The organism is Sphingobium ummariense RL-3, assembly GCF_000447205.1.
Lineage (GTDB): Bacteria > Pseudomonadota > Alphaproteobacteria > Sphingomonadales > Sphingomonadaceae > Sphingobium > Sphingobium ummariense.
Genome location: NZ_AUWY01000042.1, coordinates 1 through 49,950 on the forward strand (window position 1 = coordinate 1; position 49,950 = coordinate 49,950).

At 63.2% G+C, this 49,950-nt stretch carries 48 protein-coding genes and 2 pseudogenes; 27 read left to right on the plus strand and 23 right to left on the minus strand.

Features of this window, described 5'->3' with window-relative positions; translation table 11 throughout:
* Positions 1–443, plus strand: a pseudogene (locus tag M529_RS0124240) (pyrroloquinoline quinone-dependent dehydrogenase); the annotation flags it as partial.
* 1 nt (position 444) lies between these two features.
* Complete coding sequence (locus M529_RS29575; protein WP_021316862.1) at positions 445–897, plus strand: c-type cytochrome; 453 nt, start codon at positions 445–447, stop codon at positions 895–897.
* Between the two features lie 66 nt (positions 898–963).
* On the opposite strand, the gene M529_RS29580 is transcribed toward M529_RS29575, so the two are convergent.
* Entirely contained in the window at positions 964–1,515 is a 552-nt protein-coding gene (locus tag M529_RS29580) for a peroxiredoxin (RefSeq protein WP_021316863.1), read from the minus strand.
* Between the two features lie 10 nt (positions 1,516–1,525).
* Positions 1,526–1,915 carry a VOC family protein gene (locus tag M529_RS29585; protein WP_021316864.1) on the minus strand — a complete coding sequence of 130 codons (390 nt, stop codon included), beginning with the start codon at positions 1,913–1,915 and terminating at the stop codon, positions 1,526–1,528.
* 96 nt (positions 1,916–2,011) lie between these two features.
* On the opposite strand from M529_RS29585, the gene M529_RS29590 reads away from it, so the two are divergent.
* The 4 genes from M529_RS29590 to M529_RS29605 all read left to right on the plus strand — a co-directional run bounded on the left by M529_RS29590 (position 2,012) and on the right by M529_RS29605 (position 5,148).
* Positions 2,012–2,512 carry a hypothetical protein gene (locus M529_RS29590; protein WP_031294476.1) on the plus strand — a complete coding sequence of 167 codons (501 nt, stop codon included), beginning with the start codon at positions 2,012–2,014 and terminating at the stop codon, positions 2,510–2,512.
* Positions 2,513–2,629: 117 nt separating this feature from the next.
* Positions 2,630–3,700 (plus strand): DNA replication/repair protein RecF, encoded by a 1,071-nt coding sequence (recF, locus tag M529_RS29595; RefSeq protein ID WP_021316866.1) that lies wholly within the window; start codon positions 2,630–2,632, stop codon positions 3,698–3,700.
* A 106-nt stretch (positions 3,701–3,806) separates the two neighbouring features.
* Positions 3,807–4,346: a CHAP domain-containing protein gene (locus M529_RS29600; RefSeq protein ID WP_021316867.1), complete on the plus strand. Its 540-nt coding sequence runs from the start codon at positions 3,807–3,809 to the stop codon at positions 4,344–4,346.
* Between the two features lie 79 nt (positions 4,347–4,425).
* Positions 4,426–5,148 (plus strand): CHAP domain-containing protein, encoded by a 723-nt coding sequence (locus M529_RS29605; protein WP_031294478.1) that lies wholly within the window; start codon positions 4,426–4,428, stop codon positions 5,146–5,148.
* A gap of 88 nt (positions 5,149–5,236) precedes the next feature.
* On the opposite strand, the gene M529_RS29610 is transcribed toward M529_RS29605, so the two are convergent.
* The 6 genes from M529_RS29610 to M529_RS29635 form a co-directional block, all read right to left on the minus strand.
* Positions 5,237–5,572, minus strand: coding sequence for a hypothetical protein (locus tag M529_RS29610; RefSeq protein WP_021316869.1), 336 nt, complete (start codon positions 5,570–5,572; stop codon positions 5,237–5,239).
* A gap of 85 nt (positions 5,573–5,657) precedes the next feature.
* On the minus strand, positions 5,658–5,933 hold the full coding sequence (locus M529_RS29615; protein ID WP_021316870.1) for a DUF3297 family protein: 276 nt from the start codon (positions 5,931–5,933) through the stop codon (positions 5,658–5,660).
* A gap of 112 nt (positions 5,934–6,045) precedes the next feature.
* Positions 6,046–6,348, minus strand: coding sequence for a hypothetical protein (locus M529_RS29620; protein ID WP_021316871.1), 303 nt, complete (start codon positions 6,346–6,348; stop codon positions 6,046–6,048).
* 113 nt (positions 6,349–6,461) lie between these two features.
* Positions 6,462–7,718 (minus strand): SAM-dependent methyltransferase, encoded by a 1,257-nt coding sequence (locus M529_RS29625; protein WP_021316872.1) that lies wholly within the window; start codon positions 7,716–7,718, stop codon positions 6,462–6,464.
* Positions 7,719–7,741: 23 nt separating this feature from the next.
* Positions 7,742–8,494, minus strand: a complete 753-nt coding sequence (locus tag M529_RS29630) for a molybdopterin-binding protein (protein WP_021316873.1) — start codon at positions 8,492–8,494, stop codon at positions 7,742–7,744.
* Positions 8,491–9,192 (minus strand): cytochrome b/b6 domain-containing protein, encoded by a 702-nt coding sequence (locus M529_RS29635; RefSeq protein WP_031294480.1) that lies wholly within the window; start codon positions 9,190–9,192, stop codon positions 8,491–8,493. Before M529_RS29635 ends, M529_RS29630 begins: the two co-directional genes overlap by 4 nt.
* Positions 9,193–9,460: 268 nt before the next feature.
* On the opposite strand from M529_RS29635, the gene M529_RS50510 reads away from it, so the two are divergent.
* Positions 9,461–9,595, plus strand: a complete 135-nt coding sequence (locus M529_RS50510) for a hypothetical protein (RefSeq protein ID WP_269078861.1) — start codon at positions 9,461–9,463, stop codon at positions 9,593–9,595.
* A gap of 285 nt (positions 9,596–9,880) precedes the next feature.
* On the plus strand, positions 9,881–10,423 hold the full coding sequence (locus M529_RS29640) for an outer membrane protein (protein ID WP_021316876.1): 543 nt from the start codon (positions 9,881–9,883) through the stop codon (positions 10,421–10,423).
* A gap of 74 nt (positions 10,424–10,497) precedes the next feature.
* On the opposite strand, the gene M529_RS29645 is transcribed toward M529_RS29640, so the two are convergent.
* The 3 genes from M529_RS29645 to M529_RS29655 all read right to left on the minus strand — a co-directional run bounded on the left by M529_RS29645 (position 10,498) and on the right by M529_RS29655 (position 12,929).
* Positions 10,498–10,923, minus strand: a complete 426-nt coding sequence (locus M529_RS29645) for a hypothetical protein (RefSeq protein ID WP_021316877.1) — start codon at positions 10,921–10,923, stop codon at positions 10,498–10,500.
* 208 nt (positions 10,924–11,131) lie between these two features.
* A complete protein-coding gene (gene rlmN, locus M529_RS29650; RefSeq protein WP_021316878.1) occupies positions 11,132–12,391 on the minus strand; it encodes a 23S rRNA (adenine(2503)-C(2))-methyltransferase RlmN in 1,260 nt (419 codons plus the stop codon).
* Positions 12,392–12,440: 49 nt separating this feature from the next.
* Positions 12,441–12,929 (minus strand): hypothetical protein, encoded by a 489-nt coding sequence (locus M529_RS29655; RefSeq protein WP_021316879.1) that lies wholly within the window; start codon positions 12,927–12,929, stop codon positions 12,441–12,443.
* A gap of 170 nt (positions 12,930–13,099) precedes the next feature.
* Here M529_RS29655 and dnaN point away from each other — a divergent pair, with 170 nt between their 5' ends.
* Together dnaN and M529_RS29665 are read left to right on the plus strand one after the other, a co-directional pair.
* Entirely contained in the window at positions 13,100–14,212 is a 1,113-nt protein-coding gene (gene dnaN / locus M529_RS29660; protein WP_021316881.1) for a DNA polymerase III subunit beta, read from the plus strand.
* Between the two features lie 108 nt (positions 14,213–14,320).
* Positions 14,321–16,939, plus strand: coding sequence for an EAL domain-containing protein (locus tag M529_RS29665; protein ID WP_021316882.1), 2,619 nt, complete (start codon positions 14,321–14,323; stop codon positions 16,937–16,939).
* 105 nt (positions 16,940–17,044) lie between these two features.
* Here M529_RS29665 and M529_RS29670 read toward each other — a convergent pair whose 3' ends face one another.
* Together M529_RS29670 and M529_RS29675 are read right to left on the minus strand one after the other, a co-directional pair.
* Positions 17,045–17,461: a response regulator gene (locus M529_RS29670; RefSeq protein WP_021316883.1), complete on the minus strand. Its 417-nt coding sequence runs from the start codon at positions 17,459–17,461 to the stop codon at positions 17,045–17,047.
* Between the two features lie 76 nt (positions 17,462–17,537).
* Positions 17,538–20,300 carry a TonB-dependent receptor gene (locus M529_RS29675; protein WP_236617649.1) on the minus strand — a complete coding sequence of 921 codons (2,763 nt, stop codon included), beginning with the start codon at positions 20,298–20,300 and terminating at the stop codon, positions 17,538–17,540.
* A gap of 221 nt (positions 20,301–20,521) precedes the next feature.
* Here M529_RS29675 and M529_RS29680 point away from each other — a divergent pair, with 221 nt between their 5' ends.
* Positions 20,522–22,126 (plus strand): M20/M25/M40 family metallo-hydrolase, encoded by a 1,605-nt coding sequence (locus M529_RS29680; RefSeq protein ID WP_021316885.1) that lies wholly within the window; start codon positions 20,522–20,524, stop codon positions 22,124–22,126.
* A 9-nt stretch (positions 22,127–22,135) separates the two neighbouring features.
* Here the strand turns inward: M529_RS29680 and M529_RS29685 are convergent, their stop codons facing one another.
* The 3 genes from M529_RS29685 to M529_RS29695 are packed head-to-tail and all read right to left on the minus strand — an operon-like array spanning position 22,136 to position 24,295.
* A complete protein-coding gene (locus M529_RS29685; RefSeq protein ID WP_021316886.1) occupies positions 22,136–22,840 on the minus strand; it encodes a 2OG-Fe(II) oxygenase in 705 nt (234 codons plus the stop codon).
* A gap of 31 nt (positions 22,841–22,871) precedes the next feature.
* Positions 22,872–23,318: an NfeD family protein gene (locus M529_RS29690; RefSeq protein WP_021316887.1), complete on the minus strand. Its 447-nt coding sequence runs from the start codon at positions 23,316–23,318 to the stop codon at positions 22,872–22,874.
* Positions 23,315–24,295: an SPFH domain-containing protein gene (locus M529_RS29695; RefSeq protein WP_021316888.1), complete on the minus strand. Its 981-nt coding sequence runs from the start codon at positions 24,293–24,295 to the stop codon at positions 23,315–23,317. Before M529_RS29695 ends, M529_RS29690 begins: the two co-directional genes overlap by 4 nt.
* An 86-nt stretch (positions 24,296–24,381) precedes the next feature.
* Here M529_RS29695 and M529_RS29700 point away from each other — a divergent pair, with 86 nt between their 5' ends.
* Positions 24,382–25,200, plus strand: coding sequence for an HpcH/HpaI aldolase/citrate lyase family protein (locus tag M529_RS29700; RefSeq protein ID WP_021316889.1), 819 nt, complete (start codon positions 24,382–24,384; stop codon positions 25,198–25,200).
* Positions 25,201–25,228: 28 nt separating this feature from the next.
* Here the strand turns inward: M529_RS29700 and M529_RS29705 are convergent, their stop codons facing one another.
* The 3 genes from M529_RS29705 to M529_RS29715 form a co-directional block, all read right to left on the minus strand.
* Positions 25,229–25,984, minus strand: a complete 756-nt coding sequence (locus tag M529_RS29705; RefSeq protein ID WP_021316890.1) for a FadR/GntR family transcriptional regulator — start codon at positions 25,982–25,984, stop codon at positions 25,229–25,231.
* Positions 25,985–26,082: 98 nt separating this feature from the next.
* Entirely contained in the window at positions 26,083–27,660 is a 1,578-nt protein-coding gene (locus M529_RS29710) for an aldehyde dehydrogenase (NADP(+)) (protein ID WP_021316891.1), read from the minus strand.
* 140 nt (positions 27,661–27,800) lie between these two features.
* Complete coding sequence (locus M529_RS29715; protein ID WP_021316892.1) at positions 27,801–29,600, minus strand: IlvD/Edd family dehydratase; 1,800 nt, start codon at positions 29,598–29,600, stop codon at positions 27,801–27,803.
* Positions 29,601–29,757: 157 nt separating this feature from the next.
* On the opposite strand from M529_RS29715, the gene M529_RS29720 reads away from it, so the two are divergent.
* From M529_RS29720 to M529_RS48180, 6 genes are all read left to right on the plus strand, one after another.
* Complete coding sequence (locus M529_RS29720) at positions 29,758–30,942, plus strand: acetyl-CoA C-acyltransferase (protein ID WP_021316893.1); 1,185 nt, start codon at positions 29,758–29,760, stop codon at positions 30,940–30,942.
* A gap of 69 nt (positions 30,943–31,011) precedes the next feature.
* On the plus strand, positions 31,012–32,049 hold the full coding sequence (locus M529_RS29725) for a COX15/CtaA family protein (protein ID WP_021316894.1): 1,038 nt from the start codon (positions 31,012–31,014) through the stop codon (positions 32,047–32,049).
* Positions 32,046–32,846, plus strand: coding sequence for a hypothetical protein (locus M529_RS29730; protein ID WP_021316895.1), 801 nt, complete (start codon positions 32,046–32,048; stop codon positions 32,844–32,846). The genes M529_RS29725 and M529_RS29730 overlap by 4 nt, the downstream gene beginning before the upstream one ends.
* Positions 32,847–32,975: 129 nt before the next feature.
* Complete coding sequence (gene rplM / locus M529_RS29735; protein ID WP_021316896.1) at positions 32,976–33,455, plus strand: 50S ribosomal protein L13; 480 nt, start codon at positions 32,976–32,978, stop codon at positions 33,453–33,455.
* Positions 33,455–34,000, plus strand: a complete 546-nt coding sequence (gene rpsI, locus M529_RS29740; RefSeq protein ID WP_021316897.1) for a 30S ribosomal protein S9 — start codon at positions 33,455–33,457, stop codon at positions 33,998–34,000. Before rplM ends, rpsI begins: the two co-directional genes overlap by 1 nt.
* A 221-nt stretch (positions 34,001–34,221) precedes the next feature.
* A complete protein-coding gene (locus M529_RS48180; protein ID WP_084490864.1) occupies positions 34,222–35,526 on the plus strand; it encodes a tyrosine-type recombinase/integrase in 1,305 nt (434 codons plus the stop codon).
* Between the two features lie 142 nt (positions 35,527–35,668).
* On the opposite strand, the gene M529_RS29745 is transcribed toward M529_RS48180, so the two are convergent.
* Positions 35,669–36,073 carry a hypothetical protein gene (locus tag M529_RS29745; RefSeq protein ID WP_040600357.1) on the minus strand — a complete coding sequence of 135 codons (405 nt, stop codon included), beginning with the start codon at positions 36,071–36,073 and terminating at the stop codon, positions 35,669–35,671.
* Between the two features lie 160 nt (positions 36,074–36,233).
* On the opposite strand from M529_RS29745, the pseudogene M529_RS48185 reads away from it, so the two are divergent.
* The 5 genes and pseudogenes from M529_RS48185 to M529_RS29765 all read left to right on the plus strand — a co-directional run.
* Positions 36,234–39,482, plus strand: a pseudogene (locus M529_RS48185) (restriction endonuclease); the annotation flags it as partial.
* 131 nt (positions 39,483–39,613) lie between these two features.
* Positions 39,614–40,984 (plus strand): IS1380 family transposase, encoded by a 1,371-nt coding sequence (locus M529_RS29755; RefSeq protein WP_020817822.1) that lies wholly within the window; start codon positions 39,614–39,616, stop codon positions 40,982–40,984.
* 183 nt (positions 40,985–41,167) lie between these two features.
* Positions 41,168–42,733 carry a type ISP restriction/modification enzyme gene (locus M529_RS49030; RefSeq protein ID WP_152522533.1) on the plus strand — a complete coding sequence of 522 codons (1,566 nt, stop codon included), beginning with the start codon at positions 41,168–41,170 and terminating at the stop codon, positions 42,731–42,733.
* 35 nt (positions 42,734–42,768) lie between these two features.
* Positions 42,769–42,960, plus strand: coding sequence for an H-NS family nucleoid-associated regulatory protein (locus M529_RS29760; RefSeq protein ID WP_021316902.1), 192 nt, complete (start codon positions 42,769–42,771; stop codon positions 42,958–42,960).
* A gap of 185 nt (positions 42,961–43,145) precedes the next feature.
* Positions 43,146–43,691 carry a recombinase family protein gene (locus M529_RS29765; RefSeq protein WP_021316903.1) on the plus strand — a complete coding sequence of 182 codons (546 nt, stop codon included), beginning with the start codon at positions 43,146–43,148 and terminating at the stop codon, positions 43,689–43,691.
* Here the strand turns inward: M529_RS29765 and M529_RS49035 are convergent.
* The gene (locus M529_RS49035; RefSeq protein ID WP_152522534.1) at positions 43,618–44,595 is read right to left on the minus strand and encodes a hypothetical protein; all 978 of its coding nucleotides are present in this window, start codon (positions 44,593–44,595) and stop codon (positions 43,618–43,620) included. The genes M529_RS29765 and M529_RS49035 overlap by 74 nt on opposite strands.
* Positions 44,596–45,150: 555 nt before the next feature.
* On the opposite strand from M529_RS49035, the gene M529_RS29775 reads away from it, so the two are divergent.
* Positions 45,151–46,301 (plus strand): IS3 family transposase gene (locus M529_RS29775; RefSeq protein WP_152522519.1). Its coding sequence is split into 2 segments (ribosomal slippage): positions 45,151–45,403 and positions 45,403–46,301, totalling 1,152 coding nucleotides; the frame shifts between segments, so codons are not numbered across the junction.
* Positions 46,302–46,600: 299 nt separating this feature from the next.
* Here M529_RS29775 and M529_RS48190 read toward each other — a convergent pair.
* Positions 46,601–46,822 (minus strand): hypothetical protein, encoded by a 222-nt coding sequence (locus M529_RS48190; protein WP_084490870.1) that lies wholly within the window; start codon positions 46,820–46,822, stop codon positions 46,601–46,603.
* A 71-nt stretch (positions 46,823–46,893) separates the two neighbouring features.
* Here M529_RS48190 and M529_RS49040 point away from each other — a divergent pair, with 71 nt between their 5' ends.
* The 3 genes from M529_RS49040 (at position 46,894) to M529_RS29785 (ending at position 49,203) form a co-directional block, all read left to right on the plus strand.
* Entirely contained in the window at positions 46,894–47,772 is an 879-nt protein-coding gene (locus tag M529_RS49040; protein ID WP_152522535.1) for an AbiTii domain-containing protein, read from the plus strand.
* Between the two features lie 253 nt (positions 47,773–48,025).
* Positions 48,026–48,814, plus strand: a complete 789-nt coding sequence (locus M529_RS49045) for a hypothetical protein (RefSeq protein ID WP_152522536.1) — start codon at positions 48,026–48,028, stop codon at positions 48,812–48,814.
* 206 nt (positions 48,815–49,020) lie between these two features.
* Complete coding sequence (locus tag M529_RS29785; RefSeq protein ID WP_021316908.1) at positions 49,021–49,203, plus strand: CsbD family protein; 183 nt, start codon at positions 49,021–49,023, stop codon at positions 49,201–49,203.
* Between the two features lie 164 nt (positions 49,204–49,367).
* On the opposite strand, the gene M529_RS29790 is transcribed toward M529_RS29785, so the two are convergent.
* Positions 49,368–49,950 (minus strand): alanine:cation symporter family protein (locus tag M529_RS29790; RefSeq protein ID WP_021316909.1); only part of this gene is annotated, 583 nt, incomplete at its 5' end.

Sequence of the window (49,950 nt, forward strand, 5' to 3'; positions counted from 1 at the left end):
ATCCGGGCTTCCTGCAGGTGCAGGGCCTGCCGCTGCTCAAGCCGCCCTATGGGCGCATCACCGCGATCGATTTGACCAAAGGCGACCTCGCATGGCAGATCGCCCATGGCGAGACACCCGACAATGTTCGCAATCACCCCAAGCTGAAGGGCTTGAAGATCCCGCGCACGGGGCGTGCCGGCAATCTCGGCCCGCTCTGTACCAAGACGCTGGTGATTTGCGGCGAAGCGGGTTTCTACACCAATGAATATGGGGTGCGCGGCGCCATGCTGCGCGCCTATGACAAGGCCACGGGGGAAGAGAAGGGTGCGGTCTATATGCCCGCGCCGCAGAGCGGCTCTCCCATGACCTATATGCTCAAGGGAAAGCAGTATATCGTCGTCGCCATCGGGGGGGGCAATTATAGTGCGGAGCTGGTGGCATTCCGGCTTCCGGGAGCATGAGATGAAGAAGTTTATGACGGGTCGTGGTTATGCTTTGGTGGGTGCGGCGGTGCTGGCGCTTGGCGGCGGGGTTGTCGCCAGCGCGCAGGCACCCGAGCGCAATGTGTGGAGCGGTGTCTATACCGCCGAGCAGGCGGAGCGCGGCAAGACCGCCTATGCCGAAAACTGCGCCGCCTGCCATGGCGATACATTGGCGGGAATCGACGTGGCGCCGGCGCTGACCGGCGGAACCTTCCTCAACAACTGGAACAACACCTCGGCGGGCGACCTGTTTGGCCGCATTCAGTCGACCATGCCGCTGAACGCGCCGGGCAGCCTGGGCGGCAAGACCGTGTCGGACATCGAGGCGTTCATCTTCCAGTCCAACGGCTTCCCGGCGGGGGAGCTGGCGCTGCCGCCGAATCAGGCGATGATGACCAATGTGAAGATATCGGCGCAGAAGCCTGCAGGCTGACCGGCGCGAAGCGGCCCCCTTTCCGGAAGGGGCCGCCCGCGGACCGGACGGCCACTGTCCTACTGGTTATTTCTGCTTCATCGCCTCGACCGCGGCCAGCGTGCTCTTCACATGGCCGGCATAGTTCATCTCGCTGTGGACGAAGGCGATACGGCCCGACGGCGCGATGACATAGGAGGTGCGATCGGTCATGCCCGGCCGCATCTTGAGCGCGACGTCATAACCGGACACGATGTTGGGACCGGCGGACGCGACCGCGAACTTGCCGGCGCATTCCTTGGTGGAGAAGGCGACCAGATCGTCGACAGTGTCGGCCGACATGCCGATGACGGTCGCGCCCGCCGCCTTGAACTTGTCGATATTCTCGGCGAACTCGCGCGCCTCGGCCGAGCAGCCCGGCGTGAATGCCTTGGGGAAGAAATACAGCACGACCGGTCCGCGCTTCAGCTGGTGGGAGAGGGTCACGGTGAAGGTCTTCCCTGCCAGCGCGCCGCGCGTGGTAAAGTCTGGCGCCTTGGCGCCCACCGACAGCGCAGCACCCGCCGCGCCGGCGCCAAGCAGGGCAGCGGACGCCGCCGCCAGAATCGCAGTGGTCTTGATGCTGTTGCGCAGGGTCATGTGCAGTCCTTCAGGCAGCGGGCGCCGGCGGCTCCCAGAGTTCGATGGCATTGCCTTCGGGATCATGAATGCGGGCGAAACGCCCGGCATCGGGATGATCCCATTCGGCTTTGGTGATGACCTCGACGTCCGCCGCACGCAAATCCGCCAGCAGCGCGTCCAGATCAGCGACGCGAAAATTCAGCATGAACGCCTTGTCGGCCGCGAAATAGTCGCTGTCCTGCCGAAAGGGGGCGAAGACCATCGGCCCACCCTGCGGCTTCCAGGCCCATTCGTCGGGCGTTGCGCCCGGATCGGACACGCAGCCGGCGCCGACGTTCAGATGCCTGGCATACCAAGCGGCAAGGGCGTCGGGGTCGCGCGCACGAAAGAACAGGCCTCCCATTCCCAGCACCGGCATGGCATTCCTCCCCGCTGACTCGCGCCCGTGACCATAGCATGGCGGAATGGCGCCGTCATGCCGGGAACCGGGCCATTGAAAGGCGGTTTTTGCAGCATGCGTTTTCTTCTACCCTTGGCCCTGCTCGCACCCGCTTTTGCTCTCGCCGGCTGCGACGGCGGCAAGGACGATAGCCAGCCCGGCATCGTGACCAACATCCTCGACGACGCCCTGCCCAATGCGCAGCAGCCTCCACCGCCGGACAATGCGATCGTGCCGGCAGAGCCGCTGCCCGATATCCCGCAGCCTGAGGATTCGGCCGAAAGCAGCATTCCGGCTCCGCTGCTGGGCCGCTGGACCGGCGCCGCGGAAACTTGCGGTGACCGGGCGGCCGCCCTGGAACTGACGGTTACCCCCGACCGGCTGATCTTTCACGAAAGCGAGGGGCGGGTGACCGCGGTGAAGGGACAGGAAGACGGCCGCGTGCGCGTGACCGCGGATTTCACGGGGGAGGGCGAAAGCTGGACCCGCACTCTGGAAATGAAGCCGTCCGCCGACGGACGTCGCCTCACCATCGTCAACGACGGTGCGAGCGTCACGCGAAAGCGCTGCAACTAGAAGATTTCGAAGCAGGTGGAATTGCCTGCCGGCTCAGGAAAGCAAATAGCTCCCCGGACAGCGTCCGGGAGAGGGCATTCGCTTCCCCATTCCATCCGGCGCCGCTAGAGCGGAGCGATGATCGGCCGCCTCACCCTAAGCGATTTCCGCAACCACGCGGATGCGCTGATCGTGCCCGATCACCCCTTCCTGGTGCTGACAGGCGACAACGGCGCAGGCAAGACCAACATCCTTGAAGCGGTGTCGATGCTCGCGCCCGGACGGGGCCTGCGCGGCGCCGCGCTACGCGACATGGCGCGGCAGGGCGGGCCGGGTGGCTTCGGCATCGCGGCGGAGGTCGACGGCGTGATGCTGGGCACCGGCGTCGCCCCGGGCGCGCCCGATCGGCGCCTGGTGCGGATCGGCGGCACCGCCAGCGCGGCCAATGCGCTGGCCGACCATCTCGCCATCGTCTGGCTGACCCCGGCGATGGACCGGCTGTTCCTCGACAGCCCCGGCGGACGGCGCCGCTTCCTCGACCGGCTGACCTTGGCGCTGCATCCCGCCCATGCCGCGCACAGCGCGCGCTATGAGGCCGCGATGCGGGCGCGCAATCGCCTGCTCTCCGACCTGCGTGTCGCCGATCCTGCCTGGCTCGGGGCACTGGAGACGCAGATGGAGGAGCATGGCACCGCGGTTGCGGCCGCGCGCAGCGACCTCGTCCTCCGGCTCAACGCGAAACTGGAAGGCCAGCCCGACGCCCCTTTCGCCCGGCCCATTCTGGCAATAGCGGAGGAGGAACCGACCGAGGGGTCGCTCGCGCATCGGCTCGCCCGCGGGCGACGGCGCGATGCGGCGGCAGGCCGCACCCTGTCAGGGCCGCATCGGCAGGATCTGGCCGTCCTCCACGCCGCCAAGAGGCAGGCGGCGGCGCTCTGCTCGACCGGCGAGCAGAAGGCGCTGCTGCTGTCGATCCTGCTGGCCCATGCCGCTCTGGTGGCGGTGGAGCGGGGCCAGCCGCCGGTGCTGCTGCTCGACGAAATCGCCGCGCATCTCGATCCATCGCGCCGGGTCGCGCTGTTCGAGCGACTCGCGGCCACCGGCGGCCAGGTCTGGATGACCGGCACGGAAGACCAGCTTTTCAAGGAATTGGGGGCTGCAACGCGGTGGAAGGTAACGGGCGGTTCGATCTTTCGTTCCGCAGCGTGACGTGTCGCAGCAACGCTTCGCCGCTCGACGGTTTTCAAGCGCGCCTGGCTCTGCCCTAACAGGGCCTCGGGGATAACAGCTACACCTAAGTCGGGGGTCGCAATACATGATCGGTGGTTTTCGCGCGCTGTTCGCAGCCGCCCTGTTTGCGCTCGCTTCTCTTGCCACCGTCACCCCTGCCGCCGCCGGCGTCCTGCAATGCGCACCCTTCGCCCGTCAGGTTTCCGGCATCCAGCTTTTCGGCAATGCCAACACCTGGTGGAACCAGGCCGAGGGCCGCTATGATCGCGGTCACGAGCCGCGCGTCGGTGCCGTGCTGGCGTTTTCCTCCAGCCGCCGCATGCCTGTCGGCCACGTCGCCATGGTGAGCAAGGTGGTCAGCGACCGCGAGGTGCTGCTGACCCACGCCAACTGGTCCTACCGGGGCGGCGTGGAGCGTAACGTCCGCGCCATCGACGTGTCGCCCAACAACGACTGGACGGACGTGCGCGTCTGGTACGGCCCGATCGGTGACCTGGGCCTGCGTTCCAATCCGGCGCGCGGTTTCATCTATCCCGACCAGGCGCAGCCCCTGGTCCAGCCGGTGCAGATTGCCGCGGCCGACCGCGCGACCATGGGCATCGACAGCGCGCGCGGTGCTTTCTGAGCTGTTAACTATTTGCTAAAGGGCGATAATCTAGTTTCGCTCGCGGTGGGGCGATTCTCAGGTTCGGGGTCGCGTTTTGATGTTTCGATCGGTTCGCTGGACGGCCGCCTTGCTGCTGTCCGGCCTGGCGACGGGGCCGGCGTTCGGCGCCACGGTGCTGCAATGCGTGCCCTATGCCCGCATCGTTTCGGGCGTGGATATCCAGGGCGATGCGCTGACCTGGTGGGACCGGGCGGAGGATCACTACAAGCGAGGGCATAAGCCGAAAAAGGGTGCCGTGCTGGCCTTTCGTCCCTTCGGGCCGATGATGCTCGGTCATGTCGCGGTGGTCAGCAAGGTGCTGGACGGCCGCCATGTCCTGGTCCGCCATGCCAACTGGTCGAGCCCCGGCGCGATCGAGGAGGACGTTCCGGTTGTGGATGTGTCGGAAGAGGGCGACTGGAGCGCGGTCCGCGTCTGGCACGGCCCGACCGGGCAGATGGGCGTGCGCACCAATCCGACCTTCGGCTTCATCTATCCCGCCAGGGGGAAGCTGCGCCCCTTCGTCCCCGATGCAACGCTGGGGAGCAGCGTGCGGCTCGCCGCCGTCGATCCCGACCAGTGGAGGAAGGAAAAGGCACCGGCCGTAAAGGCGCCGGCGGCTGCCACCCCGGGCCGCGCCATGCAGGCCATTGCTGCGTCGCGGCGCGTACCCCGGCTGGAGGCCGATCTGTCCGTCACCCGCTATGCAGACAATGCCCCTTCGCAGCGCACGCTGGGCGCCATCATCGCCGACATACGGCGCGAGGCGGCGCTGGACTAGGCGCGGTGGACCAATTCAAAGGGCCAGATGGCCATTATGGGTGGAAAGCGGACAATCGCTTCGCTCGTAGTTTCAGTTGGAAGCAGCCTTACCGCTTTGCGCGAAACAGTTCTCTTTGCGCCTGATTGATAGAAAGCTCATCCCAATCAACCTCACGCATTGATCGCGGGAAGATTTCTCGCAGGTCATCATAGCCGTAGAATAGCGTTCCATGTATCCCTTGCGCTTCGCTCTTCAGAATGGGGCGATCCCATAGGGGCGAAATAACGCGGCCCGCTTCGGCATTCCCAAGACGCGCAAACACGTCCTCAATGATTGCCATGTCACTATTCCCGACGAAAATCGCACCAAATTCATCGTCAGTGGCTTGAAACAAGCTGAAGGTCGCATTGAGCGCACCGTCAATGATCTGGATGTTTTTCATGAGCCCATTATGCGGAGGGCTGTGACGAACAGCAATGCTTTCGAGCGTCCGCTTTTGAGCCGTTTCACATCATCCTGCCGCCCCCCTATTCGACGTCGGCCGCCTTCTCTTCCGCATCCGGCGCAGGCGTCTCGAACCAGGCTTCCACCGGGCCGTTGAGCTTGATCGTCAGCGGATTGCCGTGGCGGTCGCGGGTCTTGCCGGCGGCGACGCGGATCCAGCCTTCGGAAATGCAATATTCCTCGACATCGTTGCGTACCCGGTCCTTGAAGCGGATGCCGATGCCCCGCTGCAGTACGTCCATGTCGAAGAAGGGGCTGCGCGGGTTGGTGGAAAGGCGGTCGGGGGGCGTGTCGCTCATGTCGGTGCTTCCAAGAAATCGTTGGCCGCCGCCTAGCCCCTGACGGCGCATGCCGTCAACCGCCCGCCATGCGGAGGCCGCCGCCACGGTGCGGGCGCCGGCCTCCGTCCGGTCAGCGGCAGATGCGCACCCGAACCGACCGGCCGCGATAATGGTCGTAGCGGCGCTCGGTCCAGCAGCGCTGGCGATAGCCGTAATAGCCCCGATGGCCACGCCAGTAGCGGCGGTCGTTCCGCCAGTGGCGGCGGTTGTCCCAGCGCCGTTCACGGTCCCACCGCCGGTCCCAGCGATGGTCGCGGTCGCCGCGATGATAGCCCGAACCATAATATTGCGCTTGGGCCGGCGTGGCTGCGACGGCGCCGAACGCCGCCACTGACAGGCCGAGCGCCACCGCGCCCTTCCACAGCAAGGTCATGTCGTCTTCTCCTCATCCTCGCCGCGCGCCCCGGGACTCGCGGCCTGATGGTGAAGATGCGACGGCATGACTGAACCGGCCGGGAACGGGCCGGTCATCCATGGTTCATTCGCTCAGCGCCCCCGCAGCGCCGCCTCGGCCTCATGCATATAGTCGCGGGTGATCGGCAGGGCGCGTCGGTTGCGGGTGTACTGGATCTGGAAATTCACCATGCCCCCGCTTTCGAACGCGGCGGTCGCCCCGGCCAGGTAGAAGGTCCACAGGCGGAAGAAGCGCTCGTCGTACAGGGCGACGATCTCCGCCTTGTGCGCGACCGTCCGCTTGTACCATTCGCGCAGCGTCAGCGCATAATGGAGCCGCAGTGTCTCGACGTCGGTCACCATCAGCTTGTTCTGCTCGCTGGCCGCCACCACCTCGCTCAGCGCGGGGATGTAGCCGCCGGGGAAGATATATTTGTCGGTAAAGGCGTCGGTACGGCCCGGCCCGCCGACGCGGCCGATGGTGTGCAGCAGCATCACGCCGTCGGGTGTCAGCAGATTGTGGCACAGGCGGAAGAATTCCGAATAATGCGGCGTCCCGACATGCTCGAACATGCCGACCGATACGATCCGGTCGAACGGACCCTCGACGTCGCGATAGTCGATCAGCTCGAACTTCACATGGTCCTGCACGCCGGCGTCGATCGCCCGCTGCCGCGCGACCTTCAGCTGTTCCTCGGACAGGGTGATGCCCAGCACGTCGACGCCGCAGGTCCGATGCAGGTACAGCGCCATGCCGCCCCAGCCGCAACCGATGTCCAGCACCCGCTGCCCGGGCGAAAGCATCAGCTTGGCCGCGATATGGGCCTTCTTGTCCTCCTGCGCCTGCTCCAGGCCGATGCCGGCCTCATTCTTCGCGTCGGGCCAGTAGGCGCAGCTATATTGCCGGTCCTTGTCGAGGAAGAGCGCGTAGAGGGCGCCCGACAGGTCGTAATGATGCGCGACATTGGCGCGTGACCGGCGGCGGTCGTTGGCCTTTATCAGCGCCTTGCCGATCACGCCGGCGCGCTTGACCAGCGGATTCTTTTCGCTCGCCTTGCGCTCGCGCTTTCCCGTCCATTCCCAGGGATGGTCGTGCCGCATGAAGGCGACGAAATCCATGATGTCGCCGCCCTCGATGACCAGGCGATCATCCATGAAGGCCTCGGCGAGGCCCAGGCGGGGGTCGCGGACGATCGCCATCGGCACGCCGCGGTCGCGGAACTTCAGCGTGAAATGCGGCCGGTCGGGATTGCCAGGGCCGAACTGGCGGGTCGTGCCGTCATGATAGACTACGGTCAATCGGCCGGTGCGGACCATCCGGCTGAGGACCTTGTCGAGTATCCACTTCATGTACGGCCGCTTCCCTTGTTGTTTCAGATGCCTGCGTACCAGTCATAGCCGCTAAAATCCTCCCAGAAACCCCCTTTGCCCTTGCCGATGCCGGACAGGCTCTCCACCGCCTCGATGGCGGTCAGATATTTCGCGTGCTTGTAGCCGAGCTGCCGCTCGACCCGCAGCCGCAGCGGAGCGCCGTTGGCGACGCGAAGCGGGCGGTCGTTGAGCGCGAAGGCCAGGATGGTCTGGGGATGGAAGGCGTCGACCAGATCGATGCTTTCATAATAGCCGTTCCCGTCCCCCATGTCGTCGGCGCAGCGGAACACGATGTAGCGCGCGCGGCTGCTCATCCTCGCCGCGTCCAGGATCAGCGACAGCGGCACGCCACGCCATTTGCCGATTGCGCTCCAGCCCTCGACGCAGTCGTGGCGGGTGATCTGCTCGCGATGGGGCATGGCATGCAGCTGCGCGAGGGAAAGCGACAAGGGGTGGCCGACAAGGCCGCCGACCCGCAGCCGCCAGTCTGCGAACCCGCTCCGCCACACGGCCTTGTACGCTTCCGTGTTCGGATTGCTCGTGCCGTTGGCGCGGAATGTGGGGGAGATCTGGTCCGGCCGGAACTCCCGGGCCAGCGCGTTGCGGTCCATCAACCCGCGCTGCGCCCATTTGTGGAAATTGTCGGCGGAAAACAGCAGTTCCCGCACCGGCTCCTGCCGCGCCAGCCGGTCGCATCCGGCAAGCGTGGCCCCGGCGCCCAGGATCAGCGCGCGGCGGGACAGGATCAGGCTCATCGCCGCGGCTCCGGCAGGCGATAGCGTCCGGTGATCATCGACCGGATCTCGTTCACCGGCCCGGCCAGCAGCACCATGGTCATGTGGACCAGGAAGAAGGCAACGAGCATGAAGGCGGCGATGAAGTGGATCGACCGCGCCGACTGCCGCCCGCCGAACAGGTCGACCAGCCAGGGCCAGGCGGCGTTCATGCCGGGCGACATGGTCAGGCCGGTCAGGATGACCAGCGGCAGCAGGACGAAGATCACGCCGACATAGCTCGCCTTCTGAAGCACATTGTAGCGCAGCGCCGCCTCGCCGGTCGGGAAGCGCAGCCGGGCATGGTCCTTGATATCCTGCCATACATGCCCGGGGACCAGTTCGCCGCGACGGAAAGCGAGGTCACGCTGGACATGCCGGTTGACGAGGCTCCAGAGCATGTAGCCGAGCAGCGCGAAGGCGAAGATTGGCGCCGCCGTCAGGTGCCAGTGGCGTGAGAGCGCAAGATTATAGTGCGCGGGCAAGGTCACCCAGCTCCCGAACCGTTCCAGCGCCAGCCAGGGCCGGTCGAAATTCGCGCCATATTGCCCCCAGTAAAGCCGCGGATGCGCGTTGAAGATGCCGAGGCCGCTGGTGAACAGCACGTAGAGCAGCACGGCGTTCAGCCAGTGCCACAGCCGCGTCGAAAGCCGATGGCGCCTGACCGTCGCGCTGCTCATGCTGCTGTCCCCGCCATCCATGGGTTGCCTTTAGCAAAAAGGAGCGGGGGCTGCATACGGGTCTCTGTCGTTGGTGTCGTCTGGCATGTCGTTGATCGAATCGTCATGGAATTGTCATGATCGCTTCGGGCAACGGCCACGCCCGCAAGGGACTATCAATAGTCGAATCTGAAATATCGGTACAGAATATTAAAAATAATTCATCGTCCCGTGCGTCAAGCGGGAGAATGCAAACGGTCGCCTGTCAATAATTTCAGTGCCTCGACGCATGAACATTATGGAAGGCAAAAAAATGAAGAACGTTTCGATATTTTTCCTCGCCAGCGCCGTGCTCTGCTTCATTTCCGCGCCGGCGTTCGCCCAGGATCTTTCGGTTCGCGGCCGAAATCATCCCCAAGGATGATGCCGTTGCCGGGCTGCCTGGGGTTGCCTGGCGATATGACGGAAATGTGACTCATGTGCAACACAAGGGGGAAATCCATGAAAAATCATTCCCCCGCCCCTTTTCAATCCGGAAGGTGGATCCTAGATGCCCGCTGCGTGATCGTGATGCGGGTCACCTAATCCCTCACTAAATGAAGTGAGTGGGTTCGGGAGTATTGTGTGAACTGAGGCATGATTTCTTTGCATCTATCCTGACGTCCGGATCAATCCTTCTTCCGGATACAGAAATAAAATTGAGGACTATATGAAGACTGTGATTCTCGCAGCCGTTGCTGCTGCCGCTTTTGCCGTGTCCGCTCCCGCTTTCGCGCAGGACGCCGCGCCCTTCACCGGCCCCCATGCCGAAGTGCTCGCCGGCTATGACAAGCTGGACACCAACAGCAACGGCCTGGGCAGCCCGGACGGCTTCCTCTACGGCATCGGTCTCGGCTATGATTACCAGAGCGGCAACGCCGTGTTCGGTATCGAGGGCGAAATCTCGGATTCGACCGCCAGCCGCACCATCTCCGGCACCGACATCGATGCCGCGCGCGACCTGTATATCGGCGCCCGCGCCGGCTTCGTGGTCAGCCCGCAGGCGCTTGCCTATGTGAAGGCCGGCTACACCAACGCCCGCATCGAGACCGAAGGTTTCGGTGGCGAGAATGGCGACGGCGTGCGCGTCGGCGCCGGTCTGGAATACAAGCTGGGCGGCCAGGTGTTCGTCAAGGGCGAATATCGCTATTCCAACTATGAAGGCGACGTGGAGCGCCACCAGGTGGTTGGCGGCCTCGGCATCCGCTTCTGATCCCTCTCGATCGGAAAATGGGAAGGGCGGCTCCTCGCGGGGCCGCCCTTTTCGCATGAGGGCCGCGATTGCTCTTAGAAATCCAGGGGCCTGAGATCCGGCTCCACCCAGCCGCGGCGCGCCTCGACCGACATCAGCCTTTCGCGCGACCAATAGGCGAACGGCCAGTCCTTGCCCGCGAGCGGCGTCGCCATCAGTGCGGCAAAGGCCTGCGCGACGCCCACATCGGCCGGCAGTCCGGCCAGCACGCCCCGCGCCGCGCGCAGCGATGCCTGGGTGATCGTCTCGTGATAGCCGCTCGTATCGTTGTTCACGCCGCCCACGCTTTCATTGTAGCGGGCGATCATGCCGGGCATGTCGCGCTCGGCGACCAGATCGGGACGCCGCAGCATCAGCCACAGCGCGGTCGCGAAATGCGCCCCATGGGTCCATTCTTCCTTCGGCAGCGTGCGCTCGCAAAAGCCGTGCGCCACGCGTTCTATCTCGTCTTCGGTCGTCATGGGTCCTGTCCTTGTCGAAGCCGGTGGCAGGGCAAAGAAAAACCCCGCCAGAGGCGGGGTCTTCCGAATGGTCTGCGTGGATCGTCGAGGGAGCGTCAGTCCGCTTCCCTTTGTCCATACGCCAACGGCCCCGCCACGTGCGGAATCTGTTGGGTAAGGGTGATCGTGCAGGCCATGGCTGTTGCGCTACCGGAACGGCCGGCGCGCGTCAACCGATCGCGGCCTGCTTCTCCGCCGCCAGCCGGTCCAGCTCGGCACGGCTCTTCTTTTCGGAGGCGGACTTCAGCTGCCCGCACGCGGCCATGATGTCGCGCCCGCGCGGTGTGCGCACGGGGGCGGAAATGCCGCCTTCGAACACGATGTCGGAAAAGCGCCTGATCCGCTCGGGCGTTGAGCATTCATAGTCGGTGCCCGGCCACGGATTGAACGGGATCAGGTTGACCTTCGCCGGCAGCTTGAACCGGCGCAGCAGGCGGACCAGTTCGCGCGCATCCTCGTCGCTGTCGTTCTTGTCCCTGATCATCACATATTCGAAGGTGATGCGGCGGGCGTTGTTCGCGCCGGGATAGTCGGCGCAGGCCTGCAGCAGCTCCTCGATGCCGTATTTCCGGTTGAGCGGCACCAGCTCGTCGCGCACCTCCTTGGTCACGCCATGGAGCGACACGGCGAGGTTGACGCCGATCTCCTCGCCGGCGCGCGCCATCATCGGGATGACGCCGGAGGTGGACAGGGTGATGCGCCGCTTCGACAAAGCCAGGCCATCGCCGTCCATCACGACCTTCAGCGCGTCACGCACATGATCGAAATTATACAGCGGCTCGCCCATGCCCATCATCACGATATTGGTCAGCATCCGCCCGTCGGTGGTGTATTGCGGGGCGTCGTCGGACTCATCGTCGTTCGCCGACGCCATGGTGCCGCGCGGCCATTCGCCCAGCGCGTCGCGCGCGAGCATCACCTGTCCGACGATCTCGCCCGGGGTCAGGTTGCGCACCAGCCGCATCGTGCCGGTATGGCAGAAGCGGCAGTTGAGCGTGCAGCCGACCTGGCTCGACACGCACAGCGTTCCCCGGTCGGCGTCGGGAATGAACACCATCTCATAATCCTGCCCGTCGTCGGAGCGCAGCAGCCACTTGCGCGTGCCGTCGCTGGAGACCTGCGCTTCCACCACCTGCGGCCGGCCGACGATGAAGCGCTCCGCCATCCAGCCGCGCATCGGCTTGGCGAGGTCTGTCATCTTCTCGAAATCGGTCTCGCCGCGATGGTAGAGCCAGTGGAAGATCTGCTTGGCGCGCAGCTTCGCCTGCTTTGCGTCCAGCCCCGCGCTCTCGAACACATCCCTGATCTGCGGCCGTGCCAGGCCCATCAGATCGACGCGCCCATCCTCGCGCGGCGTCACCGCGCGCGGCACGGGCACAGGGTCGATGGCGCCGGGGATCGGCATAAGGGGGCTGGCGGATGTCTGCATCCCACGGACATAGTCGATTTACGCGCGCTTTTAAAGCGGGCGCTAAAGATCAGCGCAGCCGCGCGCACCCCAGCGCTGCCGCGTCGATCGCGGTCGCCGCGCCGCGCAGCGCGTAGCTGTCGGTAAAGCTGCGCCCGTCGGCGGCGGTGGCCTGCACGCTCATGCCCGTCGAGGAACGGATCGCCGCCACGATCGCGGCATCCGCGCGCGCGTCTGGCGCCCAGGCGTCGGCCTGCCCGGCCACCAGAATAAAGCGCCGTTCCCCGACCGACAGGATCACTGGCGCGCGGTCGGCGCGGATGCGGCTGAGGCGGAAATGCACCTGGCCCCTGATGCGCTTTCGCGGCCAGGTGCCGACCGCCGCGAAGCCACGGGACCGGGCGCCCTGCCGCGCGGCCGGCTGCGCGATCGCGTAGCAGCGCGGCTCGGCCGGATCGCGGAACGCGCCCCAGCTTTCGAAGATGCCGAGCGAATCCTTCGCCTGCGCCGGGCAGGCGAGCAGGAGGGCGGACAGGATCAGGACAAGCGCGGACCGCATGTGCCGGGCAAAGCGCACCCCGTGCCCTTTTGCAACCCCGCACGGAAATCGCTGCTCAGCAGATGCTTGCCGCGGCCGTCACAGCGGCTATGAAGGAACATCCATCATTGTCGCCCGGATTCGACAGTTTCCGGGCCATCGGCAGAAAAAGAAACGGATAGAACAGGGACATGAAGGCCACCATCGAACGCGCAACGCTCCTCAAGAGCCTGAGCCACGTCCAGTCGGTGGTCGAGCGGCGCAACACCATCCCGATCCTGTCCAACGTCCTGATCGAGGCGTCCGCGGACGGTTCCATCAAGTTGATGGCGACCGACCTCGACCTGCAGATCGTGGATAGCATCTCCGCCCAGGTCGATCAGCCCGGCGCCACCACCATTTCGGCCCACACCCTGTTCGACATCGCCCGCAAGCTGCCCGAGGGAAGCCAGGTGTTGCTGCAAGCGGCGGAGGGGAAGATGCTGATCCAGGCGGGCCGTGCCCGCTTCAACCTGTCGACGCTGCCGCGCGACGACTTCCCCGTCATTGCCGAGGGAGACCTGCCGACGCGGTTCGAACTGCCGGCCGAAACGCTGAAGCAGATCATCGACAAGACGCGCTTCGCCATTTCGACGGAAGAGACGCGCTATTATCTGAACGGCATCTATTTCCACGTGACGGACGACGGCGCCCCGGTGCTCAAGGCCGCGGCCACCGACGGCCACCGCCTCGCCCGCGTCACCGTGCCCCGGCCCGACGGCGCGGAGGGCATGCCCGGCATCATCGTGCCACGGAAATGCATCGGCGAACTGCGCAAGCTGCTGGACGAAGTCGAAGGATCGGTGGAAATTGCCCTGTCGGCCAGCAAGATCCGCTTCGGCCTGGGCAATGCCATCCTGACCAGCAAGCTCATCGACGGCACCTTCCCGGACTATAGCCGCGTGATCCCGACGGCCAACGACAAGCTGCTGAAGATCGACCCGCGCAGTTTCGAGGAGGGCGTGGACCGCGTTGCCACCATTGCCACGGAAAAGACCCGCGCGGTCAAGATGAGTCTCGACAAGGACCGCATCACCCTGTCCGTCACGAGCCCGGAAAACGGCACGGCGGCCGAAGAGGTGCCCGGCGCCTTCCAGGGCGAGGGGTTCGACATCGGCTTCAACGCCCGCTACCTGCTCGACATATTGGGCCAGATCGACAGCGACCTGGTGGAACTGCACCTGGCCGATGCGGCCGCGCCGACGCTGATCCGCGAGGACGATCGCAGTCCTGCACTTTATGTTCTGATGCCGATGCGCGTGTAAAGGCGAAGAAGAAAACGGCGGCCGCCCGCCGCTTCATTGTCGCGACGGCGCCGTTGATGTCTCGGCCGGAGTAATCTTCTTTCAAGAAGTTGCCGCTAGACGAACCGCATGCTTGTTTCGCGTGCTGCTTTCCTGGATCATACGCCCCGCACCCCGGGCCTTCTCGCCTCGCTGGGGCTCGCTGAAAGCGGAGCGGATGTGCCGGCGGCCTGGGTCGCGCGGTCCTTCACCCTTGCCGCTGCGCTCTGGCCGCTGATCCTGCTGGCCAAGATCGTCGTTGCCAGCCTCTCGGGCGCCGGCTTCCATCATGTGCCCAATGGGGGGCTCGCGTTCCTGCTCGCCCTCAACCTGCTGGCTGACGGCGCCGTCTTGCTCGCTCCGCGCTATGGGGCGTTCCGCCGTCTGCCGCCGCATGTGCAGAAGTGGCTGTTGCTGCCCATGGTCTTTCTTTCCGGCCTCGCGTTCAGCCTCTGGCTCGCGCTCGCATCACCGGCCGGCGGCAATCCGATGCTGCGGCTGGCGCTGCCCGAACTGTCGGTCGCGCTGCTCGCCGTCTGCATCTTCGGTGACCGACGGCTGCTGGGGCTCAGCTATTTTCTCGGCGCGCTGATCGTCTCCGTGCTGGAACAGGCGCAGATGGCACAGGTCGTCCTGCTCGGCAGCTGTGTCGCGGTCATGCTGGTGGCGACCGTGCGTCAGGCGCGCGCGGACTGCGACCAGGCGATCGCCCGGCACGAGCAGGTGCAGCGCGCGGAGCGGTCCGACCGGCTGCTGCAGGAATATGAGCGTTCGGGCAGGGGCTGGTTCTGGGAAACCGACCGGCAGGGTTGCCTCGTCTACCTGTCCGACACCTTGGCGCAGACGCTGGACATGCCGGCGGGCGGGCTGATCGGCCGGCCGATCACGGAAATCGTTCGTCCGGGCGACCGGCAGCGGGGCGACGGCGAGCGCACGCTCGGCTTCCATCTGTCGGCCCGCACCGCCTTTTCCGACATTCCCGTCCAGGCGGCCATGGCGAAGGAGGAGCGCTGGTGGTCGATCTCCGGCCAGCCGGTGTTCAACGAATATGGCCAGTTCCACGGCTTTCGCGGCAGCGGCGCGGACTTGACGGAGATGCGGCGCAGCCAGGCGGAAGTCACGCGCCTCGCCCAATATGATTCGCTGACCGGCCTCGCCAATCGTGTCCAGATGCTGGGTTCGCTGGAGCAGGCGGTGGCGGGTACGCGCGGCAAGCCCGGCGAATGCACGCTGCTGATGCTCGATCTCGACCGATTCAAGACGGTGAACGACACGCTGGGCCACCCGGCGGGCGACCAGCTGCTGCGCCAGGTCAGCCAGCGTCTGGAACGGGTGGTCGGCGACAAGGGATTGGTCGGGCGACAGGGCGGTGACGAGTTCAAGATCTTGCTGCCCGGCCGCCATGATCGCGCCGCGCTGAGCCATCTGGCGCAGACCATCATCACCACGGTGTCGCAGCCCTATACGATCGAGGGCACGGCCGTCGTCATCGGCGTGTCGATCGGCATTTCCTGCTGCCCGCAGGACGGCGTCACCGCCGACGCGATGATCCGCAATGCCGACCTTGCCCTCTATGCGGCGAAGGGCAATGGACGCGGGGTCCACCGTTTCTATTCGTCGGACATGCATGCCGACGCGGAGGACCGCCGCAAGCTGGAAGAGGACCTGCGTCATGCGCTGGCCGCCGACGGCCTGCACCTCGTCTACCAGCCCGTGGTGTCGACCGCCAGCGAGCGGATTACCGGCTATGAGGCGCTGCTGCGCTGGGTCCATCCGGTGCGCGGCCCGATCTCGCCGGCCTTGTTCATTCCCATTGCGGAGGATACCGGCCTCATCGCCCAGATCGGCGAGTGGGTGCTGCGCACCGCGTGCCGCGATGCCGCCCAGTGGCCGGAGGGGGTGCAGGTCGCCGTGAACGTCTCGCCGACCCAGTTCGCCAACCCGGCTTTTCCCGCCACCGTGATGAGCGCGCTCGCCGCATCCCAGCTCGCGCCCGAGCGGCTGGAGCTGGAGATCACCGAGAGCGTCTTCCTGACCGACGACGCGGATACCGATTCGATGTTTACGCGGCTGAAGGCGCTGGGTGTCCGCCTCGCGCTCGACGATTTCGGGACGGGCTATTCCTCACTCGGCTATCTGAAGAAGGCGCCGTTCGACAAGATCAAGATCGACCAGAGCTTCGTGCGCGGTGCCGCAATCAAGGGCAGCCGCAACAGCGCCATCATCAAGGCGATCGTCAGCCTGGCCGAGGCGCTGGGCATGGACACGACGGCGGAGGGCGCCGAGACGCATGACGAACTGGAGCTGATCCGCCAGCTCGGCTGCAGCCACATCCAGGGCTATGTCTATGGCCGGCCGATGCCCTTCGACGACGTCGTCGCGCGCCAGCGCGCCAACGGCTCCGCCGCCAGCCCGGAGGGGTTCCAGTCCAGCCGCCCCGAACGCAAGACGATGCTGCGCACCGTCGCGGTCCATCATGAAGGCCATGTCTATACCGGCCGCATCCGCAACATCTCGGCTACCGGCGCTCTGGTCGAGGGGCTGTGGAACGTGCCGGAGGGCACGCTGTTCGCGGTCGAACTGGGCGAAAACCATGTCGTGAACGCCACCGCCCGCTGGTCCCGCGAGGACCGCATGGGCATCGAGTTCGTCGGCGGCATCGACCTCGCCCGGCTGCGCGCGCCGCCGCCCAAGGCGCTGGCGTCCTGATCGAGAATCCGGTCCTGCCCGGGCGACGCCCGATCCGCTGGCTTTCAGGACACAAGAAAAAGGGGCCGCAAAACGCCGCCCCTTTGCGCACCGATCCCATAGCGATCAGGCCGCCAGCGCGACCTTCTCCACAGCGGCCACGCCCTTCCCGACCTCCCGGATCAGCGTCACGAACCGCTTGGCTTCCCGCACGATCATTGCCTTGTTGAAGCAGGCGGCGGCGCCCCGGTCCATCGCCTCGGCGACGATCGGCGCGCCGTCGCGCATCAGGCTGGACAGCATGATGACGGGGCACGGCTCCATGTCCATGATCTCGTCCAGGATCGCCATGCCGTCCTTGCCGGGCATCGCGATGTCGAGCGTCACGACGTCCGGCTTCTCCAGCCGGATCATGGCGATCGCTTCCTCGCCGTTACGGGCGATTCCCACCACCTCGACCCGGCGGTCGCGCTCCAGCAGCGTTTCGATCATCGCACGGATGGTCAGCGAATCGTCGACCACCACAATCCTGACGGGTTTCATCGTCCAGTCTCCCAACCGTTACGAAACCTCATAACGGATGCGAAGCGACCGGCTTTAGGGCGTAGCTAATGCCTCCTTAACCACCCTGGCCGCGTGCCGAAGCGAAGTTGGGGAAGAACAGCTTGCGGAAGCTGATCGACACGGTCCGGCCCAGCGGATCGAGATAGCCCGGCTGGTAGCGCAGCGGCGTCATGCCGGTCGCGTCGCGTACCTCCCGCCGCTGGTTGAAGATGTTGTCGATGCCGATCGACACCCGCGCGCCGCGCAGGAAGGGCACGTCCTTCACCAGGCGCGGCATCTGCCCCAGATTGGCGAAGAGGCGCAGGTTCGCCGTGGCGAGGCTGCCGAAGTCGAGCCGGGAGGCTCCGCCCAGCGCGCCATCGACATGGGTGCCGCTCTCCCAATCCACGCTAAGCCGTGCGCCGATGCCGTTGTTGACATAGCCGACCCGCGCCTCGACCTCGTGCCGCGGCTGGCCGCCCGAGGAGCCGGTCGCGTCCCCGTCCAGCAGGTTGAGCACCGGCACGCCAGGCGCGATCTGGATGGTCTCCGCCAGATGCCATGTGTGGTAGAGGCTGAAGGTCAGGCGCCCGCTGTTGCCGCCGCCTCCGCCGCCGAAGCCGCCCGGCCTTCCCCCGCCGCCACCGAAACCACCCGGGCCGCGCGGCCGATCGCCGCCCGGTCCGCCGGGGCGGTCTCCGCCGCCTTGGCCGGGGCCCCCACCTTGCGGCCGGTTGCGCTGGAACGCCTGGCGGATCTCGTCCAGTTCCTTGGGGCGGTCCTCCGGCTTGGAGCCCGCGGCGCGCCAGGCCTCGATCACCTTCTGGATATGCGATTTGATCTGGAATGACAGGTCGAAGCCCCAGCGCAGCCGCTCGCTCTGCGACCGCAGGAAATTGAGCGGCCGCGCATCGATCTGCAGCAGGTTGCCGTCCGCATCGCGCAGGAAGCGCTGCGGGAAGGCCGCCTCGATCGCCGGCGTGGGCGTCGGGAAGGCGGCAATGGGGTTGCTGGTGCGGCTGTTGAGATAGGTGGCAGTCAGCGTCAGGTTGGGCTTCGAGAAGGGTTGCACCCGCGCGCTCAGGCGGAACTGGTCGCGCACGCTTTCGCGCAGCGACGCGTTGCCCCCCGACAGTTGGTTCACGAACACCGTCTGCCCGGTCGCATAGTCGAAGACCGAGACGTTGGGGGTGGAAATCAGCGGATCGGTGATCTGCGTGCCGGTCGGCGCCGCACGATCCTGGTTGGCGGACATCAGGATCTGGACGGCGCTCACGGGCTTCCAGCGCAGGCCATAGCCCAGCGTGGAAAGCGTGCCGAAGTCGGAATAATGCTGCGCGGCCGCGTTCACATTGGCGCTGATGTCGCCGACGGCGCCTAGCACGCCTTTCGACCGGCTGGTGATGGGCACGTCCACGCTGACCTGGCCGCTGCCGATCTCGCGGCTGTAGTCGTTGCTGCTTTCGACACCGGAGCGCAGCGACCAGCCTTCGAAGCCGTTGGCCGATGCGCCCAGGCGGATGGAGGTCGTCACCTTGCCCGCCGGCAGCGTGAAGAGTGATCCGCTGATCAGCAGGTCGCCCTGCACCGCCTGCGACCGGGCGCTAGCGCGGTCGGTGATGTGGGTGGACAGCAGGTCGCCCGAAAAGCTGCCGAAGGGATTGACGCCGGGGTCGCCCGCATCGATCGCCGCCTGGATCGCGCCCGTGTCCACGCCCCGGTCGGTGCGGGTGCGCGTGTCGGAAATGTCGCCATTGCCGGTGAAGGACCATTGCCAGCCGCCGCCGATCTGGCCGTTCAGCGTCACGCCGATATGGCCGGTGGTGCCGCGGATGCTCTGTCCCAGCGCGCCCGCCTGCGCGAGATAGCGATAGAGCCGCACATCGTCGGAGAAGGGCGAGAAGGGGCCGTCGGCCGGCAGCCCGATCAGCGCCTGCGACAGGCCCTGCAGCGAATCATTGTCGGACAGCTCCAGCCGTCCGTTGACCGTCGCCGACACGCCGCCCAGCGCGCGGGCCAGCGTCGCATTGGCGGAAAAATTCTCGGTCGCGGGGCTGAGCGTGCGAAAGCGGGTGACGTCGCTCACCTGCTGCGCATTGGCGCCCGCGACGAAATCGCCCAGCGTCGGGGCGCCGCTCGCCGCGCTGCCGGGAACGGCGGCGACGGTCACGGTTCCACCCGCCAGCGCCGACAGCGCCGGATCGATCTCGCCGCCCGGCGTCGTCGCCGTCACATTCCCGTCCAGCGCATAGGGCCGGCCGGGCGCATTGGACACGATCCCGCGTTCCGATTCCAGCAATTGCGCGGCTCGGCTATATTTGAGGTTCAGGGTGAAGCGGTTGTCGCCGCGGATGCGCAGCAGGCCGCCTTCCGCCGATCCGTTCTCGCGCCCGCCCTGCGTCGTGGTGCCGCCGCGCAGCTCGACCGTCTCCGCGCGGAAGCGCTGGCGCAGCACGATGTTCATCACCTTCTGCGTCGGCGCATAGCCATAGGTGAGCGCGACCTCCTCCGGCAGGATGTCGACGCGCGCGACCGCTTCGGTCGGGATGTCCTGTATCTCGGAAAAGCTGGAGATGCGCTTGCCGTTGAGCAGGATCACCGGCTGGCCGTTGGTCTGGGGCGAAAGTTCTGCCACCATCTCCGCGATCGAGGTGACGCCCAGCGCGCGGACATCGGCTGGGGACAGTTGCTGTTCCGGCGCGACATTGCCGATGACGGCGCCGCGCGGCGGCTGGCCCTGGACCACGATCTCCTCGACATCGTCCATCTGCGCGGCCGGGCCGGGGGCTTCCGGCTCCCTTTCCTGCGCCATCACGGCACCGGGCGCCGCGCTCGCCATCAGGGACATCGACAGGATTGAAACGTACCGGCGCACAGGGCCCCCTTGAATTGCTGTAACGCCTCTCCTGCTAAAGGCGGATTGTCGCAACAGTCTCGCACGACCAGTGATCTTTTGTCGTAAAGTGTAACATCGGCGGCCGCGCCTCTCTGGTTCCCGCGCGCGAAGCCGCCTAAGCAGGACGGATCGACATCCCGTCGGCCACCAGGGGGGACCTCTTCATGCGCCACGCCATCGCGCTCCTGCCTTTGCTCGTCCTAGCCGCGCCCGCCGCCGCGCAACAGGCGGACGACCTCAACCGCATCATCGACGAAGGGCTGAACCACAGCCAGGTGATGCAGACCGCCCAGCATCTGACCGACGATATCGGCGGGCGCATGACCAACTCGCCCCAGATGCGCCAGGCGGAAGCCTGGACGGCGGAGCAGTTCCGCGCCTGGGGCCTGTCCAATGTCCACAAGCAGGGCTTTCGCTTCGGCCGTGGCTGGTGGATCGCGTCCGCCTACGCGCGGATGACGGCGCCGCGCCCGCTGATGCTGACCTCCATCCCCGTCGCCTGGACGCCGCCGACCAGTGGTACGATCAGCGCGCCGATCGTCGTCGCGCCGATGAAGAAGGAACGCGACTTCGCTGCCTGGCGCGGCAAGCTGGCGGGCAAGATCGTGCTCGTGTCGATGCCCGGCGAGGGCAGCGAGCCCGGCGAGCCTGCGTTCAAGCGGCTGAAGGGTGAGGATATCGAGAAGCTGGACACCTACCGCCAGCCGAAATTCGATCCCGACGGGCTGGAGAAGCTGCTGCGCGAGATCGCCTTTACCCGCAAGCTCGACGCCTTCCTGAAGGCGGAAGGCGCGGTCGCCTGGGCGCGCATCTCCCATCGCGACGGCAAGCTGCTGCATGGCGAAGGCTATGATTTCCAGGTCGGCGGCACGCCCGCCCTGCCAGGGATCGAGATAGCGGCGGAGGATTATCGCCGCCTCGCCCGGCTCGCCAAGACCGGCCCGGCTCCGGTATTGGAGATCAACAGCGACGTCCGCTTCGACGACAGCGACGTCAACGCCTACAATATCATCGCGGAAATCCCCGGCTCCGATCCCAAGGCGGGCTATGTCATGGCCGGCGCCCATCTCGACAGCTGGGTGGCGGGCGACGGCGCGGCCGACAATGGCGCGGGTAGCGCGATGATCATGGAGGCCGCGCGCATCCTCGCGAAGCTGGGCGTCAAGCCGAAGCGCACCATCCGCTTCGCGCTGTGGGCCGGGGAGGAGCAGGGCCTGTTCGGCTCCATGGCCTATGTCGACCAGTATCTCGCCACCCGCGCGCCCGGCCCGGCGGAGGAGGAGGGGAGCGAGGCGATGTATTTCCGCTACAAGTACCGTTTCCCGATCACGCCGAAGCCCGGCTATGGCGACCTCAAGGCCTATTTCAACATCGACAACGGATCGGGCAAGCTGCGCGGCGTCCATGCGGAGGGCAATGTAGCGGCCGTACCTTTGCTGCGTGAATGGCTCGGTCCTTTCGCCGGCATGGGTGCGACCAGCGTGGTCTCTTCACCGACGGGGGGCACCGACCATGTGTTCATGCAGGCCGTCGGCGTGCCGGGCTACCAGTTCGTGCAGGACCCGCTCGATTATAGCAGCCGCATCCACCACAGCGGCATGGACACCTTCGACCATCTGAAGGCAGAGGACATGCGGCAGGGGTCGGTGGTGCTGGCGGGCATGTTGCTGCAGGCGGCGAACAGCGCCAAGACGCTGCCGCGCATGCCGCTGCCGACCCAGGGCACGCCGACCGATCCGTTCAAATATGACGATCCGGCCGACGATTGACGCCGCAGGTCAGGCGGCATCGTGGAAGATGATGCCCAGCATGTGGCGAACGCCCGACAGCAGCCGGCTGACGCCGTGCCGCATCTGCACCCGGTGCGCGCCGCGCGCGCCGGGCACGGGCCGCTCGCGTACCGGGAAGATCACGGCGTCGCCATGGCGCAGCGGCACGACCTCCGGCCGGGACTGCATGCGCGGCCGTTGCTCGGTGAGGAGGAAGGCGCCGCCGGTGAAGTCGCTATCCGGCTCCGAGAGCAGGACCGCCGCCTGGATCGGGAAGATCTGCGGCCCGTAGACGTCCTGATGCAGCGCGTTCCAGTCGCCAGCCTCGTAGCGCAGCAGCAGCGGGGTCGGCTTATCCTGCCCGGCCAAGGCGCAGCGGGCGAGGAAGTCGGCATGGCGCGCCGGATAGATATCGCCTGAACCCAGCATCGCCGCCCAGCGGTTCGCGACCTCCGCCAGCGCCGGATAAAGCGCGTCCCGCAGTGCCGCCACCGGCTCCGGCAGCGGATAGGCGAAATAGCGGTAGCATCCGCTGCCATAGCCGTGCCGCTGCATCACCACTTCCTTGCGGAAGGCGGCGGGATCGTCCCACAGCGCGACGATGGCGGCGCACTGGGCGGGGGTGAGCAAAGCGGGCAGGCGCGCCGCGCCGTGGCGATCGAGATCGGAAAGGTCCATGCCGTCGAGCATGGGCGGGATGGGCGCGCCTGTCATCCCGCGCCTTGCGGTCAAAAGCGGCCCTGGTTCAGGCCGCCTCCACCAGCAGCACCGAGGCCTGCGCCCCCACGACCCGCACCCGTCCGCCGACCGGCGTATCGGGGCCGCGGCACGACCATACGCCGTCGCCGACCTTTACCCGGCCGCGCCCGTCCTCGATCGCCTCGACCACGGGGACGACCTCTCCCACCAGCCGCGCCGCCCGGTCGTTGAGCAGAGGGTCGGCCGAATCTACGGGATGGGCGACATACCAGCGCCGTCCGCCCCACACCGCCGCGACGCACAGAGCGGCGAACAGCAGGAACTGCACCGGCACGCCGATCGGCAGGGCCAGCGCCGCCAGTCCGGTGATCGCTGCGGCGATGGCGATCCAGATCAGGAACACGCCCGGCAACAGGACCTCGCCGATGCCGAGCAGCGCGGCGAAGACCAGCCACCACCAATGGTCCTCCATCATCGCGAGCAGATCGGTCATGCCGGGCCTCGATCGAACGGGCCGCGCCGGGGCGGCGGAGCGGGCGGCGAGGCGGGCGTGGCCGGATCATCCCCGCCCAGCGCCTCCTTCGCCAGCTGGCCGATCCCGCCCAGCGTCCCGATCAGCTGTGTCGCCTCGACCGGGAACAGGATCGTCTTGGCATTGGGGGATGTGGCGAACTGGCTCACCGCCTCGACATATTTCTGCGCGATGAAATAGTTGATCGCCTGCGCATTGCCGTTCGCGATCGCGTCCGACACCATCTGCGTCGCCTTGGCCTCCGCCTCGGCCTCGCGCTCGCGCGCTTCGGCATCGCGGAACGCCGCCTCGCGCCGCCCTTCGGCCTCCAGGATCTGGCTCTGCTTCTGCCCTTCGGCCTTCAGGATCTCCGATGCGCGCAGGCCTTCGGATTCGAGGATCAGGGCGCGCTTCTCGCGCTCCGCCTTCATCTGCCGGCCCATCGCGTTGACGATGTCGGCGGGCGGGCGGATGTCCTTCAGCTCGACGCGGGTGATCTTGATCCCCCAGGCGTTGGTCGCATGGTCGACGACGGACAGCAGCCGGGCGTTGATCTCGTCGCGCTTGGACAGAGTCTCGTCCAGGTCCATGGAGCCCATCACCGTGCGCAGGTTGGTGGTCGCGAGCTGCATGATCGCGACATAGAGCTCGCTCACCTCATAGGCCGCCTTGGCCGCGTCCAGCACCTGGAAGAAGACCACGCCGTCGACCGACACCATGGCATTGTCCTTGGTGATGATCTCCTGCCCCGGAATGTCGACCACCTGCTCCATCATGTTGATGCGGCGGCCGACCGCGTAGAAGAAGGCGGGATAGAAGTTCAGGCCCGGCTTCGCGACCTCGGTGAACCGTCCGAAGCGCTCGATCGTATATTGATAGCCCTGCCGCACGACCTTGACGCTGGCCGCCAGGTAGAACAGCACCAGCAGCGTGACCGTGAGCGCGAATGTCGTGAGCATGAGAGGCCCTCCCCGAAAGCGGCTTCCACTATGCCCGGGATTCGGTAACGGGGAAAGGCAAACCGGAACGAAGGAGAGACCCGTCCATGCTGCTGCGCCACGCCCGCTCGCTGCTGTTCCTGCCCGCCTCCAACCCGCGCGCCATCGCCAAGGCGCGCGACCTGCCCTGCGACATGGTGATCCTGGACCTGGAGGATTCGGTCCCCGACGACCGCAAGGAGGAGGCGCGCGCTGCCGCGATCGACGCGGTGGCCGAAGGGTTCGGCGGCCGGCTGACCGGGGTACGCATCAATGTGGAGGGTACGCCCTGGCACGGGGCGGAGATGGTGGCGCTGAAGCACAGCGCCGCCGACTATGTCGTGCTGCCCAAGGTGGAGACGGCGCGGCAGGTGAAGGACGTGTTCAGCGTCAGCCAGAAACCGGTGATTGCCATGATCGAGAGCCCCAGGGGCGTGCTCGCGGCGCCCGCCATCGCTGCGGGCGAGGGCACGGCGGCGCTGTTCATGGGCAATAACGACCTGCGTCGCGACCTCGCCATCCCGTCTGCGGCCGGACGGGAGGGGCTGTCCTACGCCATGCAGGCGGTGATCCTGGCCGCCCGCGCCGCGAACATCGCCGTGTTCGACGGCGTCTATAACCGGCTGGACGACGAGGCGGGGCTGGAGGCCGAATGCGCCGCCGGCCATGCGCTGGGCTTCGACGGCAAGACGCTGATCCATCCGAGCCAGGTGCCGGTCGCCAACCAGGTCTTCGGCCCCGACCCGCAGGCGGTGGCGGACGCCCGCCGCCTGATCGAGGCCGCGACCGGCGGCGCCGAGCGCTTCGAGGGGCGGATGATCGAGACCATGCATGTCGAACAGGCGCGGGCGCTCGTCGCCCGGGCGGAGGCCGTGGAAGGACGCTGAAGCGCTGGAGCAGCGCCGAAAAGCAGGGCTAGCCCGCGCCGGGCTCCGTCAGCGCCATGTCCAGGTCGCCCAGCGCCAGCCGCAGCAACTCCTTCATGGCGTTGCAGGCCGCGGCGGTGTCGCGCGCGGCGATGGCGCGCAGGACGGCATAATGGTCTGGCAGCGGGTCGCGCGGCATCAGCTTCTTGCGATGCTTGAAGGTCGTGGTCCAGCTTACCGCCGCGCCGACGGAGCTCGCCAGCGCCGCCAGCCCTTCATTGTGGGTGGCGGCCAGCATGGCGTGGTGGAAACGCTGGTCCGCCGCGCGGCCCTCGGGCGTGGACAGGCCGTACCGGCCCATTTCGGCGAGGGCCTGTTCCATCACCGCCAGCTGTTCCTCGGTGCGCCGCCGGGCGGCGAACTCGGCCGCTGCCGGCTCGATGACGCCGCGCAGTTCGAACAGGTCGCGGATGAAGGCGGGATCGGGTTCGCCCACGAACATCCACCCCAGAACTTCGGGGTCCAGCAGGTTCCAGCGGTTGCGCGGCAGCACGCGGGTGCCGGCCTTGGGACGGCTTTCCAGCAGCCCCTTCGCGATCAGGATGCGCACCGCCTCGCGATAGGCGGTGCGGGACACGCCGAGGCGGTCGGCCGCCTCGATCTCGCCCTCGAACAATTCGCCGGGCTTGTGGACGCCCATCAGGATGGCGACGCCCAGGTCGCGGGCGATGGCCTGGTGGATGCGGAGCGCGCCCTCCTCCGATCCGAACTTGCGTTCCGGTCCGTCCTTGCGCGCGTTACCCACTCTTGTCTCCCCGCTGCCGTCAGTCCTTCTGCATCATCCTAGGCGCAAGCCGGCGGCGAGGAAAGCCATGCTCCCCGCCGCCGGCGTCGCTGTCAGGTTTACCCGGCGATAGCCAGCTTGCCTTCGACGCGGCGCGTCAGGCCCCAGGGGTTCGCGTCCTGCAGCGACGGCGGCAGCAGCGCGTCGGGTACGTCCTGGTAGCAGACGGGGCGCAGGAAGCGCATCATCGCCAGCGTGCCGACCGAGGTCGAGCGGCCGTCGGCGGTCGAAGGGTAGGGGCCGCCGTGGACCATGGCATGCGTCACCTCGACGCCGGTGGGCCAGCCGTTGGTCAGGATGCGGCCGACCTTGCGGGACAGGGTGGGCAGCAGCTTCGCGGCGTTCTCCTCGTCGCCCGCGCCGATCTGGAGCGTCGCGGTCAGCTGGCCTTCCAGGCCGGCGATGGTCGCGATCACTTCCTCGATGCTGGAGCAGCGGATGAGGACCGAGGAGGAGCCGAACACTTCCTCCGCCAGCACCGGGTTCGACTTGAAGGTCGCGCTGTCGGTGGCGAAGAAGGCGGCCTGGCCGCGGTTCACGCCCTCGGGCTCGGTGCCGCGGGCGACGGTCTCCACGCCGTCCGCGCCGACCAGCGCGGCGACGCCCTTCTCATAGGCCTGGTGGATGCCCGGCGTCAGCATGACCTGCGGCGCGGCGCCCGACAGCGCCTGCGCGGCCGAGGCGACGAACGCGTCGAGGTCGGGGCCGTCGAGCGCGATGACCAGGCCGGGATTGGTGCAGAACTGGCCCGAACCCAGCGTCAGCGAGCCGACGAAGCTGGCGCCCAGCGCATCGGCCCGTTCGGCCAGCGCGCCGGGGAGCAGCACGACCGGGTTGATCGAGGACATTTCGGCATAGACCGGGATCGGCTCCTTGCGCTCGGCTGCGATCTTCATGAGCGCGGTGCCGCCGCCGCGCGAGCCGGTGAAGCCCACCGCCTTGACGCGGGGGTCGGCGACCAGCGCGCCGCCCAGTGCGCGGTCGGCGCCCGGCAGGTAGGAAAAGACGCCTTCGGGCAGGCCGCAGGCCTTGACCGCCGCCTGGATGGCGCGGGCGACCAGCTCGCCGGTACCCGGATGTGCGCTGTGACCCTTGACGATCACGGGCGAGCCGGCGGCGAAGGCGGCGGCGGTGTCACCGCCCGCGACCGAGAAGGCGAGCGGGAAGTTGGACGCGCCGAACACAGCGACCGGGCCCACCGAATGGTTGACGCGGCGCAGGTCCGAACGCGGCAGCGGGGTGCGATCCGGCAGCGCGCGGTCGATGGTGGCGTCCAGCCAGTCGCCCAGCCGGACATAGGAGGCGAACAGGCGCAGCTGGCCGACGGTGCGGCCGCGCTCGCCCTCCAACCGCGCACGGGGCAGGCCGGTTTCCGCCATGGCGGTCTCGATCAGCAGGTCGCCGATGCCCATGATGTTGTCGGCGACGGTTTCCATGAAGGTCGCGCGCGCGTCGGGCGACAGGGTCGAGAAGGTCTCGAACGCCGCCTCGGCCAGCGCGGCGGCCTCGTCGACCTCGGCGGGCATGGCGCTGGAGAAGGCGACGTCGCCCTTCTCGCCGGTGGCCGGGTTGATGGCGTGGAAGGGGGTGCCGCTATGACGCTCGCTTGCGCCGATGAGGATGGCTCCGTTGAACATGGCTGTCTCCTGATGGGGTCAGAGGGGCTTGCTGAACGAACGGGCCGGTCGCGTTCCGCTTCCGGCCCGATGACGATGGAGGGGGGCGGTCATCAGATGGACAGTCGCCCCCCTCCTTTCAATGGATGTCCGCGCGCGGATCAGTGATTGTCGCGCGGCAGACCACGGGTTTGGGCGATGCGCTGATATTTCTCCGCGCCTTCCAGGATCGCCCCGGTGTTCATCTGGCCGACCATGGACCGCTGGATCTCCTGCCAGGGGGTCTGCGATGCGGGATAGCGGTAGCCGCCTTCCGCCACCAGCTTGGCCCGGCGCGCCTCCAGTTCCTCGTCGGAGATCAGCACATTGACCGTCCCGGCCTTCAGATCCATCCGCACCCGGTCGCCATCCTTCAGCAGCGCGAGGCCGCCCATCGCCGCCGCTTCGGGCGAGGCGTTGAGGATGGAGGGGCTGCCCGACGTACCCGACTGGCGGCCGTCGCCGATGCACGGCAGGGCGTGCACGCCTTCGGTAATCAGATAGGCGGGCGGGCGCATGTTCACCACCTCGGCGGCGCCGGGATAGCCGATCGGCCCTGCGCCGCGCATGAACAGCAGCGTGTCGGGCGTGATGCCGGTCGCCGGATCGTCGATGCGGTGGTGATAATCCTCCGGTCCGTCGAACACGATCGCCGGCCCTTCAAACGCTTCGGGGTCGTCGGGGTTCGACAGGTAGCGCTGGCGGAACTCCTCGCTGATGACGCTGGTCTTCATGACGGCGGCATCGAACAGATTGCCCGACAGCACCAGGAAGCCGGCGTCGTCCTTCAGCGGGTTGGAGAAGGGGCGGATGACCTTCTCGTCCTCGATCGCGACGCCGCGGCAATTGTCGCCCATCGTCCGGCCGTTGACCGTCATCGCATTCTCGCGGATCAGGCCCTGCTCCATCAGCTGGTTGACGACGGCGGGCAGGCCGCCCGCGCGATAATAGTCCTCGCCCAGATATTCGCCGGCGGGCTGCAGGTTGACCAGCAGCGGCACCTTGTGCCCGACCGTCTCCCAGTCCTTCAGCGGCAGCTCGACGCCCATGTGGCGGGCGATCGCGGCCAGGTGGATCGGGGCGTTGGTCGATCCGCCGATCGCCGAATTGACGGTGATCGCGTTGTGGAAGGCATCCAGCGTCATGATGTCGGAGGGCTTCAGGTCCTCTCTCACCATCTCGACGATGCGCAGGCCGGTGCGATAGGCGGCCTCCTGCCGGTCGCGATAGGGGGCGGGAATGGCGGCGGAGCCGGGCAGCATCATGCCCAGCGCCTCGGCCAGCGCGTTCATCGTGCTCGCGGTGCCCATGGTGTTGCAGAAGCCGGTCGACGGCGCCGACGATGCGACGAGCTTGATGAAGCCCTCATCGTCGATCTGGCCGGCGGCCAGCAGCTGGCGCGCGTGCCAGACGATGGTGCCCGACCCGGTGCGCTCGCCCTTGAACCAGCCGTTCAGCATCGGGCCGACCGACAGCGCGATGGCGGGGATGTTGACGGTGGCGGCGGCCATCAGCAGCGCCGGCGTCGTCTTGTCGCAGCCGGTGGTCAGGATCACGCCGTCGAGCGGATAGCCGTACAGCGCTTCCACCAGCGCCAGATAGGTGAGGTTGCGGTCGAGCCCCGCGGTCGGGCGCTTGCCCGTTTCCTGGATCGGATGGCACGGAAATTCGAGGGCGATGCCGCCCATCTCCCGGATGCCCTCGCGCATGCGTTCCGCCAGCACCAGATGGTGGCGGTTGCAGGGCGACAGGTCGCTGCCGGTCTGGGCGATGCCGATGATCGGCTTGCCGCTGCGCAGCTCCTCCAGGCTCAGGCCGAAATTCAGGTAGCGCTCCAGATAGAGCGCGGTCATGTCGATATTGTCCGGATTGTCGAACCAGGCGCGGCTGCGCAGCTTGGGGGCGGGCTTGGAATCGCTCATTGGGCTTCCTGATCTGAAGGCATCGCGCGTCAAGGCGCTCGCAGGTTCGATATACTCATACAAATAGATTTTCAAGGGGCTGTGGATCATATGGCCGCCTTGCTATCCGCCTTGCGTTTCCTAGGTAGGCGTCAGCCATGCGGGAAAGGAAAAGAATATGAGTGAGGATCCGGTCGTCATCGCGGGCTATGCCCGTACGCCGATGGGCAGTTTCCAGGGTGCCCTGGCCCCGCTCAAGGCGACGGAGCTCGGCGCGGCGGCGGTGAAGGCAGCGGTGGAGCGTGCCGGGGTTTCGCCGGAGGCCATCGACCGCATCTACATGGGCTGCGTCCTTCCCGCCGGTCTCGGCCAGGCGCCTGCGCGACAGGCGGCGCTCGGCGCGGGGCTGCCGCAATCGGTGGAGGCGACCACTGTCAACAAGATGTGCGGATCGGGCATGCAGGCCGCGATCATGGCGCATGAGGCGCTTGCCGCCGGGACTGCGGACGTGATCGTCGCTGGCGGCATGGAAAGCATGACCAACGCCCCCTATGCCCTGCCAAAGCACCGTTCGGGCGCGCGGATCGGCCATGACCGGATCATCGACACGATGATGATGGACGGACTGGAGGACGCCTATGAGCCCGGCAAGGCGATGGGCGTCTTCGCCGAGGATGCGGTGCGCGACTATCAGTTCACCCGCGAGGAGCAGGATGCCTATGCCGTCCGTTCGCTGGAGCGCGCCAATGCGGCGATCGCTGGCGGCGCCTTCGCAGGGGAGATCGCATCGGTGGCTGTCCCCGGCCGGGGCGGCGAGACGCTGGTCGACACCGACGAACAGCCGGGCAAGGCCAGGCCGGACAAGATCCCGACGCTGAAGCCCGCCTTCGTCAAGGACGGCACCGTCACCGCCGCCAATTCCTCCTCCATTTCCGACGGCGCGGCCGCACTGGTGCTGACCCGCGCCAGCGTGGCGGAGCGGCTGGGCCTGCCGGTCGTGGCGAAGGTCGTCGCCACCGCCGCCCATGCGCATGAGCCCGCGAAGTTCACCAGTGCGCCCGTTCCCGCGATCCGCAAGGCGCTGGACAAGGCGGGATGGTCGGTCGGCGACGTCGATCTGTTCGAGGTGAACGAGGCGTTCGCCGTGGTCGCGATGATCGCGGCCAGGGAACTCGGCATCCCCGCCGACAAGCTGAACGTCAATGGCGGCGCCACCGCGCTGGGCCATCCGATCGGGGCTTCGGGCGCGCGCATCCTGGCGACCCTGCTCGGCGCCCTGCAGGCGCGCGGCGGGAAGCGGGGGGTCGCCGCGCTGTGCATCGGCGGCGGGGAGGCAACGGCGATGGCGGTCGAGCTGGCCTGACGCCGGCTTGGACATTCCGTCCGCCCCGCCGGCCTTGCAACCCGCCGCCACCCGGCGCATGACGCCGCGATGACCGCTTTCGCTTCCGTTTCGGATCGCCCCGCCGCGCTGGCCCGCTGGCTGCTCGCCGTGGCGGCGCTCGTCTTCTGCATGGTGGTGGTCGGCGGGATCACGCGGCTCACCGAATCGGGCCTGTCGATCACCCAGTGGAAGCCGATCACCGGCGCCATCCCGCCGCTGACCCATGACCAGTGGATGGAGGCCTTTCGCCTCTACCAGCAGATCCCCGAATATCGGCAGCTGCGGCAGGGTATGAGCCTGTCGGATTTCCAGTTCATCTTCTTCTGGGAATGGGTACATCGCCTGCTCGGCCGGCTGATCGGCCTTGCCTTCGCGCTGCCGCTGCTGTGGTTCGCCGCCCGCCGCGCCATCCCGCGCGGCTATGGCTGGCGGCTGGTCGCGCTGCTGGCGCTGGGCGGGCTGCAGGGCGCGATCGGCTGGTGGATGGTGGAATCGGGCCTGTCGGTGCGCACCGATGTCAGCCACTATCGGCTGGCGGTCCACCTGCTCACCGCGCTGTTCATCATGGGCGGGCTGATCTGGACCGCGCTCGACCTGCGCGCGCTGGCCCGCGACCCGCGCGCGAGGCCGGCGGCGCTGACGCCCTTCGCGTTGCTGGCGCTGCTGATCCTGTTCGTCCAGCTTCTCTACGGCGCCTTCACCGCGGGGCTCGACGCCGGCTATGTGTCGAGCACCTGGCCGCTGATGAACGACCATTTCGTGCCGGAGGGCATCGACTGGGCGGCGGGCCTGTGGGCGACGATGAGCAGCGATCCCTATCTGGTCCACTTCTTCCATCGCTGGTGGGCGTGGATCGCGGCGCTGGCGCTGATCCTGCTCGCGCGCCGGGCGAAGCGGGCGGGACGGCGCGGGCCTTCGGTCGCGATCAATGCGGCGGTCGGCACCCAGATCGCGCTGGGCATCGCCACGGTCGTGAGCGGCATCGCGCTGCCGCTCGCCGTGCTGCACCAGGCGGTGGGCGCGCTGGTCGTCGCCTGCGCCGTGTGGGGCGCGCATGCGGTCGGCGGCACGAACCGGGCGCGATGAGATACGCGCTTCGGTTTCTTCCCGTCCTGGCCGTGCTGGCATCGCCCGCGCTGGCGGAGACGGTCGCGGTCGCCTTCGCGCCGCCGACCGACCGCGTGCTTGCCTATCATATCGAGCAGCATCGGCCGGTGGCGGGGAAGCTCAGCCGCTTCACCGCCGACCGGGAGCTGCGGTTCGAGCGGGCGGGGGACGGCTATATCCTTCATGTCACCCTGCGCCGGGTGGACAGCGATGCGCCGGGGGACGGGGGCGAGGCATACCGCGCGGCGCTGACCCCGCTGATCGGGGTGGAGCACCGCTTTCACCTCGACGCGAAGGGCAAGATCGTCGCGCTCGACAATAGCGAGGCGGTGAGCGAGGCGGTCATAAAGGAATTGCGGCAGATGCTGGCGCGCTTCCCCGCCGGGAGCCCGCGAAACCGGACGGCCGGCAATGTGCTCAGGCTGTTCGAGGGGCTGCCGCCCGAGGGCCGGCTGGCGATGCTGGCGGGGGAGATCCAGCCGCTGTTCCTGTTCGCGGCGAGCGGGGTCGAGGACGGCGCGGGCGGGCGGGGGCTGCGGACCATGGCCGGATCGCCGCTTGGCCGGCCGGTGCCGGTCGAGGGGACGCTGGCGGTCGCGGCCCGCGAGGGCGACCGGCTGACGCTCGACGAGACGCTGCATGGGGAGGGAGTGGACGTGACCGTCCGCTACGGCCTGTCGGCGCGGTCGGGGCTGGTCGAGCGGCAGGAGCGCCGCCTGACGGTCGGGCCCGATACCCTGACCGAGACGCGCAGCCTGAAGCCCTCCCAAGGCTGAAGGTATTATTTTACCCGTCAGCAAAAGCGCCGAATCTCTTGACTTCCCGGCCCCTACCCGTCATGAGCGCGCATCTTTCCGGCGTCCCGCGTGGGCGCCGGTTCGGTTTTTGAACGGAGCACAGGCACCATGAAGGCGCTGATGAAGACGACCAAGCCGGCCACCCCGGCGACGGTCGAGAAGAAATGGCTGCTGATCGACGCGGAAGGGCTGGTCGTCGGCCGCCTCGCATCGACCGTGGCGAATATCCTGCGCGGCAAGCACAAGACGAGCTTCACCCCGCACGTCGATTGCGGTGACAATGTCATCATCATCAACGCCGCGAAGGTCAAGTTCACCGGCAAGAAGCTGGGCGACAAGGTCTATTACAAGCACACCGGCTATGCCGGCGGCATCAAGGAAGTGACCGCCCAGAAGGTTCTGGAAGGCCGCTTCCCCGAGCGCGTGCTGGAAAAGGCCGTCGAGCGCATGATCCCCCGTGGCCCGCTGGGCCGCCAGCAGATGCGCAACCTGCGCATCTTCGCCGGCGCCGAGCATCCGCACGAAGCGCAGAACCCCGAAGTGCTCGACTTCGCGTCGCGCAACCGCAAGAACAAGGTGGGTGCCTAATGTCCGATAACCGCCAGTCCCTGTCCGACCTCGCGTCGCTGACCGCCAACGCGCCGGCCCCGGCCGCTGCTGCGCCGGTCGAAGCGACCGCCGACGCTCCCGTCGCCGCTGCCCCGGTCCAGCCCTCCGCGCCGCTGCGCGCGCAGGAGATCGACAGCCTGGGCCGCGCCTATGCCACCGGCCGCCGCAAGGACGCCGTCGCCCGCGTGTGGGTGAAGCCCGGCACCGGCAAGATCACGGTCAACGGCCGCGACCAGGAAGTCTATTTCGCCCGTCCGACGCTGCGCCTGGTGATCAACCAGCCCTTCGGCGTCACCGAGCGCGAAGGCCAGTATGACGTGATCGCCACCGTCAAGGGCGGCGGCCTGTCCGGCCAAGCCGGCGCGGTCAAGCACGGCATCGCCCAGGCGCTGTCGAAGTACGAGCCGGCGCTGCGCAGCGCGGTCAAGGCCGAAGGCTTCCTGACCCGCGACCCCCGCGTCGTCGAGCGCAAGAAGTACGGCCGCGCCAAGGCCCGCCGCAGCTTCCAGTTCTCGAAGCGCTAAGCTGGAATCTACGCTTAAACGCTTGGAAATTAAGGAAAAAGGGGTCGGGAACGGCCCCTTTTTTCGTTTACACGTTCTTACACGTGGCCCGCAGGACAGCTTTGCCACGGGTTAGCGCATAACACGTTCTTTGCACGTGTAATTACACGTGTTCTGGTTTTGATCGCAGAAATGAGCAAGCAGCTTACGGATTAGTCATCTTTACACGTGAGGATGGCCCAATGACGCAAGCGCAAAAATCACAGCATCAACTGGACACAATCAAGCTGCTTGGCGGCGCTATCGTGCTTTACAAGCGCGGCGATCTCAAACGCAAATCATCGTGGCAATGTCGCTTGGAACTTGGCGACGGCCAACGCACGCGACAAAGCCTAAAAACGGACAATCAGGCTGTTGCAGAACGCGCTGCAATGGAACTCTATACGAAGCTTAAAGGGCGCGTAGTTGCTGATCTTCCCATCAATTCCATTTCGTTCAACGATTTTTGGGACAAACAATGGCTGCCGTATGTTGAAAAAAACATATCATCGCATCGCTACAAGCTGCATTTTGGCACGGGCGAACGCTACATAAAGCCCTACTTTGCAAACTGTCCGCTGGATGCAATCACGGTCAACAAAGCGGAAAGCTACGTAGATTGGCGGCGCGATAGAGGCAAAACGCGACCTTCCAAAAAGACGCTTACGATTGAACTGGGCTTAATCAGACAGGCACTTGATCGTGCGGCGCGCTGGAGCTTGATAAAACCAATCCCAAAAATCAAAATGCACGCGCTTGCGACAGACCCAAACAGAGAGCGGCGTTATGGCTTCACGGCAGATGAATGGCAGAAGCTAACGCAGCATATGGAGGGCTGGTGTCGCGAAGGGAAGCACAATCTGCACAAGCGGCAACGTCAAATCGTAAGATGCCTGATCTGGTTTTACAGGCTGACGGGTATGCGGCCTAATGAAGTGGCGCAGTGCAAGTGGGAACACATTAGCTGGACAGAGGAAGGTCTGGCAAAAATTCAAGTCCAAAAAGAAACTAAGACTGGCGAGCGAATTTGCATAAGCTTGCGAGGATTGGCAACGATTTTGGAGGAACTGAAATCGTTAAGGGCTGTAGAAAGCGATACGGACGAAGGCAGGCAATGGCTGTTTAAGCGCGGCTGGGATGCATCACATACAATACGAAATCTGCTTAAAGAATGCGGTTTGTTGAAAGGGCCTGATGGAAATAATCGCACGGCATATAGCTTGCGACATACACACATCACAGATCGTTTGGTGAACGGTGTTTCGCACGCGGATATTGCACGGAACTGCGGAACGTCGATCATACAAATTCAACGGCACTACGATCACGTTATTCCAGAGGAACGCATCGTAGAACTGACGAAGCATCGCGGATTGAGCGCAGATGAGGAAATTACAACGGCACATTGGCTTGGTCAGTTGGAAAAGCTGCTGAGCGACGAGGATTTAAAGGCATACAAAGCGCTAATTGCGAAAGCGGATGCACAAAAGAGGCGGGATGCTGCCTGAAATGCGCTGTCTTGCGTTCTGAGCGCTGGTAGCACGCTTTGGGGTAGTCAGGCAGCACAGCAACGTTTCTGGCGCTGTCTGACGCTCAAAAAAAATACCTGCCATTCAGGCAGGCATTTTTCGTGCAATGCGGCTTGCACTGTCACTGCTTGGCAGCAGCTTTTGCTTTGCGCGAAGCGGCCATAGCTTGACCACGCCTTTTTGCGTTCGCGACGAGTTCAGCAATCTGCGTGTCGAACTCTCCATTCAACACGGCTTCCTTGATCGCTGCATACACGCCGTCAAACTTGTCAGCAGCGACGACAAACTGCGTGTCGCTGTCAACGAGCGTGAGGGCGCGATTGCCATAGCGAACGCAGAAGCGAACTTCGCTTCCTTTCTGAACGATGGCAGGGCGCTTCTTGGCGTTCTCGCCATTCTTGAAAGCGGCAAGCGCAACGTCCATTCCATTTGCGATGCGTTCAGCGGGCTTCATCTGCACAGCGGCGGACTTGAATTCCACACTCTGAGCAGCAGGCTTGATAGCGGTCTTCCAATTTAAGGCCACGGCATTTTCCTTTCGATTTCTTAGCACTGCACGGCGACCTAAATTCGTCGTTCAGTCTGTCGATTAGAAAAGGCAGAGGCGCGCGCTGAAGGCAAAACGAACTGGCAGACGGCAATTTTTCGAGCTACGTCACTAGGCGAACGAATGGGGAAATTGCATAATGTCAGCGCTTGATCGTCTGTTGGCTTCGTATCGCGATGCGGCAGTCACAGAACGAGAAAAGGGTACGTATTTTGAACGACTGGCAGTAGCGTATCTACGCAATGACCCTGTTCAAACCCAGCAGTTTAGCGAAGTCTGGCATTATGCTGATTGGGCGAAGGCGCACGGCGCAGACGGGCGCGACACTGGCATTGATCTGGTGGCGAAGCTGCGCGACGAGGACGGCTTTGCTGCTATCCAGTGCAAATTCTATTCGCCCAAACACACAATACAGAAGAAGGACATAGACAGCTTTTTGTCTGCGTCTGCGAAGCCGCCATTTTTGCGGCGGGTGTTCATTGACACAACAGAGGTCAATTGGAGCGGCAACGCAGAGGACACGATACGCGATCAGCACATTCCAGTGGTGCGCGTGGGTTTGGACGCACTACGCGAAAGCGCGATTGACTGGAGCGCGTTTGAGGCAACGGCACAGGTCAAATTGCAGGCCAAGAAGGCGCTGCTGGAGCATCAAAAGCAAGCGCTGGAAGCGGTAGAGCGCGGATTTGCGGAATATGATCGCGGCAAGCTGCTGATGGCTTGCGGCACGGGCAAAACGTTCACGGCGCTTAAGATTGCAGAGCATTACGCTGGCAAGGGCAAGCGCGTGCTCTTTGTCGTTCCTTCATTGGCTTTGATTGCACAGACGGTAAGGGAGTGGACGAAGGACACGGGCACAGAATTGCGGTCGTTTGCGGTGTGCAGCGACGCACAGGTGGGCAAGCGGCGCAAGGACGCTGATGACGTAGCAGAGATTGAGGTGCACGAGCTGGAATTTCCAGCGACAACGCAACCAGCGAAGCTGGCACAGAAGGCGGGCAGCGTAGATGCTGAGCGGCTGACAGTCGTGTTCAGCACATATCAGAGCATCCCAGTGCTTACGGCGGCGCATCAGCACGGCTTGCCACAGTTCGATCTCATCATCTGCGACGAGGCGCACAGGACGACAGGCGCGACGATAGACGGCGAAGAGGCGAGCAACTTCGTCAAAATCCACGATAATCAATATGTTCAGGGCGCGAAGCGTCTGTATATGACTGCTACGCCGCGCATTTTTGGCGAGGGTGCCAGGGCAAAAGCGGCAGATGCGGCCGTGTCGCTTTGCGATATGGACGACGAAGCGATTTACGGTCCCACGTTCTTTACGCGCGGCTTTAGCTGGGCAGTGGAGAACGGACTGCTGACGGATTACAAGGTCATCGTTCTGGCAATGGACGAGGCGATCGTCAGTAAGAGTGTGCAGAGCAGGCTTGCAGATGCTGGTAACGAACTACAGCTTGACGACGCGACGAAGATCGTGGGCTGCTACAAGGCGCTGTTGAAGCAGGGCGATGCAGACGGCTTTGGTGCAGACGCACAGGCGATGCGGCGTGCAATCGCGTTTTGTAAGGACATTCGTTCCAGCAAGCTGATCGCGCGCGAGTTTGGCGCGGTGGTGGACGAATTCAACGAGGCAAGCGCGAACGAGGCAGACAGGGACAATGCAGTGCGCTGCGATGTGCAGCACGTGGACGGCACGTTCAACGCGAAAACGCGCGGCGAACTGCTGAACTGGCTAAGCGATGATGTTGACGATCACCACTGCAAAATCCTGAGCAACGCACGTTGCTTGAGTGAAGGCGTTGATGTCCCTGCACTTGATGCCATTATGTTTCTGCATCCACGAAAGTCGCAGATTGACGTGGTGCAGAGCGTTGGGCGCGTGATGCGACGGGCAGCGGGCAAGAAGCTTGGCTACGTCATTCTTCCTGTGGTCATTCCAGCAGGCAAAGCGCCAGAAGAAGCGCTGAACGAGAACGAACGCTACAAGGTTGTATGGCAAATCCTGAACGCACTAAGGGCGCACGATGACCGTTTTGATGCGACGATCAACAAGCTTGAGTTGAGCAACGACGCGGGCGGCAGGATTGAGGTCATAGCGGTTGCGGAAAATCTGCCAGCGCAACGCACTGGCGAGAGCAACGGCATTGGCATTGGCCACGGTGGCGAAGGCGATGAACGCAAGCGTGATGCACAGACGCGGCCAGAGGAACAGCTAAACTTTATCCTTGATGAGTTTCCAGCGGCTATACGCGCAAAGATCGTGCAGAAGTGCGGGTCGCGCACGTATTGGGAAACGTGGGCCAAGGACATTGGCGACATTGCGAAGGCGCACATTGCGCGCATCAAGGCAGCGTTGGAAACAGGTGACAAGGAACGCGCTGTCTTTGAGGAATTCCTGGCTGAAATCCGTGACGATCTAAACGGCAGCGTTACGAGGGATGAGGCGATTGAGATGCTGGCGCAGCATCTTGTCACGAAACCTGTTTTTGATGCGCTGTTTGAAGGCTACGATTTCGCAGCGCATAATCCAGTTTCACAGGCAATGCAGAACGTGCTTGCTGTACTGGAACCCCAAAATATCCAAAAAGAAGCAGCTTCGCTTGAAAGCTTCTACGATAGCGTGAAGCGGCGAGCGAGCGGCATTGATAACGCAGAAGGCAAGCAGAAGATTATCGTGGAACTCTACGATAAATTCTTCAAAACCGCTTTCCCCAAACTCACGGAAAAGTTGGGCATCGTTTACACACCTGTTGAGGTCGTGGATTTCATCATTCATTCCGTGAACGACATTCTGCAACAGGAGTTTGGGCAGACGCTGGGCAGCGAAGACGTCCATATTCTCGATCCATTTACGGGGACAGGCACGTTCATCACGCGCTTGCTGCAAAGCGGCCTGATTTCAGCGGACGAGCTTGAGCGAAAATACAGGCAGGAGATACACGCTAACGAAATCGTGCTGCTGGCCTACTACATTGCGGCGATCAACATTGAAGCGGTCTATCACACGCTTTCTGGTAATCCATACGAACCGTTTGAAGGCATCTGCCTGACGGACACGTTCAAGATGTATGAGAGCGAGGATATGGTCGCGGCGCTGATGCAGGACAACAGCGCACGACGCACGCGGCAGAAGGCGTTGGACATTCGCGTGGTGCTTGGCAATCCACCGTATAATGTGAGCGACACGGGCGCTGACTATCCGCATTTGAACAAGCGCATTGCGGATACATATGCAAGGCATACGACAGCGACGAACAAGAACTCGCTATACGACAGCTATGTTCAGGCTATGCGCTGGGCGAGCGACAGGATTGGCGATAGCGGCGTCATTGGCTTTGTGACGAACGGCGGTTGGCTGGACGGCAATGCGATGAACGGGCTGCGTAAATGTCTGCGTGACGAGTTTAGCCCGGCTTATTCATCGGGCTCAGTCAGCAGGGTTGGCGGGAGTGGTGTAAGCGATTGCTTTGATGTAGGAAAATGGGTGTCTAGACCAGTCCTGCAGCGAGGCAATTTATGCCACGGGCCACACCCGCCGGGAGCGATGATAGCGCGCCGGGATTTTCGTTTCCAGCGATCGGGCGCAAGAAGATCACAGCCGCGTTCGACGGAGGTCGGCTCACCTCGGATGGCGGTGTTCTGCTGCTGGCACAGGCCGAGCGCGCGATGGGGCTTTGCCGGCGGCTTGCGGCTTGCATTGCCGATCCGCGGGACCCTGTGCGGGTGATCCATCGCCTTGATGACATCCTGCGTGCCCGGGTGTTCGCGATCGCCTGCGGCTATGAAGACGCCGATGATCTCGACGCTCTGCGCGACGATCCGGGCTTCCGTCTGGCGCTGGGCAAGCTGCCGGGATCGGGCGCGGGGCTGGCCAGCCAACCGACGATGAGCCGGTGGGAAAATGCGCCGACCACACGCGAACTGGCCAGGATGATGGCCGCGATGATCGACATCTACTGCACCAGCTACCCCGCCGCGCCGGCGGCGGTGACGCTGGATATCGATGACACCTGTGACGTTGTTCATGGCTATCAGCAGCTCTCCTTCTGGAACGGGCATCATGGCGAGCGCTGCTTCCTGCCGATCCATGTCTACGACACTGCCACCGGCCGACCGGTGGCGATGCTGCTGCGCACCGGCAAGACACCGTCGGGCGCCGAAGCTGCCGGCCACATCCGGCGCCTGGTGCGCCATCTGCGCCGGCACTGGCCCGAAACGCACATCACCATCCGCGGCGACGGGCACTATGGCCGGCCCGAGGTCATGGCCTTCTGCGAGGCGGCCGGCGTCGACTACGTGTTCGGCCTGCCGACCAACGCCGCGCTGCGTGCTGATCCCGAAATCGTCGCTGCCGCCGATGCCTGCGCGGTTAAGCGGGCTCAGCGCCAATATCCGGTCCTGCGCAACTATGCCGAGACCCGCTACGGCGCGAAGAGCTGGAAGTGCCAGCGCCGCGTCGTCGCCCGGATCGAGGCCAGCACGCTGGGCATGGACATCCGCTATGTCGTCACCTCGCTGGCCGAAGGTTCGGCTGAGCATATCTACGACACCCTCTACTGCGCGCGCGGCAACGCCGAGAACCTGATCAAGCGCCACAAGACCCAGCTTGCCAGCGATCGTACCTCGTGCCGCTCAGCCAATGCCAACCAGATGCGCCTCATCCTGCACACCGCCGCCTACTGGCTCGTGTGGCGCATCCAGCAGGAAATCCCGAAGGCTGCCGCGCTCGCCACCGCCGAGTTCGCAACGCTGCGCCTGCGGTTGCTCAAGGTCGCCGCCCGCGTCATCGAAACCGCTACGCGCATCCGCGTCGCCTTCGCGTCAGCCTGTCCCGATGCCAGCCTGTTCAGAACCATTGCCACCGGCCTCCGGCCGGCACCCACATAACCAGCGCGGCAGTGCCGCCCAAAGCCCGAGCCCTCGTCCTTCAACCTCGAAAAGCCCATCGATCCTGACGCGGTGAAAAAAACCGCCGGAGGAGCTTGCTCTGATCACCCGACGACCGACAAACCATGCTCGCACGAACCCGGAGCGGAGGCCTCATGAATAGTGCGGGTTAGCAGCATCTACGTGTTCAATCTGCGTGGTAATCAGCGCACGAGTGGCGAGCTTTCCAAACGCGAAGGCGGAAAGATTTTTGGACAAGGCAGCAGGGCACCAGTTGCGATCTCGTTCCTTGTCAAAAATCCAAACGCAGCAGATACAGGGCAGATTTTTTATCACGACATTGGCGACTATCTGACGCGAGAGCAGAAGCTGGAAAAAGTGGCTGCGTTTGGTTCCGTGGTTGGATTGCGTGATGCAGGCAAGTGGGCAGAGATCGTGCCTGACGAGCACAACGATTGGATCACACAACGCGATGCAAACTTTGATCGTTATGTTCAGCTTGGAAACAAGGACGACAAAACGGCGATAACCGTCTTTGAGACATATTCGCGTGGCATAGAAACTGGTCGCGATGCTTGGGTGATAAACTCATCCAAGCAAAAAGTTGTCGAAAATTGTTATTCGACAATTGCGGTGTATAACGACGAAAAAAGGCGTCTGCAGGAAATATTTAATCAAGGGAAGTTTGATCACAGATCAGCGCGGCCGCATCTTCTAAATGACGAAACGCAAATTAGCTGGACGCGCAGCTTGATAAATGACTTGCTTAAATCCAAAGACGTAAGCTTGCATCGTGAACACGTGGTGCAGTGCGTGGCGAAACCGTTTACGATGCAATGGCTGTATTTTGATAAGCATCTGAACCACGAACGCGGCCAGTTGCCAAGGATGTTCCCAGGCGGTGAGACCAAAAATCTCGCGATATGGGTCACAGGCGTTGGGGCAACGGTTCCGTTTGCTTGCTACATCAGCGGGCACGTCCCATCACGCGAAGGCCCCAGCAGCACGCAATGTTTTCCGCTGCGGATTTACGATGCACGAGAAGACGACGAGGATCAGGACGAGCTATTTTCCGCTGGTGCATCTGCAAATGCGACCGTTGCGCGAGACGGAATAACGGATGCAGGCTTGCAGCACTTTCAAACTGCTTATCCCAACGCAAAAATATCGAAGGAAGACATCTTCTATTATGTCTATGGCTTGTTGCACAGCGAGGAATATCGTGAGCGCTTTGCGGACAATCTGAGCAAGCAGCTACCACGCATTCCTACGGTCAAGCAGGAAGCGGATTTCTGGACGTTTGTAGAGGCGGGACGCAAGCTGGGCGATCTGCACGTGAACTACGAAACCGTTGAACCTTATGCAGTGACATACAAGGAAGGTGATCTGCGGCTTGCTAATGTTGCTGACCCAATAGCTTTTTATCGGGTTGAGCAGATGAAGTTTGCGGGCAAGCGGCCAAATCTGGACAAAACGACAGTCATCTACAATCCCAACATCACGATGACGAACATTCCGTTGGAAGCTTACGAATACGTGGTGAACGGCAAGAGCGCGCTGGATTGGGTGATGGAACGGCAGTGCGTGAAAACGGACAAGGCGAGCGGCATTGTGAACGACGCGAACGATTATGCGAACGAGACGATGCACAATCCAGCTTATCCATTGGAATTGTTCCAGCGGGTCATCACGGTAAGCTTGGAAACGATGAAGATCGTGCGTTCGCTGCCAAAGCTTGAAATTGACTGACGGACTTACGGGCGCAAACAGGAAAGGAAATCGTAGTGGCTACACTGGCAGAACTGCTGAAGCAGAAGGACGAACTTGAAAAGAAGATTGAAGCGGCGCGCAATGTGGAACGCGAAGGCGTGATTTTGCAGATCGTGGAAACGTGCAAGGCACACGGCATCAAGTTTTCTGATCTCAAACCATATATGACGAAACCACGTGCGAAGCGTGGTGCTAAGACAGCCTGAAATCGTGATGGTGCGTGATGGCAACGGATGATGGACGCACGGCTAAGCTAGGGCGCAACAGTCGTAACTGGGTAAACGCTAATGTGACGGCGAAAAACCGCGCAGCGAATGTCACATTTAGGTCGATTTCCAACTTTTGCGACAGCAGACAGTTTGGGTCTTAGAGGCTAATGTGACGAGGAAATATGCTTGTAGGGTATGCACGTGTTAGCACAACTGGGCAGAGCTTGGATGTGCAGCTAGGCGAGCTTGCAGCGCACGGCTGCGAACGCATCTTTGAGGACAAGGCGACGGGCACGAATTGCGAACGCGCTGGACTGATTGAGATGATGGGCTTCGTGCGTGAAGGTGATACCATTATCGTTAGCAGGCTTGATCGTTTTGCACGGTCGCTGAGCGATCTATTCCAGTTACTAGACCAGCTAGCGAACAAAGGTGTTGCGTTTCAATGCGTGCATCAGAACATTGACACGAGCAGCAGCACGGGAAAGCTGACGCTGGCGATCTTGGGTGCTGTAGCAGAGTTTGAAAACGATTTGCGGCGCGAGCGACAGCGCGAAGGCATTGCGAGAGCAAAGTCCAATGGCGTTTATAAGGGACGCAAGGCGACAGTGAGCGTGGAGCGCGTGCAAGAGCTGCTGGCGAACGGTATGGGCATCAGTGAGATTGCGCGACAGCTTGGTTGCCACCGTCAGACTGTATATCGTTTGAAGGTATCATCGCACTGCTAACGGCAAGCAGCTCGTTAAACGCAGAACCAAGCGTTGCCTTGATGTTTGGCTGGTTGCCTTTGGGCTTTTGCTCTTGATGGTCAAATGGGCGTGGATCAAGATCAGCGGAAACGAGCATAGCGAGATACAGGCTATCGTCAGGCTTCTGATGCACGGTGAGCACGATTACACCACCAAGAGTTGGCGCTTTTAATCCCTTGGGATCGCTTTCGTGGTGCAGCAGGCCATAGCGTAGCGACATACCTTGCGGCTTGAGCTGTTTCCTGATGCTTTCCACGTTTGCGAGGAGAGCGGCACTGTTGGTTTGGTCTGTTGCTCTGTCCAATTTTGCTTTCGCGGCGAACCAGTCACTTTCAAACACGACGCGCTCTTTTTCGCTGCTATCGCCATAATCCAAATTTCCGCTAAGCGCTGATCCTTTTTTCCAAAGACTGAGCGTGATAGTGCCTCGACGAGATAATGCTTGGGGCACGATGGTCTGCACGACTGGCGATTGAACGTGGCCAGGTTGAACTGCTGGCGCTGGCGCTGGCGCAGTAGTTGCGATTGCAAGGCCAGCGCGGTTTGCAGCTTCAATGGCGACGGCTTCAAGCGTGCCATAGTGCGAAACCAGCGCGACCCAGTTTGCATCTACAGCACTTGGTTTGATCTTGCTGCGCCAATATTCCAAAGCATTGCGTGTTAGCACGATTGGAGGCTGGTGGACGGGCAACGTCATTTGCAGATGCATATTGATGTTGGTGATAAAGTGGATTTGCTGCTTAGGCGTCAGCGAGCGTTTTGAAACGAGAATGTCGAAGAATTGCTGCATAACGTTTGCGGTCATCTTACCGCGCTTTGTCTGCTGATTCTGTTGCTGAATGACCTTGCTTGCAAGTGAAAGCCACGGTGTTGCTTTTGCCATATGATGTATCCTGTTTTTTGTTCTTTTTATCGTTTTCCGCTGGTTGCTGTCAGCGCGCTTGCTCAATTGCGTTGCTGGGGATCAATGTGACGGGGCAACATAGAAACCGTGGTCAGCAACGATGGGTTGAACAAAACCCCGTCACGATTTATTTAGTCGCCATCGATTTGAATTCTTTGTGGTGCGTGCCAGCTTGACCTTTGGATGCTATGATCGCGAAGCTTGCACGTGAGGCATCCACAACGGGTTAACAAACAAGCAGAAAACCAGCAGAAAACCCGGTTTTTACCCGCAAGGAACCCGTTTTTTACCAGCAGCGAACCAGTCAGTCACACGTAGAATTGCGCTAGAAGCGTCGGAAATGCGTGGTTTTCGAAGCCTATAATATAGGATAATATAGGATAAAATAGATAATAATATTCGCGCGATAGCGCTCCATTTGTTCCTATTTGATTTTTAATTAGCAAGCTGCGCTTGCGCGAATTGCGGCAATTGACGTGAGCCCCTGAAATGTGACCGATTTTAGGTAGAGTCCGACGAAAGGAGTCGGACGGAATGAAGCGCAGCAGGTTCAGCGAAGAGCAGATCATCGCGATCTTGAAGGAGCAGGAGGCTGGCATGGCGACGGCAGATGTGTGCCGGCGTCACGGGATCAGCTCTGCGACGTTCTACAAATGGAAGTCGAAATATGGCGGGCTAGAGGTGTCGGAGGCCCGGCGCCTGCGGACGCTGGAGGAGGAGAACTCCCGGCTGAAGAAGCTACTGGCCGAGGCGATGCTCGACAATGTCGTATTGAAGGATCTGGCGTCAAAAAAATGGTGACGCCCGGCGCGAAGCGGGAAGCGGTCGCCCATGCTCGTGAACATCACGGGCTGAGCGAGCGTCGGGCGTGCAGTCTGGTTGGCGTGAGCCGCAGGGTGATCCGGTATCAACCGACAAGGGTTGATGATGCGCCCTTGCGGGCGCGGTTGCGTGAGCTGGCGGCGGAACGCCGCCGGTTCGGCTACCGTCGCCTGGGCTATCTTCTGGCGCGAGAGGGTATGACGCCCAACCACAAGAAGCTGCGGCGCATCTACCGCGAGGAGAACCTGCGCGTGCGCCGTCGTGGTGGCCGTAAGCGGGCCTTGGGCACGCGAGCGCCGATGCTGTTGCCGGACGGGCCGAACCAGCGCTGGTCGCTGGACTTCGTCTCCGACACGCTGACGTGCAGCCGTCGCTTTCGCATCCTGTGCGTGGTCGATGATTACACGCGGGAATGCCTCGCGCTGGTGGCCGACACGTCGCTGTCGGGCGTGCGGGTCGCGCGGGAGCTGACGCGGCTGATCGGACTGCGCGGCAAGCCGCATACGGTGGTCAGCGACAACGGCACCGAACTGACCTCGTCGGCCATCCTGCGCTGGTCGCAAGAGCGTCGGGTCGAGTGGCATTACATCGCGCCGGGCAAGCCGATGCAGAACGGCTTCGTCGAGAGCTTCAACGGCCGGCTGCGCGACGAGTGCCTCAATGAGACGCTGTTCACCTCACTGGCGCATGCCCGCTTTGTGCTCGACGCTTGGCAGCACGACTACAACCACGTCAGGCCGCACTCGAAACTGGGCGGGAAGACCCCTGCTGAGATCGCCGGCCAACCTGTCTGGGGGCATGCCCCCAGACAGGTTGCCATCACCTCAACCAACCATCATGAAGGAGCGAGACTCTACCTCTGAATGGTAACAATCAGGGGCTCACGTCACAATGTGTGGATTAATTACCTATCTGAATTAAATTTATCATCACCTCTTGATGATGTTAAATTACTCGCATTAACGAGCTTCGCTTAAAACTTCGCTCGTTAATTTGCTCGCCACCTGGAACTCATTAGAGCATTAGCTTCGCTTGTATTAGCGGAGAGCGGGCGGTGGGGCGCTGCTGGTAACGAAATTTACTATGTAGATAATTTTCGAGCAAGGCGCGTGGTGGGGCGTGAGATCGCGACGGCACGTGGGGCTGTGGCAGGCAGATTGGGTTAGCTGGCCCGTGGAATTTGAAGGGCGGCGGTGTAGGTGGCTTTGCGCGTTCGCTCTTGCTTTTTGCGTTGCTTCTGGTGATCCTTGACGCTTTGCAGAGCTTGCTTGGCAGCATCTACTTGGCGCTTTTTGGCAGCGACGAGCGATTGTTCAGGTGTTAGCGGCTTGCGCGGCTTCTTGGGCTTGCGCGGCTTGTTCGTGTGGAATTCGTAAAATCGCATATGGTATTTAGTGAACTGCTTGTTTCATCTGACCAGACGACCATATTGCCTAGATCAACTGGGGGCAGCGAATGGCTGGACTGGTAGAAGATATTCAAGCGCAATCATTGGATAACGGCGTCAGCACGACTGATCTTCTGCGGAAGGTAAAGCTCGCTGCTGTAAAATTGCAACTTAGCGATGCGGTTGAATGGGTTGATGCGGAATTGAAGGGCTATCAGTCTCAGGATGCTGTTCCTGATTACAGGCGCACGCTGGGACAAGTCAAAGCACATAACCCTATTCGTGGGCCAATGGATGTTGGCGGCGATCCAGAAATGTTGCGAAAGATTGCGACACAGATCATAACTGAGCCAATTTCTCAGGTTGAGAAGCTTGCTGGGGATGGGACTGGCGAGGTTATTGGTAAGCTTCACGAAGAGCTTATTTTCAATATAAACAAATATAACGGTGGTCCTCATATGGACTATTATGTCCATATTTCAAGCACGGTTTTTTACAACATCTGCCAGCAAGTTCGTAACTTGGTTCTAGACTGGGCGATAGGCTTAGAGAAAGCAGGGATACTTGGGGAGGGAATAAGTTTTACAGTTGAAGAAAAGCGCAAGGCAGCAGAGAATGCTCAAAATATAAATATAGAGAACTTCACGGGGCATCTGCATAGCGGAAATATTACAGGACATCAAAACCGCACAGTGATAGGGTCCACTGATAATTCAGTAAATTCGCTTGAGCAGAGCACGGTTTTTGAGCAGTTGGAACAGGCAATTGCTGACAATGTGCGCGATGACGAGCATCGTCGTGATCTGGTTGACATCATCAAACAGATGCAAGCTACTCAAGGCACGGCAGAGTATAAGCCGTGGTTTCAAAAATTGGTTGGCTATGCGGCAGAATATGCGACTGTGTTAGGCCCATTTTTGCCTGCGTTGAGCCAATTTGTATCGTAGGGCTTGTGTCTTTACACGTTTCTTACACGTAAAATGATAGATCGTCTTAACCTTTTGAAAATACGTTAGAATCTGTAGGCCCAGTTTAGCGAAGCGCTGAGCCTTACCCGCTCAAACGGATATGGAGAGGGGCCGGTTTTCCGGCCCCTTTTCTTTGGGGATTATATACACGCGACTGGGAGGCGTTATGATCATCGCTGAGGAAGCGTCTCTGAACGTTGCGTGACTTCGGGATCGGTGAGGGAAGTGCATAGTGTTGGTCTGCTACCTAGATGACAGCGACACTGAACTGGGCCGTAACATGGCTCTCGCTGGTTTCTATGCGTACGTCGAGGGATGGCTTCGTTTCGAGAATGAAGTTGCGCCGATATTCAAGGCGTATGATGTCGATATTTTGCGCGGCAAGGACATCGTTGACGGGAGAGGAAGCTTTAAAAACTGGCGGTTAAGCCGCAAAGTTGAGTTTACCGACGCTGTTTTTTCAGTGCTCTCAAAGCATGTAATTGAAGGTGTTGCTTCGTGTGTGGAAAAAAAGTGGTTCAAGCGAGAGCGAGAGAGACGTCCGGAATTTAGAAATCTATCTCCGCTCGGGCTAGCACTGTCTTCCACTATTGGCGCAATTGCATTCAAAGCTCCAATACCAGTGCCAGAACCACTGAAGGACGGTATTCGCTTTTTTGTGGAATCGGGCCATCGCAACAATGGAAATCTTGCACGATTATTTGAAGTATTTGTAAAAGACTCCTCTCTGGTTCCGCCAAACAGTTCACTCACCATGATTGATAAGCAGAGCTGCAAGGCCATTCAGGTTGCAGATATGCTCGCGTTCTTCTCTCGCAAAGAGATAAATAGAAGCAATCCACGGGTTCTTCCGAGAAAAACGCTTTGGGATGAGCCAATTTTTAGAGCGATGCGACAAAATATTAGTTACAGATTCAATCATATTTGGGATAAGCCAGACAACTGGATAAAAGACCTAAATGACGCAAAGGATGAAGATATAGAGTCTTCTGTCATCACAATACTTCCAACGAGATTGTGAGGGTCACCAAGTGTTTTTGCGTTGGCCTCGATCGGTAGGATGGGTTTGCAATTTGTTACCGCGCGTCCGGCTTCGGCGTAAGCCAACCATCTCGCTCGCCGGGTGCTTGTGTTTTTAATAGGTTATCATTCCGCCCGCGTTCCAACGGCAACCTTCCGCTGCACCCATCCGTTGAACCTGCAACACCAACCAACAGGAGAAAGTCCATGGGTGAGATGACCGACAAGCTGAAGGCCGCAGGCAACAAGGCCGCCGGATCGATCAAGGAAGCGGTGGGTCGCGAGAATCGCGATCCGGCGCTGGAGGCCGAGGGCCAGGCCCAGAAGGGCAAGGGTACCGTGCAGGACGTCAAGGGCTCGATCAAGGGCGCCCTGGGCGACAAGATCTGACGAGGGTGCGGGCGCCCGTTTAGAGCCTGTTTCCCCTGGATGGGATCGTGCCCCGGCTCTTGCCGGGGAACGGCGAGGTTCAAAATCGGGTGAGACAGGTTTGGAAGGAAAGTCCTTCCGATGCGGGTGGGAAGTTGTTTCCCGCCCGTTTCCTTTGGGACGGATCAGGGGAGAGGGCTTCCCGCCTGCGCGGGGGCGGCGGTCTGGTCATCCTCGTTCGCCAGGTAGGACCGGACATCCCGGCGCAGTTCTCCGGCGCAGAGATAGAGCGCGATGACATTGGGGATCGCCATCAGGAAGAAGCTGCTGTCGACGATGTCGACCACCCGCCCGAGGTCGATGGCCGCTGCGGGCGGCAGGGCGACGACGTAGAGGATCTTGTAGGTCCACTGCGCGCGCGGCCCGTTGCCGAACAGATAGCCCCAGGCCTGGAGGCCGTAGAAGCCCCAGGCGACCAGCGTCGAATAAGCGAAGAGGAACACCACCACCGCGAGCAGCCAGGGGAAGGAGGGCGAGACCTTGGCGAAGGCGGCCGAGGTGATCGCGATCCCCTCCAGCCCCGTATTCCAGGTGCCCGCGACCACCAGCGCCAGCCCGCCGAGCGCGCAGACGATCATCGTGCCGAGCAGCGGCTCCAGCAGCGCGACCAGCCCTTCCGAGACGGGATGGCGCACGCGCGCGAGGCTGTGCGCCATCACGGCCGATCCGACCCCCGCCTCGCTGGCGAACACCGCGCGGCGCATGCCC

Bases quoted from the DNA above. Each gene is read 5' to 3' on its own strand.
- M529_RS29575 (WP_021316862.1), top strand. From the start codon at position 445: ATGAAGAAGTTTATGACGGGTCGTGGTTATGCTTTGGTGGGTGCGGCG.
- M529_RS29580 (WP_021316863.1), bottom strand. From the start codon at position 1,515: ATGACCCTGCGCAACAGCATCAAGACCACTGCGATTCTGGCGGCGGCG.
- M529_RS29585 (WP_021316864.1), bottom strand. From the start codon at position 1,915: ATGCCGGTGCTGGGAATGGGAGGCCTGTTCTTTCGTGCGCGCGACCCC.
- M529_RS29590 (WP_031294476.1), top strand. From the start codon at position 2,012: ATGCGTTTTCTTCTACCCTTGGCCCTGCTCGCACCCGCTTTTGCTCTC.
- recF (WP_021316866.1), top strand. From the start codon at position 2,630: ATGATCGGCCGCCTCACCCTAAGCGATTTCCGCAACCACGCGGATGCG.
- M529_RS29600 (WP_021316867.1), top strand. From the start codon at position 3,807: ATGATCGGTGGTTTTCGCGCGCTGTTCGCAGCCGCCCTGTTTGCGCTC.
- M529_RS29605 (WP_031294478.1), top strand. From the start codon at position 4,426: ATGTTTCGATCGGTTCGCTGGACGGCCGCCTTGCTGCTGTCCGGCCTG.
- M529_RS29610 (WP_021316869.1), bottom strand. From the start codon at position 5,572: ATGAAAAACATCCAGATCATTGACGGTGCGCTCAATGCGACCTTCAGC.
- M529_RS29615 (WP_021316870.1), bottom strand. From the start codon at position 5,933: ATGAGCGACACGCCCCCCGACCGCCTTTCCACCAACCCGCGCAGCCCC.
- M529_RS29620 (WP_021316871.1), bottom strand. From the start codon at position 6,348: ATGACCTTGCTGTGGAAGGGCGCGGTGGCGCTCGGCCTGTCAGTGGCG.
- M529_RS29625 (WP_021316872.1), bottom strand. From the start codon at position 7,718: ATGAAGTGGATACTCGACAAGGTCCTCAGCCGGATGGTCCGCACCGGC.
- M529_RS29630 (WP_021316873.1), bottom strand. From the start codon at position 8,494: ATGAGCCTGATCCTGTCCCGCCGCGCGCTGATCCTGGGCGCCGGGGCC.
- M529_RS29635 (WP_031294480.1), bottom strand. From the start codon at position 9,192: ATGAGCAGCGCGACGGTCAGGCGCCATCGGCTTTCGACGCGGCTGTGG.
- M529_RS50510 (WP_269078861.1), top strand. From the start codon at position 9,461: ATGAACATTATGGAAGGCAAAAAAATGAAGAACGTTTCGATATTTTTC.
- M529_RS29640 (WP_021316876.1), top strand. From the start codon at position 9,881: ATGAAGACTGTGATTCTCGCAGCCGTTGCTGCTGCCGCTTTTGCCGTG.
- M529_RS29645 (WP_021316877.1), bottom strand. From the start codon at position 10,923: ATGACGACCGAAGACGAGATAGAACGCGTGGCGCACGGCTTTTGCGAG.
- rlmN (WP_021316878.1), bottom strand. From the start codon at position 12,391: ATGCAGACATCCGCCAGCCCCCTTATGCCGATCCCCGGCGCCATCGAC.
- M529_RS29655 (WP_021316879.1), bottom strand. From the start codon at position 12,929: ATGCGGTCCGCGCTTGTCCTGATCCTGTCCGCCCTCCTGCTCGCCTGC.
- dnaN (WP_021316881.1), top strand. From the start codon at position 13,100: ATGAAGGCCACCATCGAACGCGCAACGCTCCTCAAGAGCCTGAGCCAC.
- M529_RS29665 (WP_021316882.1), top strand. From the start codon at position 14,321: ATGCTTGTTTCGCGTGCTGCTTTCCTGGATCATACGCCCCGCACCCCG.
- M529_RS29670 (WP_021316883.1), bottom strand. From the start codon at position 17,461: ATGAAACCCGTCAGGATTGTGGTGGTCGACGATTCGCTGACCATCCGT.
- M529_RS29675 (WP_236617649.1), bottom strand. From the start codon at position 20,300: ATGGCGAGCGCGGCGCCCGGTGCCGTGATGGCGCAGGAAAGGGAGCCG.
- M529_RS29680 (WP_021316885.1), top strand. From the start codon at position 20,522: ATGCGCCACGCCATCGCGCTCCTGCCTTTGCTCGTCCTAGCCGCGCCC.
- M529_RS29685 (WP_021316886.1), bottom strand. From the start codon at position 22,840: ATGACAGGCGCGCCCATCCCGCCCATGCTCGACGGCATGGACCTTTCC.
- M529_RS29690 (WP_021316887.1), bottom strand. From the start codon at position 23,318: ATGACCGATCTGCTCGCGATGATGGAGGACCATTGGTGGTGGCTGGTC.
- M529_RS29695 (WP_021316888.1), bottom strand. From the start codon at position 24,295: ATGCTCACGACATTCGCGCTCACGGTCACGCTGCTGGTGCTGTTCTAC.
- M529_RS29700 (WP_021316889.1), top strand. From the start codon at position 24,382: ATGCTGCTGCGCCACGCCCGCTCGCTGCTGTTCCTGCCCGCCTCCAAC.
- M529_RS29710 (WP_021316891.1), bottom strand. From the start codon at position 27,660: ATGTTCAACGGAGCCATCCTCATCGGCGCAAGCGAGCGTCATAGCGGC.
- M529_RS29715 (WP_021316892.1), bottom strand. From the start codon at position 29,600: ATGAGCGATTCCAAGCCCGCCCCCAAGCTGCGCAGCCGCGCCTGGTTC.
- M529_RS29720 (WP_021316893.1), top strand. From the start codon at position 29,758: ATGAGTGAGGATCCGGTCGTCATCGCGGGCTATGCCCGTACGCCGATG.
- M529_RS29725 (WP_021316894.1), top strand. From the start codon at position 31,012: ATGACCGCTTTCGCTTCCGTTTCGGATCGCCCCGCCGCGCTGGCCCGC.
- M529_RS29730 (WP_021316895.1), top strand. From the start codon at position 32,046: ATGAGATACGCGCTTCGGTTTCTTCCCGTCCTGGCCGTGCTGGCATCG.
- rplM (WP_021316896.1), top strand. From the start codon at position 32,976: ATGAAGGCGCTGATGAAGACGACCAAGCCGGCCACCCCGGCGACGGTC.
- rpsI (WP_021316897.1), top strand. From the start codon at position 33,455: ATGTCCGATAACCGCCAGTCCCTGTCCGACCTCGCGTCGCTGACCGCC.
- M529_RS48180 (WP_084490864.1), top strand. From the start codon at position 34,222: ATGACGCAAGCGCAAAAATCACAGCATCAACTGGACACAATCAAGCTG.
- M529_RS29755 (WP_020817822.1), top strand. From the start codon at position 39,614: ATGCCACGGGCCACACCCGCCGGGAGCGATGATAGCGCGCCGGGATTT.
- M529_RS29765 (WP_021316903.1), top strand. From the start codon at position 43,146: ATGCTTGTAGGGTATGCACGTGTTAGCACAACTGGGCAGAGCTTGGAT.
- M529_RS49035 (WP_152522534.1), bottom strand. From the start codon at position 44,595: ATGGCAAAAGCAACACCGTGGCTTTCACTTGCAAGCAAGGTCATTCAG.
- M529_RS48190 (WP_084490870.1), bottom strand. From the start codon at position 46,822: ATGCGATTTTACGAATTCCACACGAACAAGCCGCGCAAGCCCAAGAAG.
- M529_RS49040 (WP_152522535.1), top strand. From the start codon at position 46,894: ATGGCTGGACTGGTAGAAGATATTCAAGCGCAATCATTGGATAACGGC.
- M529_RS29785 (WP_021316908.1), top strand. From the start codon at position 49,021: ATGGGTGAGATGACCGACAAGCTGAAGGCCGCAGGCAACAAGGCCGCC.